The 57,671-nt window shown below is 50.3% G+C and carries 51 protein-coding genes and 1 riboswitch (1 of these 52 only partly in view); of the genes, 24 read left to right on the forward strand and 27 right to left on the reverse strand.

Annotated elements, in window-relative coordinates; genetic code table 11:
- Window positions 1-619, forward strand: partial view of an ABC transporter permease gene (locus H6G21_RS08565; protein ID WP_242041722.1) — the 3' portion only. It extends 155 nt beyond the left edge of the window; the window shows 619 of its 774 coding nt (coding positions 156-774); the start codon falls outside the window, past its left edge; the stop codon is at window positions 617-619.
- Window positions 620-692: 73 nt separating this feature from the next.
- Window positions 693-1,934 carry an ABC transporter ATP-binding protein gene (locus H6G21_RS08570; RefSeq protein WP_190572703.1) on the forward strand — a complete coding sequence of 414 codons (1,242 nt, stop codon included), beginning with the start codon at window positions 693-695 and terminating at the stop codon, window positions 1,932-1,934.
- A 401-nt stretch (window positions 1,935-2,335) separates the two neighbouring features.
- Here the strand turns inward: H6G21_RS08570 and H6G21_RS08575 are convergent, their stop codons facing one another.
- A complete protein-coding gene (locus H6G21_RS08575) occupies window positions 2,336-3,061 on the reverse strand; it encodes a hypothetical protein (RefSeq protein ID WP_190572705.1) in 726 nt (241 codons plus the stop codon).
- Window positions 3,062-3,279: 218 nt separating this feature from the next.
- Here H6G21_RS08575 and H6G21_RS08580 point away from each other — a divergent pair, with 218 nt between their 5' ends.
- Window positions 3,280-3,684 (forward strand): biopolymer transporter ExbD, encoded by a 405-nt coding sequence (locus H6G21_RS08580; RefSeq protein ID WP_190572707.1) that lies wholly within the window; start codon window positions 3,280-3,282, stop codon window positions 3,682-3,684.
- A gap of 131 nt (window positions 3,685-3,815) precedes the next feature.
- Here H6G21_RS08580 and H6G21_RS08585 read toward each other — a convergent pair whose 3' ends face one another.
- The 5 genes from H6G21_RS08585 to H6G21_RS08605 form a co-directional block, all read right to left on the reverse strand.
- Complete coding sequence (locus H6G21_RS08585) at window positions 3,816-5,489, reverse strand: iron uptake porin (RefSeq protein ID WP_190572709.1); 1,674 nt, start codon at window positions 5,487-5,489, stop codon at window positions 3,816-3,818.
- Between the two features lie 262 nt (window positions 5,490-5,751).
- On the reverse strand, window positions 5,752-7,125 hold the full coding sequence (locus tag H6G21_RS08590; RefSeq protein ID WP_190572711.1) for a TldD/PmbA family protein: 1,374 nt from the start codon (window positions 7,123-7,125) through the stop codon (window positions 5,752-5,754).
- Window positions 7,126-7,284: 159 nt separating this feature from the next.
- Entirely contained in the window at window positions 7,285-8,148 is an 864-nt protein-coding gene (locus H6G21_RS08595; protein WP_190572713.1) for a Tab2/Atab2 family RNA-binding protein, read from the reverse strand.
- A gap of 143 nt (window positions 8,149-8,291) precedes the next feature.
- Window positions 8,292-9,185 carry a S1 RNA-binding domain-containing protein gene (locus H6G21_RS08600; RefSeq protein ID WP_190572715.1) on the reverse strand — a complete coding sequence of 298 codons (894 nt, stop codon included), beginning with the start codon at window positions 9,183-9,185 and terminating at the stop codon, window positions 8,292-8,294.
- A 112-nt stretch (window positions 9,186-9,297) separates the two neighbouring features.
- Entirely contained in the window at window positions 9,298-10,047 is a 750-nt protein-coding gene (locus H6G21_RS08605) for a dienelactone hydrolase family protein (RefSeq protein WP_190572717.1), read from the reverse strand.
- Between the two features lie 571 nt (window positions 10,048-10,618).
- On the opposite strand from H6G21_RS08605, the gene H6G21_RS08610 reads away from it, so the two are divergent.
- A complete protein-coding gene (locus H6G21_RS08610) occupies window positions 10,619-11,602 on the forward strand; it encodes a GntR family transcriptional regulator (protein ID WP_190572719.1) in 984 nt (327 codons plus the stop codon).
- Between the two features lie 295 nt (window positions 11,603-11,897).
- On the opposite strand, the gene H6G21_RS08615 is transcribed toward H6G21_RS08610, so the two are convergent.
- Window positions 11,898-12,260 (reverse strand): DUF4278 domain-containing protein, encoded by a 363-nt coding sequence (locus tag H6G21_RS08615; RefSeq protein WP_190572721.1) that lies wholly within the window; start codon window positions 12,258-12,260, stop codon window positions 11,898-11,900.
- A gap of 37 nt (window positions 12,261-12,297) precedes the next feature.
- A riboswitch (Glutamine riboswitch) is annotated at window positions 12,298-12,384 on the reverse strand.
- Window positions 12,385-12,754: 370 nt separating this feature from the next.
- Between H6G21_RS08615 and H6G21_RS08620 the strand changes: the two genes are divergently transcribed.
- The 10 genes from H6G21_RS08620 to H6G21_RS08665 all read left to right on the forward strand — a co-directional run bounded on the left by H6G21_RS08620 (window position 12,755) and on the right by H6G21_RS08665 (window position 24,474).
- Complete coding sequence (locus H6G21_RS08620; RefSeq protein WP_190572722.1) at window positions 12,755-13,399, forward strand: HAD-IA family hydrolase; 645 nt, start codon at window positions 12,755-12,757, stop codon at window positions 13,397-13,399.
- 392 nt (window positions 13,400-13,791) lie between these two features.
- Window positions 13,792-14,877 carry a class 1 fructose-bisphosphatase gene (gene fbp, locus H6G21_RS08625; RefSeq protein ID WP_190572724.1) on the forward strand — a complete coding sequence of 362 codons (1,086 nt, stop codon included), beginning with the start codon at window positions 13,792-13,794 and terminating at the stop codon, window positions 14,875-14,877.
- Window positions 14,878-15,381: 504 nt separating this feature from the next.
- Window positions 15,382-16,533: a transaldolase gene (gene tal, locus H6G21_RS08630; RefSeq protein ID WP_190572726.1), complete on the forward strand. Its 1,152-nt coding sequence runs from the start codon at window positions 15,382-15,384 to the stop codon at window positions 16,531-16,533.
- Between the two features lie 321 nt (window positions 16,534-16,854).
- Window positions 16,855-18,387 carry a glucose-6-phosphate dehydrogenase gene (gene zwf, locus H6G21_RS08635; RefSeq protein WP_190572728.1) on the forward strand — a complete coding sequence of 511 codons (1,533 nt, stop codon included), beginning with the start codon at window positions 16,855-16,857 and terminating at the stop codon, window positions 18,385-18,387.
- Between the two features lie 156 nt (window positions 18,388-18,543).
- Complete coding sequence (opcA, locus tag H6G21_RS08640; protein ID WP_190572730.1) at window positions 18,544-19,914, forward strand: glucose-6-phosphate dehydrogenase assembly protein OpcA; 1,371 nt, start codon at window positions 18,544-18,546, stop codon at window positions 19,912-19,914.
- Window positions 19,915-20,478: 564 nt separating this feature from the next.
- Entirely contained in the window at window positions 20,479-20,691 is a 213-nt protein-coding gene (locus tag H6G21_RS08645; protein WP_190572732.1) for a hypothetical protein, read from the forward strand.
- Window positions 20,692-21,070: 379 nt separating this feature from the next.
- Complete coding sequence (locus H6G21_RS08650) at window positions 21,071-21,613, forward strand: hypothetical protein (RefSeq protein WP_190572734.1); 543 nt, start codon at window positions 21,071-21,073, stop codon at window positions 21,611-21,613.
- Between the two features lie 127 nt (window positions 21,614-21,740).
- Complete coding sequence (locus tag H6G21_RS08655; RefSeq protein ID WP_190572736.1) at window positions 21,741-23,003, forward strand: hypothetical protein; 1,263 nt, start codon at window positions 21,741-21,743, stop codon at window positions 23,001-23,003.
- Window positions 23,004-23,345: 342 nt separating this feature from the next.
- Window positions 23,346-23,873 carry an adenylate kinase gene (locus H6G21_RS08660; protein WP_190572738.1) on the forward strand — a complete coding sequence of 176 codons (528 nt, stop codon included), beginning with the start codon at window positions 23,346-23,348 and terminating at the stop codon, window positions 23,871-23,873.
- 406 nt (window positions 23,874-24,279) lie between these two features.
- Entirely contained in the window at window positions 24,280-24,474 is a 195-nt protein-coding gene (locus H6G21_RS08665) for a hypothetical protein (RefSeq protein ID WP_190572740.1), read from the forward strand.
- 929 nt (window positions 24,475-25,403) lie between these two features.
- Here the strand turns inward: H6G21_RS08665 and H6G21_RS08675 are convergent.
- Window positions 25,404-25,622, reverse strand: coding sequence for a hypothetical protein (locus H6G21_RS08675; RefSeq protein ID WP_190572744.1), 219 nt, complete (start codon window positions 25,620-25,622; stop codon window positions 25,404-25,406).
- Window positions 25,623-25,792: 170 nt separating this feature from the next.
- Here H6G21_RS08675 and H6G21_RS08680 point away from each other — a divergent pair, with 170 nt between their 5' ends.
- Window positions 25,793-26,101 carry a nucleotidyltransferase family protein gene (locus H6G21_RS08680; protein WP_190572746.1) on the forward strand — a complete coding sequence of 103 codons (309 nt, stop codon included), beginning with the start codon at window positions 25,793-25,795 and terminating at the stop codon, window positions 26,099-26,101.
- Window positions 26,088-26,432 (forward strand): DUF86 domain-containing protein, encoded by a 345-nt coding sequence (locus tag H6G21_RS08685; RefSeq protein WP_190572748.1) that lies wholly within the window; start codon window positions 26,088-26,090, stop codon window positions 26,430-26,432. The genes H6G21_RS08680 and H6G21_RS08685 overlap by 14 nt, the downstream gene beginning before the upstream one ends.
- A 142-nt stretch (window positions 26,433-26,574) precedes the next feature.
- Here the strand turns inward: H6G21_RS08685 and H6G21_RS08690 are convergent, their stop codons facing one another.
- Window positions 26,575-26,904 (reverse strand): Uma2 family endonuclease, encoded by a 330-nt coding sequence (locus H6G21_RS08690; protein WP_242041723.1) that lies wholly within the window; start codon window positions 26,902-26,904, stop codon window positions 26,575-26,577.
- 32 nt (window positions 26,905-26,936) lie between these two features.
- Window positions 26,937-28,250 carry a homoserine dehydrogenase gene (locus H6G21_RS08695; protein WP_190572750.1) on the reverse strand — a complete coding sequence of 438 codons (1,314 nt, stop codon included), beginning with the start codon at window positions 28,248-28,250 and terminating at the stop codon, window positions 26,937-26,939.
- 144 nt (window positions 28,251-28,394) lie between these two features.
- Here H6G21_RS08695 and H6G21_RS08700 point away from each other — a divergent pair, with 144 nt between their 5' ends.
- The gene (locus tag H6G21_RS08700) at window positions 28,395-29,438 is read left to right on the forward strand and encodes a ChaN family lipoprotein (RefSeq protein ID WP_242041724.1); all 1,044 of its coding nucleotides are present in this window, start codon (window positions 28,395-28,397) and stop codon (window positions 29,436-29,438) included.
- Between the two features lie 33 nt (window positions 29,439-29,471).
- On the opposite strand, the gene pgsA is transcribed toward H6G21_RS08700, so the two are convergent.
- The 3 genes from pgsA to H6G21_RS08715 all read right to left on the reverse strand — a co-directional run bounded on the left by pgsA (window position 29,472) and on the right by H6G21_RS08715 (window position 32,760).
- A complete protein-coding gene (gene pgsA, locus H6G21_RS08705) occupies window positions 29,472-29,996 on the reverse strand; it encodes a CDP-diacylglycerol--glycerol-3-phosphate 3-phosphatidyltransferase (RefSeq protein WP_190572882.1) in 525 nt (174 codons plus the stop codon).
- A 242-nt stretch (window positions 29,997-30,238) separates the two neighbouring features.
- Window positions 30,239-30,907, reverse strand: coding sequence for a sugar transferase (locus tag H6G21_RS08710; RefSeq protein ID WP_199307108.1), 669 nt, complete (start codon window positions 30,905-30,907; stop codon window positions 30,239-30,241).
- Between the two features lie 548 nt (window positions 30,908-31,455).
- Window positions 31,456-32,760: a hypothetical protein gene (locus H6G21_RS08715; RefSeq protein WP_190572754.1), complete on the reverse strand. Its 1,305-nt coding sequence runs from the start codon at window positions 32,758-32,760 to the stop codon at window positions 31,456-31,458.
- Window positions 32,761-33,835: 1,075 nt separating this feature from the next.
- Here H6G21_RS08715 and H6G21_RS08720 point away from each other — a divergent pair.
- Window positions 33,836-34,534 carry a Crp/Fnr family transcriptional regulator gene (locus tag H6G21_RS08720; protein ID WP_190572756.1) on the forward strand — a complete coding sequence of 233 codons (699 nt, stop codon included), beginning with the start codon at window positions 33,836-33,838 and terminating at the stop codon, window positions 34,532-34,534.
- A gap of 33 nt (window positions 34,535-34,567) precedes the next feature.
- Here the strand turns inward: H6G21_RS08720 and H6G21_RS08725 are convergent, their stop codons facing one another.
- Complete coding sequence (locus H6G21_RS08725; RefSeq protein WP_242041733.1) at window positions 34,568-36,184, reverse strand: Ppx/GppA phosphatase family protein; 1,617 nt, start codon at window positions 36,182-36,184, stop codon at window positions 34,568-34,570.
- A gap of 373 nt (window positions 36,185-36,557) precedes the next feature.
- On the opposite strand from H6G21_RS08725, the gene H6G21_RS08730 reads away from it, so the two are divergent.
- Window positions 36,558-37,487 (forward strand): 4-hydroxybenzoate solanesyltransferase, encoded by a 930-nt coding sequence (locus H6G21_RS08730; protein ID WP_190572760.1) that lies wholly within the window; start codon window positions 36,558-36,560, stop codon window positions 37,485-37,487.
- 16 nt (window positions 37,488-37,503) lie between these two features.
- Here H6G21_RS08730 and H6G21_RS08735 read toward each other — a convergent pair whose 3' ends face one another.
- Complete coding sequence (locus H6G21_RS08735; protein WP_190572762.1) at window positions 37,504-38,805, reverse strand: Glu/Leu/Phe/Val dehydrogenase; 1,302 nt, start codon at window positions 38,803-38,805, stop codon at window positions 37,504-37,506.
- Between the two features lie 546 nt (window positions 38,806-39,351).
- Between H6G21_RS08735 and H6G21_RS08740 the strand changes: the two genes are divergently transcribed.
- On the forward strand, window positions 39,352-39,954 hold the full coding sequence (locus H6G21_RS08740; protein WP_190572765.1) for a DUF4126 domain-containing protein: 603 nt from the start codon (window positions 39,352-39,354) through the stop codon (window positions 39,952-39,954).
- A gap of 46 nt (window positions 39,955-40,000) precedes the next feature.
- Here the strand turns inward: H6G21_RS08740 and hemH are convergent, their stop codons facing one another.
- The gene (gene hemH / locus H6G21_RS08745; RefSeq protein WP_190572767.1) at window positions 40,001-41,164 is read right to left on the reverse strand and encodes a ferrochelatase; all 1,164 of its coding nucleotides are present in this window, start codon (window positions 41,162-41,164) and stop codon (window positions 40,001-40,003) included.
- Between the two features lie 262 nt (window positions 41,165-41,426).
- Here hemH and H6G21_RS08750 point away from each other — a divergent pair, with 262 nt between their 5' ends.
- Window positions 41,427-42,605 carry a site-specific integrase gene (locus H6G21_RS08750; RefSeq protein WP_190572770.1) on the forward strand — a complete coding sequence of 393 codons (1,179 nt, stop codon included), beginning with the start codon at window positions 41,427-41,429 and terminating at the stop codon, window positions 42,603-42,605.
- Between the two features lie 94 nt (window positions 42,606-42,699).
- Window positions 42,700-43,326, forward strand: a complete 627-nt coding sequence (locus H6G21_RS08755) for a class I SAM-dependent methyltransferase (RefSeq protein WP_190572772.1) — start codon at window positions 42,700-42,702, stop codon at window positions 43,324-43,326.
- A 60-nt stretch (window positions 43,327-43,386) separates the two neighbouring features.
- Here the strand turns inward: H6G21_RS08755 and H6G21_RS08760 are convergent, their stop codons facing one another.
- The 3 genes from H6G21_RS08760 to lexA form a co-directional block, all read right to left on the reverse strand.
- Entirely contained in the window at window positions 43,387-43,731 is a 345-nt protein-coding gene (locus tag H6G21_RS08760) for a DUF4870 domain-containing protein (RefSeq protein ID WP_190572774.1), read from the reverse strand.
- Window positions 43,732-44,053: 322 nt separating this feature from the next.
- Window positions 44,054-45,403 (reverse strand): bifunctional ornithine acetyltransferase/N-acetylglutamate synthase, encoded by a 1,350-nt coding sequence (gene argJ, locus H6G21_RS08765; RefSeq protein WP_190572776.1) that lies wholly within the window; start codon window positions 45,401-45,403, stop codon window positions 44,054-44,056.
- Window positions 45,404-45,915: 512 nt separating this feature from the next.
- Window positions 45,916-46,548, reverse strand: coding sequence for a transcriptional repressor LexA (gene lexA, locus H6G21_RS08770; RefSeq protein WP_190572778.1), 633 nt, complete (start codon window positions 46,546-46,548; stop codon window positions 45,916-45,918).
- A 314-nt stretch (window positions 46,549-46,862) separates the two neighbouring features.
- Between lexA and H6G21_RS08775 the strand changes: the two genes are divergently transcribed.
- The gene (locus tag H6G21_RS08775; RefSeq protein ID WP_190572779.1) at window positions 46,863-47,840 is read left to right on the forward strand and encodes a sodium-dependent bicarbonate transport family permease; all 978 of its coding nucleotides are present in this window, start codon (window positions 46,863-46,865) and stop codon (window positions 47,838-47,840) included.
- A 2-nt stretch (window positions 47,841-47,842) separates the two neighbouring features.
- Entirely contained in the window at window positions 47,843-48,175 is a 333-nt protein-coding gene (locus H6G21_RS08780) for a transcriptional regulator (protein ID WP_190572781.1), read from the forward strand.
- A 32-nt stretch (window positions 48,176-48,207) separates the two neighbouring features.
- Here H6G21_RS08780 and hpsU read toward each other — a convergent pair whose 3' ends face one another.
- The 8 genes from hpsU to rimO form a co-directional block, all read right to left on the reverse strand.
- On the reverse strand, window positions 48,208-48,834 hold the full coding sequence (gene hpsU / locus H6G21_RS08785; RefSeq protein WP_190572783.1) for a hormogonium polysaccharide biosynthesis acetyltransferase HpsU: 627 nt from the start codon (window positions 48,832-48,834) through the stop codon (window positions 48,208-48,210).
- 134 nt (window positions 48,835-48,968) lie between these two features.
- Window positions 48,969-49,928: a glycosyltransferase family 2 protein gene (locus H6G21_RS08790; protein WP_190572786.1), complete on the reverse strand. Its 960-nt coding sequence runs from the start codon at window positions 49,926-49,928 to the stop codon at window positions 48,969-48,971.
- Between the two features lie 260 nt (window positions 49,929-50,188).
- Window positions 50,189-51,481 carry a WcaI family glycosyltransferase gene (locus H6G21_RS08795; protein WP_190572788.1) on the reverse strand — a complete coding sequence of 431 codons (1,293 nt, stop codon included), beginning with the start codon at window positions 51,479-51,481 and terminating at the stop codon, window positions 50,189-50,191.
- A 406-nt stretch (window positions 51,482-51,887) separates the two neighbouring features.
- Window positions 51,888-52,766: an NAD(P)-dependent oxidoreductase gene (locus H6G21_RS08800; protein WP_190572790.1), complete on the reverse strand. Its 879-nt coding sequence runs from the start codon at window positions 52,764-52,766 to the stop codon at window positions 51,888-51,890.
- A 94-nt stretch (window positions 52,767-52,860) separates the two neighbouring features.
- A complete protein-coding gene (queC, locus tag H6G21_RS08805; protein ID WP_190572792.1) occupies window positions 52,861-53,565 on the reverse strand; it encodes a 7-cyano-7-deazaguanine synthase QueC in 705 nt (234 codons plus the stop codon).
- 98 nt (window positions 53,566-53,663) lie between these two features.
- The gene (locus tag H6G21_RS08810) at window positions 53,664-54,425 is read right to left on the reverse strand and encodes a 3'-5' exonuclease (protein ID WP_190572794.1); all 762 of its coding nucleotides are present in this window, start codon (window positions 54,423-54,425) and stop codon (window positions 53,664-53,666) included.
- Between the two features lie 102 nt (window positions 54,426-54,527).
- Window positions 54,528-56,030: a DEAD/DEAH box helicase gene (locus H6G21_RS08815; RefSeq protein WP_190572796.1), complete on the reverse strand. Its 1,503-nt coding sequence runs from the start codon at window positions 56,028-56,030 to the stop codon at window positions 54,528-54,530.
- Window positions 56,031-56,145: 115 nt separating this feature from the next.
- On the reverse strand, window positions 56,146-57,501 hold the full coding sequence (rimO, locus tag H6G21_RS08820; RefSeq protein ID WP_190572798.1) for a 30S ribosomal protein S12 methylthiotransferase RimO: 1,356 nt from the start codon (window positions 57,499-57,501) through the stop codon (window positions 56,146-56,148).
- Window positions 57,502-57,671 lie beyond the last annotated feature (170 nt).

Below are 57,671 nucleotides of genomic sequence, written 5' to 3' on the forward strand. Positions count from 1 at the left end.
AATTTTGCGGGGGTTGAACATTGAACATTACATTTCCTACGCCTTCAGTGGAATCCTGATTTGGACATGGACACAGACCGCCCTTTTCCATGCGACAGGATTAATTACTGGGAATCGCCCCTTAATTCGTCAACCCGGTTTTCCTGTAGCAATTTTACCTATTGTAACTGTTACCACTGGATTGATTCATTTTCTATTAGCTTTACCTGCATTATGTATTTTTCTATTCATTGAACAAGTTCAGTTATCTACAAGTTTATTCCTATTTCCGATCGCGGTAATTCTGCAATTTCTGCTGACCCTCAGTCTAGCCTATCCGTTAGCAGCCTTAAACGTCACCTTCCGCGATACTCAACATACATTAGGGGTACTATTGCAACTTCTATTTTACTTACTGCCCATTTTCTATACGATCGACCAAGTTCCCGCCGCATTCCGCACCTATTACCGTTGGAATCCCTTAGTCATTCTCATTGATACCTACCGGGCAGTCTTGATCGATGGACAGTTTCCCCAATGGACTGCCCTATTCGGCTTAATTATCCTCTGCGCTTTACTCTTACCGATCGGGTATCAGATTTTCAAACATCAAAGTGCACGGTTTGTCGAGGAGGTGTAGTCGGACTGAATCTGGGTCATTTAGCTTTAGGTCATTTAGCTTTAGGTCATTTAGCTATTGTGGAAACTGGGTCATGAAACCTGCCGTCGTTGCGCACAACCTGGGAAAACGCTATGCCCGTTACCACACGGAACGGCCCCGCACCATCATGGAAGCCGCGCTGGCGGGGTGGCGACGCATGGGCGCAACGGAAACCTTTTGGGCATTGCGAGCCGTGAGTTTTACGGTCATGCCGGGGCAAATGTTGGGCGTGATTGGCCACAACGGTGCAGGCAAATCGACTTTGCTGCAAGTGCTGAGCGGCATTGTGCGCCCCGATGAAGGTCAGGTACAGGTGTCAGGCCGCATGGGTGCCCTGTTGGATTTGGGCGCAGGTTTCCATCCCGATTTGACAGGCCGGGAGAACGCTCTGATTAGCGCGATCGTCGGGGGCCTCACCCGCCAAGAAGCGCTTAAACGTTTTGACGCGATCGTGGAATTTGCCGAACTCGAAGCCTTTATTGATAATCCGTTACGCACCTTTAGCACGGGGATGCAGATGCGGTTGGGGTTTGCGGTGGCGGTGCATACTCGGCCTGAGGTGTTGCTGGTCGATGAGTTTCTCTCGGTCGGCGATTTAGCCTTTCAAAAAAAGTGCCTCGATCGCATTATGGAACTGAAAAAACATGGTTGCGCGATCGTCCTGATTTCCCATAACACCGACCAAGTCAAGGAACTCTGCGATCAAACCCTATGGCTGGAACAAGGACAGGTCAAAGCCCACGGGGAAGCGGAATTGGTGGCCAGTCGCTATGCCGGAAAAATGGATCTCAAAGCCCACATGCGCCAACTCCACACCTTTTCCCAGGAAGTGGAGATCAAACAGGTTCAACTCACAACGCTTCAGGGGGAACGCATTTCAGAAGTGAATCAGATCGAGATTGCATCCGGTGAGGGTTTACGCATTGCAGTGGAATACGAAGGTCATCAGGAACTAGATAACGTGATTGTCAGTATTAGTATCAGTCACGAAGATGGACAAATCTATTTCAATACCAATACGTCTACGCCTGGTTTGACGCTTTCCGTCACCCAAAATCGCAGCAGAATTTCCCTCCAGGTCGATCGCTTAGATTTGAGTGGCGGCAACTATTTCGTCAATGTGGGACTGTTTAGTTCTGATTGGAACCTGACCTACGATTACCACTGGCATCGCCACCCGTTCACAATCCAATGGACACCCAACGAACAAAGCTGGCTACATCCACCCCGCCACTGGACGATCGAAAAACCGGAAACTCAGCCAATGGCAATTGATCCCAGTCCCCCTGCATAAGTTGAAGGGGCTTAGTGCTATTTGATCACCAGAGCCGATTCAATCAGTCATGCATCACCCCATTTTGCACCCGCACACCCTGATTGACTGACAGAAGTAACACAGCGACTGAAAGGAAGATTGGGCGGGAAGGGGAGCTGCGTTTAAGCTCAGAAGTTACGACACCAACCCGCAAAACGAGGACTCTGATGTTCCCACCTCTACAATGTGTTGAATGATGATCTGCATCAATGTGAGATCTTGTGGCAGGATACCCGTCACCTATTTTGGATTTATGTCAGTCAATTAGGTTCAATGCTCTCAACAAGTTCAATGTTCTCAACGAATCAAGTTCAATTGCTCAATCAGTCACGTTCAAAAGAATAATTTGTCAAAAGCTGCTCAGAAACTTAACTTGAAACTTAACTTTGAGCGTATTGTTCTAAAATTCGGGCTTCGACTTCTTCAGGCGTTTTTAATAAATCACTGTATTCTCCGCGTTGGTGAATACCGCTCGCCAAAGTGACAAAATGAGCGTAGGAAATCTGTTGGGTGTCTCTGTGGATAAGTTTATAAACTTGCAATCTTTCTTGGCTGATTAACGGGTTGGACTCCATTAGATAGCCCTGAGCGGCATAGGCTTGTTGGTATTCCACGATCGAGGTCCCACCCTGGTTTGGCTGCTGGGGAGACTGCTGTTGTAAAGGATTAGGTTGACCTTGCTGTGGACTTTGCTCAGGGGCATTATTAGTTTGAGAATTTGCTGTGGCATTCTCAGCCTTCTGCTCAGTTTTCTGCTCGATCGGTTTTTCTACAGGTTTTACTACGGGCTTTTCTGCGGGATCAGGGGACTTGGCTTCCTGAATCACAGGTTGGACAGAAGTCTGGATCACTTTAGGCTGCACTGGTGGTTGAGGCTTCGCAGCCAGTTGCACAGGGGGCTTGCTTAGCGGCGGTGCGGCCACCTTGAGGGGCACCGGTGGGGCTACGGGAATCCCCGTTAGCGATATTTGCGTCTCAGATTTTTTTTGAGAATTTTTAGTATCAAATGAACTCGCTGGAACTAAGGCGAAACCTACATGGAGCACGATCGCTACCGGTACCATGTGCCAAAGAGTCATTTGTTGCAATGGAAGGAGACGTTTCACGGGGTTTAGCAGAGGAGATGGACAAAGAAGCTATTTGCTTAAAGCTAGCAAAATTGTTGTTCTCAGCATAGATCTTTTTGACATTAAAATGCAACTAGCTCATAGCAGTAGCCAGGATGAAATTTAAGGAGGGGGGCGATCGCTGCCTAGAGTGAATGGGGATCTTCTATACTCTCCCTATACCCAAAAAACGATGTAACTTGTTTGATTTAGGGATTATGCGTCTACCCGAAGAACCTGATACGCCCTTTCAGATCAACATCGTGCCGATGATTGATGTGGTATTTGCGATTCTGACCTTTTTCATCATGTCATCGCTCTACCTAACCCGATCGGAGGGGCTTCCTGTCAATCTCCCCAGTGCGACAACTGCCAAGCTTCAGCAATCTGCCCCAGTCACCATCACGATCGACCCAAACGGCCAAATTGCCCTCAATCGTCAAGCGATCGACCTGGAGCAAATTAGCAATCAAGTCTCCAGCCAATTGGCAAATTCTGACAATAAGCTTGTCATTATTAATGCCGATGAGCAGGTCAGCCATGGTCAAGTCGTGGCCGTCATGGATCGAGTCCGGCAAGTGAATGGAGCTAGGATCGCGATCCAAACCCAGCGATCGCAGTAGCAGATCCACCGAAATTGAAGATACTGAACAAAAAAGAAAAGAGGAACTAGGTTCGCTAGCTCCTCTGAATTTGATTGATTTAACCGATTGAACTGTGGTTTAGCCAAGGCGACTTAACCAGCCGGGAAGATCTAGAACGTGAAGGTCGTCCGGAGCGTTCCCACGTAGATGGTGTCGTTGTTGCGGTTGTGCTCAGGATTGAAGATCACCAAGAACCCAGGGGTGATAGAGATCTTGTCGTTGATCTGATAGCGGTACAGCGCTTCCACGTGCAAGGAGGTGTCGGTATCTTCAGCCGCACCGTTGTCTGCATCGATGTTCTTAGGAGGCATACCTACGATCACTGCACCCAAGTTACCCTTCTTGCCCAAGTCGGGGAAGGACACCGCACCAGCCCAGTTCAGGATGGTGGAGTCTTGATTGTTCAGGCGGTTGTACGCACGGGTCAATCCACCCCAACCGGAGATAACGACACTGGGGTTCAGGCGGAAGCTAGCTTGAATCCCGAAGTTATCGCTAGCAGTTGCAACGTTTGCGCCAAAGGGACGGTTAGCCAGTACGCTACCTGTACCACCTACAGCGTTGATGTTGCCGCCACGATCGTAACCACGAACATAGGTCAAACCAACACCCAAATCCTTGCTGGCTTGGAAGTTCAACTGGGCCAATGCACCAAAGGACCCTGCAAATAAGCCCTTGTCGTTAGCGGGATCGTTAGCTTCATCGGCCAAGAAACCAACATCCAAGCTCAACTTATCCGAGAAATTGATGTTTGCAGTTGCCCCAGAACCACCTTGACCATAGCGGTAGATGGGGTTGAAACGACCGAAGCGGCTGATAGAGCCTTGGGAATCGCTGGCTACACCAGGGTTGTAGTTGTTGACGTTCCCGTAAAACTCACCCCCGATCGCATCAATAGTCAGACGGAGCTTATCGGAGGGTGAAAAGCGGTAATAGACCTTATCCACCGTCACACTGGTATCGGTACCGTCGCCGTAGGACAGACGCGACATGTTGGTGCCGGTCGCGGTTTGGAAGTTGGGAACATTCCGCGCTTGCAGACGGGTGAAGAGTTGATCCTTCCCGGTGAAGCTGGTGGACAGACCAATCCGAACCCGTGTGCTTAAGGTGGTGTTTTCATCCACATCAGCTGTACCAGTCGGACGGGTAACGGTATCGGGTGCACCACCCACACCATCCACTCGACGACCGCTGACAGCCTTCTCATCACCCAGTGCGCCGGAAACGGAGAAGATGACTTCGCCGCGCAGCTTGGTGGTGGTGGAGAATTGTTGCTTCTCCAGGGTTGCAGTCTTGGCTTCCAGGGCATCGACCCGACCGCGCAGGGTTGCCAATTCAGCGGCAAACTCTTCTTGCAGTTTTTGCAGGGTAGCCAGGTCTTCCTTCTTAACCAGGTCAGCCGTGGCTGCTGCGATCAGTTCGTTGACGCGATCCATGCAAGCATTCAGACCAGCGGCAAACTCGTAGCGAGTCATGGCCCGGTTCCCACGGTAAGTCCGATCGGGGTAACCCGCGATGCAACCGTAGCGCTCAACTAAGGATTGCAGGGCTTGGAAGGCCCAGTCGGTGGGTTTGACATCCGACAGTTGGGAAACGGAGGTCACCTGAGACATCGCAGCTACACCATTGCTGCTATCGCTGTAGCTTTGAACTTCGCTCAGGGAGACAGAATTCTTTTGGGTTGCTTGAGCAACTTCTGAAGCATTGGCTGCACCAGCCGTCGAAATAGCCAGAGTTGCACTCAACAGCGCCGTCAGACGCAGGTTCCACATTTGATTCAACATAATTACACTCTCAGTTCACACCATCACAAAAGACACTTTAACCCAGAAAACCAGCTTAAAGTAAAGAAGTGCTATGAATTTTTTAGCTGCTGCAAATGCATGAAACGCACAGGCAAACGCTGGATAGATTCAATCAAATACCCATTCAATTAAATACCAACTGTTAGCAACTCTGCATATTTTGCACTAATCAACTGTTCGATTCCCTACAGCAGATTACTTAATTGTACCGCGAGACATAATTATCCCGACGTTTTCCCGGTTACACATCTGATGTGCGCTCGGTTACAAAAAGCCCTCCGAGAACGATCGAAGGTGTCCGGCAGGATCCATTCCAATCGGCATCATTCCCCAGGGCGAGCACTTGTTTCAGTGCTGTATAAATGTTGCCAGCGACCATCGTATCCTTGACACGGCCTACAATCTGGCCATTTTTGACGCAGTAACCCAAATCGACATTAATGGAAAAATCGCCAGAAAGACCACCGCCACCGCCCAAGATTTGATCCAGAATGAGGCCATCTTCAATGTTGGCGATTAGATCTTTCAATGGTGTACTGCCAGCTTCGACAAGAAAGTTGACCAAGCTGGGGGAGGGATAGCTACCTAGCCCTGGCCGGAAACCATTTCCGGTTGTCGCAAGGTTTAAGGCTCGTCCGGTTTTGCGATCGCAATAGAAGTTTTGCAATACCCCGGATTGAATGAGGGTTAACTCTTGGGTCGGCGTCCCTTCATCATCAAACGGGCAACTGTAGGGGCCTTGATTGGGGGCTTGGGTCAGGGTCAGGTGCTCGGAAAGCACCTGACTGCCTAGGCGATCGCTCCAAGGGGATGCTTTATCGAGCACCTGTTTGCCATTCAGGGCGGCCTGCACGGTGCCCCACAGCATATCAGCCGCTTTTGCAGTCAAGAGCACTGGAACTTTGCCTTGGGGCGCTTCAGTATTGTCCTGCGCCCAATCTAGGCGCTGTAAGACTTGGCTGGCGATCAATGCTGGATCGAGCGCTTGGCGTAGGGCTTGGCCATCGTAAATCGTCAGAAAGTCATCGCCCCGCACCAAGGTCGCTTCCAAATAGCCGCTCAGGGTGGTGTCGGTATAACTGCAATCGAGCCCCAGGGAGTTGATTAAGCGTGTGGTTTCGGTTTCACAGTCCCAACCGCCCCCGCAGAGAACATCGGGATAGGCTTGCCGCACTTGTTCGATCGCCGCATTGCCCCAGGTAATCAACTGTTCCACCGCCACCGGATCGCCCAAATCCTGGGGAGGAATCCCATTCCGCTCCGTTAGCTCAATGTCTTCGGGATCATTCAATTCACTCAGCGCGATCGCCCGATCGACCAAGGCTTGGGGATCCGCTGCACCATAGGCCACGGCCAATCCGGGTCGCCCCTCCTTCCAGATCCGCAACGCGGTTCCATCGGCTTGGGAACTTTCCAACTGCTTGAGCCGATTGGCCTCGAAGGAAACAGGATGGGCAAGGGATTCAGACCGGTAAACCTCGGCAGCTTCTGCACCTGCTTTGCGGGCAAGGTCTAGCAGTTCTTCAGCAAAGGTATCAGGAGCGGGATGGGGCACGGTATCCACGGTGAATGGGGCAATGGTTGATGGGCAAGTTGGGAACGGAAGAGGGAGCATCGTCAACCTCAGATCACAGACCAAGGCAAACAGATAAGGCAAACAGATTTAGACAATTACAGACTTCCGCAATCACAGGCTTAGGCAATCCCAGGATTCAAACGATTACAGCCTGCAAACGATTACAGACCTAGAATTCGTTTACTAGAATCCGTTTGTCTAGGCGATCGCGGCATCTAACAGCAGCCAAAACCCTGCAAAGGCGTCCGCATCGGGGCTGGATTGGATGGCGAGAAAGTGAATGCCTTGGGCCACTTTTTTTGCAGCTTCAAACCGTTGGGCTTCCGCTTGTAGTTCTGGCTTGGGCAAGGGCGTTAAAGTCCAGCGTTCAATTACCCCCGTTTCCAGCACCAATTGCTGACCATCCTGGGTGTCATATTTCACAGTCGCCAGCTCCAGCCCAGACATCCAAGCGGCCATGGGCAAGGCTCGCGACGAATAAATAATCAAGCCAGGAATTTGTGCATCGGAAGCCAGCCCCTTGGCCTGGAGCGGGAAAGCTTCACCAAAGTCGATCGACCATTCCTGCATATCTGCGAACGCTGAGGCTTCCAGGGAGACCAAACTCCATTTCTGACCTCGCAGGGCATCGGGGAGGGGTTGGGGCGGTGTCAGGGGGAAGGCCACGCTGGGGTTAGCTCCAGCTTGATAACCCGCTTCCTGGGGATAGACCGTTTCCATGCGATCGCTCAGCCATTGGTTCAGCGTAAAGGTACGGCGGCTCAACTGCGCCGGAATGCCCACATCCCCACAAGCTTTTGTCACCATGTTATTCATCGCCTGTCGGAAAAAACGTATCCGATCGGGGGGCACAGTAGCCTGGGCGATCGCCTTCTTCAACGCCTCCGCCAGCCAAAGGGAGTTCACCTGATTGTTGGGACAATATTCGGCATAGCGAAAAAGATTGGAAACATCGGCGTCCAGCGTCAGGGGACTTTCGCAGATCAAGACTTCCCAGACCTTTTTATTCTGTTCATCCACGATCGGACGCGAGTAAAAATCCAGTTCCCAAATCGTTGTCATAGAGATTTATCGAGAGGGTTATCAAAGAAATTGAACCGGCAACAAAAAGCACCAAACCCGATTGTACGGCGGTTTGCGATCGCCTGGTCGGATTCGGTGCTGGGAAGAATTGAATTGCTAGCTTGGCGAAACTTAGCCTAAAACTAGCCTAAAACTGCTTTTCTAGCCCGTTCTTGACGATCGTCCGCTTCGGCAATTAGTTGATCCAGTTTTTCGATCGCTTCGCCGGGATAGGTTTCCAGAACTTTGGTGGAGAGCGAAATCCGGCCTTGGCCTTCATCAATATTGACAATCATCGCCTTGAGGGTTTTGCCCACGGTTAGCAAGCTGTCTAAGGATGCCACGGGGCGTTGGCTAATTTGGCTGACGTGCAGCAACCCAGTGCAGTTGTTAAATTCCACAAACGCGCCAAAGGGCTTGATGCTGGCGACAGTTCCTTCAATCAGTTGGCCCATTTCCAGTTGGCTGAGGCTGGCGACGCGAGACGCTAATCGATTGGATAGAACAATTTTGCCCCGTTTGCGATCGAGTTCCAAGACAGAGGCGCTGAGGGTAGACCCAATCAAATTTTCTAAGTTATCCCGCTCATTGACGTGCGATCGGGGAATGAAGCCTCGCAAACCCAGAGCATTCACCGTAATGCCGCCCTTGTTGACATCCAAAACGCGCACTTGGATACTTTGCTTGCTCTCTTGCAAATCTCCCAGTTTTTCCCAAATCCGCCGTTCTTCCAGCCGTCGGATGGAGACTGTAACTTGGCCATCTTCGTTTTGATCGCGGATAATCAGGAATTCCCGTTCTTCTTGGAGCTGGATAACGGTCGTGATATCGCTAATTTTGTAGACACTCGCTTCATCCACAGGCAAAAAGGCAGGGGATTTACCACCAATATCAATCAAGGCTCCGTCATTCTCATAGCTAAAAGCTTTCCCCGTGACGACTTGCCCTTTGGCAAATTCATAACCATGGGTTTCCAGGGCTTTTTCAAAGTCAGCCATGGAGAAAGCGGATTGAGATTGAGTGTTCTTCTGAGCCATAACTATTCAAAGGTTTAGATACTGTCAGTGTAGTACGCGGATGCAGGTAAGTGTGACTGCAACATCCTAGGTCAAGCCCTGGGGGTGTAATCGAGGGAACACTCCGGACGATCTAGACCGATCGCGCCATTTGGGCAAAGAGCTGCTTAATGTGTTCCCAGGCATCCGCAGCGGCGATCGAGTTATAGGATGCCCGTTGATCACAGAAAAAGCCATGGCCTGCATCATAGCGAAAGATTTTGTGATCGGTCCCCTGGGTTACAAGTTCGGCAGCGATCGCGTCTACTTGCTCGTTGGGAATCAGTGGATCCTGGTTACCAAAGAAGGCATAGACAGTCCCTTGAATCTCCGCTGTGCGGGTGAGCGTGGGTGCCCCACCACCGGGAGTCATCACCGCAATTCCACTGCCGTACAGCGTGGCCACAGCACGAATCTCCGGCAGCGTTCCCACGAGGTAGGCCATATGGCCCCCAAAGCAAAACCCGATCGTGCCAATGGGTTGCTGTTGTACATAGGGCTGCAATCGTAGGTAATCCATCACCGCTTGGGCATCGGCCAGAATCGTCTCAGCGGTCGTCTGATCCTTGTGGCTACGACCGAGGGCTAGGTCAGCATCGCCATAGCCTAGGTTCAACCCAGGAGCCGTGCGCTGGAACCAATTGGGCGAGATCGCCACATAGCCTTCCTGGGCAAGGCGATCGGTGACTGCTTGGATGTGGGCATTGACCCCAAATACTTCGTGAATCACAATCACGGCGGGAAATTGTTGAGATTCGGGGCCTTGGGGAATCGCTTGGTAGGCATCGATCGTAATAGCTGGGCCAGGAATTTTGATCCACCTGGATTCAAGCTGATAGGGCATAGGAATAGAAGGTATTTACGTCGATTGGCTGAAGTTGCTGCGGTGAAACCAAGTTAGCGCAAGACTCGTTAGCGCAAGACTCAAGATTCGCGTTAGCGTAAAGGCCAACGTTCACGTTAACGCGAAAGCCAACGTTCACCCCCAACCTAACGCAGAAGCCAGTCATGCTGAGCATCTGGAGGGGGCGATCGCTGGATGAATCTGCTAGATGCCTAGGAATTATCCTGCATCTCTAACAAAGTCCAAGGTAAGCAAAGTTAAGTACAAGAAAGTTAAGCCTGAAAAACCATGATCTGCTCAATTTAGTCTGAAGAGCTTAGAATAACTGGGGGATTTGGATCATTATTTGAAGAAAACTTCAAGTTTAGAGATTTAAGCGAAATGGCTGAAATCCATCCAAAACCTTGACGAATGTCAGTAAAACCGTTTTTGGTTATTTTTCTGACTCCTCTCAAGTGTTTAGCTTCTGTAGGGGAATTTTAGAAAAAAATGTACTTACTGACTTCCTCGCGTAACATCATTAAGTGATGAACAGAGAACCGTTTTCTTTGCGAGACTCAGAGGACTGGGCATGATCAGCTTCCATATCCAGCCAGATAGTGATATTCCGGCATCCACACAACTTTATAACCAGATTTTGTTCGCGATCGCGTCGCGGCAATTTCCGCCGGGGCACCGTCTTCCCAGTACTCGGCAACTCGCGATGCAGACGGGGCTGCACCGGAACACGGTGAGTAAGGTCTATCGCCAACTGGAAGAAGCCGGTGTGGTGGATGCCCAGGCTGGCTCGGGGATCTACGTACGGGATCACGTAGCCGAAGGGGGCGCACAGGTTCAATCCCCCTTGCTCCAGCAGTATCCCCAGGCCCACAAGTTGATCCAAGGAACCGTTGATGAGCTACTAAAACAGGGCTGTTCTCTCAGTTTGACGCGCGAACTGTTTCTGGCGGAGATTGACTGGCGGTTGCGTTGTAGTGCGCAGGTTCTCGTAACGGCTCCAACCCACGATTTGGCCGCAGGGGAAATGATGCTGCGGGAGTTGGAAAAGGCGCTGAACATTCCCATGCAACTTGTGCCGATGGAAGACTTAGCGCAAGTGCTTGATCAAACTCGGTCTAGCACTGTGGTCACTAGCCGCTACTTCATTGCCCAGGCAGAGGCGATCGCTGCTCCCAAGGCCGCTCGGGTGATTCCGATCGATATTTACGACTTTGAAAAGGAACTCAAAATCATCAAGGGTTTACCCAAAGGGCATTGTTTGGGGATTGTTAGCCTCAGTGCCGAAACCGTTGGAGTTGCATCGGTGATTATCCATAGTCTGCGTGGGGATGATCTGCTGTTGATGGGGGCGCAGGTCAACGATCGCTATAAATTAGATGCGATTATCCGCAATGCCCAAACGATTATGTGTGATGAGCCGAGTCAAACTCAGGTGAAAGCCGCCATTTTAGCTGCACGGGAAGATATTATCCGTCCGCCTCAATTGTTGATTTGCGATAGTTTTATCGTGGGCAAGTCGGTTAATTTATTGAAACGAGAATTGGGATTGGAGTAATGCTGGTGTGCTGTCTAAGCAGTCACCGACCCAGCCCTCCGTGAGAATCTGGAGTCCTTAAGCGTAAGACGACTCAAAGAAAAGCGTTTCCAATGCGGTTGAAATTCCCCTTGGAAACGCTTTTTAAGTACTGTTTTGAGTACTGTTTTGATTGAATCCTGTTGCTGAAACTGTCTTTTTACTGAACGAGTTACTGAACGAGTCGAGAATGACTACATCGAAAGATTTTCGGTGCAGCTTGATGCAAGACAACTCAGCAGGCTGAACTCATAGCAGCTGAACTCATAGCACAAGATTAAGCTCGGCAGAGCAGTTCTTCAAATTCGTTTTCTAAGGCTCGGACTAAGGCTTGATTCCCTTGGGATTGGGCAGCCTGTAAACGTCGTTCAATATTGTGGCGGAGATTAGCATAGTGCAACCGCCGGACTTCTGGCAGAATGCTGAACTGTGTCCGATGGGGAGCCGGGATCGCAGGGATTTCAGCCTGAGACGGCGCAGACACCGGATGATTGTGCAGCGATCGCACAGGTGCGCCATTATCAACGACCGTTCTGCATCGCCACTCCACGCCCCGATAGCGGCCACAGATTTCTCCTTCTGTGACTTCTAGGCTAGGAGGAGTGTATTCGTAGTGAACACCACGATAGGAAAGTTTCATATCAAGTCGCCTCTGGGTAGGGTTTGGAGAATGGGGAGGCGCGTTCCTTCAGGAAGGGATTTTCCCTACTTCCGTCCTCCGAAGCACTCCATTACATAAGAGCAGATGCTGGAAGATGAACGTTATACTTTATTCTGTATTTTAAGATACCGAATTAATCTTTGTCGATGATTTAAGAAAGCTTTAACTTTGATCTAAGGCTCAGAAAAGCTTGATATAAGAGCATCTCCGGGAAAACTCGTAAATTATTGATTTTTTATGAATTTCTTGAAGTTCCTGTGAGTTCCCCAAGCTGCCGGACTACGCTTGAGATCCAAGCGGTGTCTTGGAGGGCTGCGGGATACCCCGAACCCAAGATCACTGTGGGTAGAGTAATCTAGATTTAAGGGGAGTCTGCTATCGTGCTCAGTCACTGGGTCAGCTCATACAAGCCGGAAACACCTACCAAAATGTTGATCCCATCCAACCATTCATCGATCCCATCAACCTATCCCATGCGTCCCCAAGCAATTGCTGGCACAGTTATTTTTGACTTTGATGGAACGATCGCAGATAGCTTAGCGGCGGGGATCAAGATTGGTAATCAACTGGCCAAGGAGTTTGGCTTAGAGCCGATCACCATGGAAAAACTGCGCCGTTGGCAGAATTTAAGCTCTCAACAAATTCTGAAGGAAGCCAAGATTCCCTTTTTCCGAATTCCCCGATTATTGAGTCGGTTCCGGGTGGAAATGAATCGAGAAGTACCGCAGCTTTGCCCCATTCCAGGGATTCAAGAAGCGCTGCTGGCCTTGAAGCAAAATGGCTATCGACTCGGTATTGTTTCGTCTAATTCGGAAAATAACGTTTGGGCCTTTCTCCACGCCCGTCAGTTGGATCATCTCTTTGATTTTGTCGTATCGAGTCCGCGAGTTCTGGGCAAGAACAAAGTTTTGAAACGATTAATTAAGGAATATCAGCTTCATTCAGATCATGTTTTTTACATTGGGGATGAAACCCGTGATGTGGAAGCGGCGCACAAAACGGGGGTGAAATCGATCGCAGTTTGTTGGGGTTTTAACTCACCCCACGCCCTGCGCTCCCATAATCCCGATTTTCTGCTGCGCGATCCCCAGGAATTAGTTGCGTTGCTCTGTCCCTAAAGTTACTAAGTCCTTGCTAAGTCCCTAAAGTTGCTAAGTCCTTCGTTAGGATGCAGGTTGGGGATGATGGCTCGTGGGATCCGTCAATCGCATCTGGCCAAGCATTACGACTCTGGGGGGACACCGCATGGGACACCGTATGAAGAGGCTGGGGCGCGATCGCCAACTGAAACAATTACTAACAATTTTGCGTTTCTATAATTTCCCCTACGATTTCCCGACAGTCTAAAACTCCGTTCCTAAGATAGAGGTAGGGAGAAATCTAAGTGATGACTCTCATCTAGATTGCGTTTTTGAAACGTTTCATTCCCAGCGCTTCAAAGGAAGCCTGGTCTAGTGCAATCGTTCAACACTGCAATATTTTCAATCCTTTATTCGAGGAGTGGAGCATAATGTCGAATCCCTCCAACGGTTTTAAGTTTCAAGTCTCAGAGCAAGTGCATTCCCTCGATCGGGAGTGCATGACACTATCTCGCCACGTCCTGCAACAGTTACAGAGTTTTGGGCCAGACGCTCAGGACTTGAGTGCGCTGATGAGCCGGATTGCCTTGGCGGGGAAGTTGATTGCGCGGCGGCTGAGCCATGCGGGACTCATGGACAATGCCCTAGGGTTTACTGGAGCCACCAATGTACAGGGCGAGGCCGTCAAAAAGATGGATGTCTATGCCAATGAGGTATTCATCTCGGTCTTTGAGCAGAGTGGCTTGGTCTGTCGACTGGCCTCCGAGGAAATGGAACAGCCCTACTACATTCCCGAAAACTGCCCGATCGGTCGTTATACCTTGCTCTATGACCCGATCGATGGCTCGTCCAATGTAGACATCAACATTAACGTAGGATCGATCTTCTCCATTCGCAAGCAGGTGGGCGAAGACTTAGATGGGACGGCCAGCGATTTGCTACAACCAGGCCGTAATCAAATTGCAGCAGGCTACATTCTCTACGGCCCCAGCACGATTCTGGTCTACTCCCTCGGGCAGGGGGTGCATTCCTTTATTCTGGATCCGAGTCTGGGTGAATTTATACTGTCCAGTGAAAATATTCGCATTCCCGACAGTGGTGCCATCTACAGTGTGAACGAAGGAAACTTCTGGCAATGGGACGAGCCGATTCGGGACTACATTCGCTATATGCATCGCCATGAAGGATACACCGCTCGTTACAGCGGGGCGATGGTGGGCGATCTCCATCGAATTTTGTTCCAGGGGGGTGTGTTTCTCTATCCAGGAACTCAGAATAAGCCGGAAGGGAAGCTGCGGTTGCTCTACGAGGCGGCTCCTATGGCCTTCCTGATGGAACAGGCGGGTGGCAAAGCGAGTACAGGCCACAGTCCGATTTTGGATGTGCAAGCCAGTCATTTGCATCAACGGGTGCCCCTGATTATTGGCAGCTCCCAGGATGTGGCCTTGGTCGAGTCCTTCATCCACGATCGGGAGCAGGAGATGATCCCCGCTGGCAACCGAACGATCGGGGCTTGATTCAATCGATGAAGCTCACGGATAGAGGCCGTCGTTTCAGAAGTTTCAGGGCGTTAACGTTTAACGATGTTGCGGTTAACGATGTTGCAGTTAACGATGTTACTTGCGATGAATAAGATTGCGGTTAACGAATGTTGCGGTGCAATGACCTGAAAATCCCCTGAAATAGAGTGTCGGGTTAACGGTCTTCTGTGGACAATGGTTGAAACTAACGTTGAAAGTCTTGCGAAGCCAGATTGATGATGAATGAGTCTTGTCAATGGGAGGCAAAACTGTACCGTAAACCCATGGAAAATTCCAGTTAACTTCAGGTTTTATTCAGAATTTTCTCGATCGGCGGATGCATACTGTAGATGAGGTGATATTAGATTCTGATCGACATTCTGACCGACAATCCAGATTCTGACTGATAACTCTGACTAACAATCCAGTGGTATTGACCCTAGGTAAATTTTCATTACCCCTCTACAACAGACTGAAGTATTTAGGAAAGGAGAAGCGCTCATGACGACGGTTGCTAAGCCCATCTATGACATTGAGCAATTGGGTCAAAGCATTTGGATGGATAATTTAGCTCGCGATCTGATTCAATCCGGCGAGCTACAACGCATGATTGAAACCCGTGGATTACTGGGGATCACGTCGAATCCTGCGATCTTTGAAAAGGCGATCGTGGGAAATAAGATCTACGATGCAGCGATCGAAGCGGGGATTCGAGCCAATCAATCTTTGATGGAGATTTATGAATCCCTGATTTTTGAAGATATTCGTAATGCCTGCGATGTCTTTATGCCAGTCTACGAAAAATCTAATGGATTAGACGGCTACATCAGCATTGAAGTGCCCCCCACGATCGCGCGCAACACCGAAGACACCATCTCCGAAGCCAAACGGTACTTTGCAGCGATTGGGCGGCCCAACGTGATGATCAAAATTCCTGGTACGCCAGAGGGACTACCCGCAGTCACAGAAGTGATTGCAGCAGGAATCAATGTCAACGTCACGTTGCTGTTTTCGGTACAAAGCTATGTAGATACCGCATGGGCCTATATTGCAGGGTTGGAAAAACTGAGTGAGGCCGGTAGAGATGTCAGCAAAATTGCATCCGTTGCCAGCTTCTTCCTAAGCCGGATTGACAGTAATGTCGATGGTCAACTCGATAGCTTGCTGAAAAATTCAGACTTGTCGGAGGCAACACGATCGAAGCTGGAAAATCTCAAGGGTAAGATTGCCATCGCCAACGCCAAGATTGCCTACCAGGAATACAAGAAGATTATTGCGAGTGATCGTTGGCAAGCCTTGGCTGCGAAGGGAGCTAAGGTACAGCGGTTACTCTGGGCTAGTACGGGCACCAAGAACCCTAACTACAGCGATGTCATGTACGTGGATGAACTGGTGGGCGCAGATACAGTGAACACGCTACCGCCGCAAACGATCGAAGCCTGCGCAGATCATTGTGATGTCGCGCCTCGGGTGGAATCAAACATTGAAGATGCCTATGCCATGGTTGCGGCTCTGAAGGATCCTGATGTGAACATTAACCTCGATCGGGTAATGGATGAGTTACTGGCTGACGGGATTGAGAAGTTCGTTCAACCCTTTGAAACGTTGATGCAATCGCTTCAGGATAAGGTCAATCAGTTGGCAACCGTTTAGAACAGCCGTTTAGCACAGAGATGCAAACGCTGAAGCGTAAAAGCTGAGGCATCAATAAGGCATAAAAGCTGATTGCCTGATTCCGTGGCAAATACCCAGCTCCTGTGTGATTGCGGCTCGTGCTGATCCCCCTAAATTCCCCTGAATCAGGGGGACTTTGCAAGAAATGACGTGAATTCTCCCATTATTCAGGGTTAGGGAGATCAAACTGATTGCAATGATCCTTCGAGGCGCATCACGCTTATGTCTCACTCTTTCAACTTGACTGGATTCGGTTTGTATTTTTAGCTTCGATCGCTCAGTTCTTCATTCGCAATTCCTATGGTGACTCTTCTTGAAAATCCGCTGCGGGTTGGCCTACAACAACAACGCATTCCTGAACCGAATATCATTGTCTTTTTTGGAGCCTCCGGTGATTTGACGAAACGGAAGTTGGTACCCGCGATTTATAAGCTGAAACGGGAGCGCAAGTTGCCGCCGGAGTTAACGATCGTCGGAGTAGCACGGCGAGAATGGAGCCATGAATATTTCCGGGAACAGATGCGGGAAGGGATTCAGGAGTTTTCCGATGGGATTGGCAGCGAAGAACTGTGGGAAGACTTTGCAAAGGGGCTGTTCTACTGTCCCGGTGACATGGACAATCCGCTGAGTTATCAAAAACTCAAAGCCTTCCTTGGCGAAGTGGATGGGATGCGGGGCACGCGGGGAAATCGGGTGTTTTATCTATCGGTTGCACCGAAGTTTTTCCCGGAGGCAATTCGGCAGTTGGGTGATGCGGGCATGTTGGAAGACTCGCAGAGAACGCGCTTGGTGATTGAAAAACCCTTTGGCCGCGATCTCAGTTCTGCCCAGGCGCTGAACCGAATTGTCAATCAGGTTTGCCGAGAGGAACAGGTTTACCGGATCGATCACTATCTTGGGAAAGAGACGGTACAAAACCTATTAGTGTTCCGGTTTGCCAATGCAATTTTTGAACCGTTGTGGAACCGTCAGTATATCGATCACGTTCAGATTACCGTTGCCGAAACGGTCGGGGTGGAAGATCGGGCGGGCTATTACGAATCGTCCGGTGCGTTACGGGATATGATGCAAAACCACTTGATGCAGGTGTTTTGCCTCACAGCGATGGAAGCACCTAACTCCATGGAGGCGGATGCGATTCGGACAGAGAAGGTGAAAGTATTGCAAGCAACGCGGTTGGCGGATTTGGAGAATCTCGATCGCTGTGCAGTGCGGGGGCAGTATACGGCGGGTTGGATGAAGGGGAAACAGGTACCGGGCTACCGGGAAGAAAAGGATGTGAATCCCCAATCGATGACACCGACCTATGTGGCCTTGAAGTTAATGGTGGATAACTGGCGCTGGCAAGGGGTGCCGTTCTATCTGCGTACGGGCAAACGGTTACCGAAAAAGGTGAGTGAAATCGCGATTCAATTCCGCAATGTGCCGCATTTGATTTTTCAACAGGTGGCCAAGCAGACCAATCCCAACATTTTGACTCTACGGTTGCAGCCCAATGAAGGCATTGCCATGAAGTTTGAAGTGAAGATGCCAGGAGGCGATTTGCGCAGCCGATCGGTGGAGATGGATTTCAGCTACGGCAGTTCCTTTGGCAAGTCTTCGGGGGGGGATGCCTACGATCGCCTCTTGCTGGACTGCATGATGGGGGATCAGACGCTGTTTACCCGATCGGATGAGGTGGAAGCGGCTTGGCGGGTGGTGACACCGATTCTGTCCTCCTGGGAAGTGCCCACCGATCCGAACTCGATTCCGCAGTATGAAGCGGGAACCTGGGAACCGAAGGAGGCGGAGGAATTGATCAACCAAGATGGTCGTCGTTGGCGACGGCTGTGATGAACAGTCGTGATCAATCCATTACGACTAATGACTGTTGGGTGATTGGTGCATTTGCCTATTCATGTGTTGTCTCTCGGTTGTCTCTCGGTTATCTGAAGCTTATCTTGCTTGTTTTTCACCGTTTACCTTACTGTTTATCCTGGTTGATCAACTATGACTCCTACTCCTTCTGCTCCTGTGGTTCCTTTACAAGCCCCGAAGGATGTTTCCCTCGGACAAATCCAGGCGGAACTGGATGCAATCTGGACAACCTATGAAAAACCCAGCGCAGATGGTTCAACGCTGGGGGCTATGAAGGCCACAACGTTTACGTTAGTGGTTTACGAACCGGAAGAAACGCAGCAATTATTAGCGGAGTTAGGCTACTACACAGGGCCGATCGATGGCATTGGGGGGCCTCGGATGGATGCGGCGATCCGAGCGGCCCAACAGCGCTATGGCTTTGACGTGAATGGGAAGGCGTCTTCTGCGTTGTTGGATAAGTTGCGGCGGGAAGTTGCCGTGTGCCGGGGCATTGATGTGCAGGAGGGGGATACGTGCAATCTGTCGCTGTACAGTCGGGATGCCCAGGGTTCGGGGTTAGCAGATGCGATCGCGGCACAAAATCCCTGTCGCATTATTTCGCTGTTTCCGGGGAATGGCTCCGATGAGGGGGTTGCTGCTCAGGTTTCGGCCTATTGCCCCATTCAAAAACGGGCGTCTAATACGCTGGTATGCTGTGAGTACATTACGCTGAAGGGAACGGAACCGGCCTTGGAACGGGTGACGGGGTTGGTCAATTCCTTGATGATTAGTGAGTTACCCAGCTTTTTCTGGTGGAAGGGGAGTCCAAATTTAGATCAGGACTTGTTTCAAAACCTAGCGAAGAGTTGCACGATGCTGATTGTGGATTCCAGCCGGTTTATGACCGATGGGGAGCAGGATTTGGCGCGGTTGCAGCAGTTGCGCAATGACGGGGTCCAAGTAGCGGATCTGAACTGGCGGCGGCTGGCTCCGTGGCAGGAACTGACGGCGGAAGCATTTGATGCGCCGGAGCGGTGGCAGGGGCTATTGGAGATCGATCGGGTGACGATCGACTATGAGCGAGGCAATGCAACACAGGCCTTGATGTTTTTGGGCTGGTTGGCGAGTCGGTTAAATTGGCAGCCGCTGACCTATAACAAGGAAGGGGGCGATTACGATATTCAACGGATTACGTTTACGAATGAGATGGGGAAAGCGATCGAGGCGGAGTTAGCGGCAATTCCGACGGCAGATCCCGGTGTGGTGGTGGGGGATTTGTTGGATTTGCGTTTGACTTCGACGAATCCAGATGCGGATTGTTGTACGGTGCTGTGTTCGGAGACGACGGGCTGTATGCGGATGGAGTCTGGCGGTGGGGCGCAGTCCTGCTGGGTGAATCAGGTAACTTCGTTAGGGGATGAGAAGGCAGAAACTTTGTTGAGTGAGCAGCTTCGCAGTACGATGCGGGATTTGCTGTATGAGGATAGTTTAGCGATCGTGGCTAAGATTGTGAACCTGTAGTGCGGCAAATGGGAGGCTCAAGGGGGGGGCTAGGGATTACTTGACTGCTGTGCCCCCAGAATGACCTAGCCCTCTGGGGATAGCCCCTTGATGCTAGGACGAAGCCGCATCGTTTTTGCCACTGCTTTAGAAGGCAAGTCGTTGTTAACACTTACCGTTAAATGCCTGGAAGAATTGTTCACCTTTGTAAAGTGGGATTGACAGGCATGGGCGTTTATTTGTACTGTGTTCAGTCATAGCGATCGCCATGGACATCCTTCTTTCGTGAGACGGTTTGGCATGAAGCATGGGGTCGCTGGGATCCTAAAAATTTAGGGCACTACCCTTTGTTGGTGAGACAACTCCGGGTAGCTATTCCCCCGCGCTGTTCGTGGCAGCAAGGAGGCTTGATGAGGATTTTAGCATCTGACCGAGCCACTCTTGTTTGTGATGTCAAACGGGGTGGCTCTAAATTTTTGGGCTTTCTTCCGCAGCCCTCATCCCCGACCCTTCTCCCACACGCGGGCGAAGGGAGCAAGATTGCAGCAGGGATGGGATTCACTACAAACAGGAGAAGCTCACATTATGGCGAAAGGTTCTAGCGATCGGAATGATCGCTCGATCGAACAGTTGCATCCATACTATCGGTTACAACTTTTTGGCACTAAGGAAACGGTAGAGTCAATCATTAACCGATTGCATTCGATCGGGTTTGTGGACAGGGTTTACTGGGGAAAACCGATGCCTGTGCCTGGGGTGGAAGGCGAATGGGTTAGCGTGTTGCAACGGCGTTGGTAAAGGCTGAGGCGTAGGTGTCCCGCAGGTTTGCTTATCTTGGAGTCTGTGGGTACCTCGCTCAAATGAGGTATCCGATTCCTAGCGAATCGACCTAAATCGATCTAATTAGAATTTTTGGATATTAGGCGGCAAAGGAAGCTGAGGAGAGTGGAAGAAATGCTGAAATCTCCAGAATTTTGATTTGTCAAGGGTTAATATACGGAGAATCTATTCATCCTAATGTCCCATTTTTCCAATTAGATAGAATTTTTCTATCCATTTGGTGTCTATGGGGGTATTAGGCAGAAAAAATCGATCCAATAATATAGTTAGGCGTCAAAACATTCAGCGTCACGCGAATACGGCCCATTTGGGCGCAATTGTGCTATAGGATGAACTCATGCTTTATCGCTTTGCAATTCTTGCCGTGGTTTGGACTACAGCCGTACCAGGGTTTGCACAGAACGTGCTCAGCACACAAGCTGTAACGGCAAGGGTGATTCAAGCTGCCGCTAACTATCAGGCGGCGATCTCATGCAATGACATACCCCCAGAGGCGAAGAATATTGCGGCGCTTGTTCCGTATAGGATACACGAAGATCGAATGAATGCAATGTATGCAGTTTTCTGGAGCGGAGATATCGGGTGCAATGGCGGATCAGGTACGACGTTTATGAATTTGTCGATCGTAACAGTCGGTGTTGCAGATACGTTTATTGTCGACCCACTACGGTCATCACCTGCGGTGTCTATTGATTTCCCATCGAGAGGGTATGAAAGAATTGTCGGAAACACCAAGGACTCAATAATAATTGATGCCGCTGATTATGGGCCGAATGATTCCAACTGTTGTCCTTCTCTTCGATTCCGATACACGCTGAAGCTCGACGAAAAGGGGAACTGGAATCAAGTCGCGAAGAAGCAGTTGCCGCCAAAGAGGTAATCTCAGGGAGTTGCCGATGTATACAACAAGCAACGTTGACGCCTAACACCTCAGTCAACCGGACCCGCCACGGCAGGCCGGTTACTTCGAGCGTTATGCTTCTAATTGGGTATGAGGAAAAATATTAATGTCCTGTCGAATTCTTCATTGCGGGAAGTCACTTAATAATTACAATCTTTGTATTGAGTATTCAGTTGCTGGTTTCGGTACGCGAGGGCCAGAAAAAGATGACATTATTTTTCTCGCAGTCAACCATGAAAAGCAAACTCTTTGTGGACTTCGGGCAAGGCTAGGCGAACCAACGGATCAACAGCCGTGGCCCGATGCGGATCGTTATGTGTCAGCCTATAAACTTATTGATATTGAGTATGCTAATCCCTTTGATATTCGTTTCCTTGTAGACTACGGCGGAAAGTACTGGCCTCTTAAGTTTCTACAAGGTGCTAAAGCTATAAAAGATGAAAAGGCTGTCCAAGCACTTCATGATGCTTTTGACAAACACCGTGTCGAACAACCTGTGCGGTTACTTAAGGGAAATGACTTAAATACTGAAGAGAAGGAAGAGGAAGAGGATACTCTTCTAGAAGTCGATTCAAGTGAACTGTCAGAAGTGCTTTTAGAAGTTCCGGAAGCCAAAATTAATGTTATGGGGACGTTTCAGACAATTCCATTCAAAAATGAGACAGATGCTCTTCGTGGTCTCGAAAGTCTAGTAAACGAGAATTTTTACAACCTATTTCCTCGCTATAGCTCTAATCAATCCTTGCTGATTCCAGAAAATCGCTTATTTTTATCGTCTGGCGTTGAAGCACGTGGCGAAAGACTAATTAAAGGCATTAGATCTATTCCTGATGCACTTTTGATCGTCTATAGTGAGTATGAAAAGCAGCCCTTTAAAATTGCACTAATTGAATACGAATGCTTTGGCGAGAACAAGACTCGTTCTCAGGAAAAGTCAAATTATCTCAACGGGCAAGTGATTCCTCAACTCATGCGATTTGCATCTGCATTTAGTATAGTCACTGATAAGCAGATCCGAGATCAGACTATTAAGATGTGGGTTGATAAGATTATACAGTACATATACGTGACTCCAGAATATATTAGCAAGTTTTCAGGTTGGATTAAACAAATTCGTCCAGAACTTTCAGACCAACTGGTTGGGCGAGAGATCGATCGAGTTCTCACTGAAGCTTTTCAAAAAGCCCTGCAAATTCTTTTGATTATTGATGATTTGAGTGACGAACAAAAGGACACAATTACTAACGTAATTCGAGCATTTAAGCTTGAGAGTGGTGAGAGTATAGAGTTTATTTCGTACATTGTCCGTCTTGAACAACGTATTCGGGTTTCAGATGCTGATGCGGAATATGCTCTATCAGTTCAATAATAAACAGTGGAGAGTGTAGGAGTTGATTCTGAATGGTTTTGCTCACATGACAGTTCTCGGTTGAAAAGCATAAAAATCCGCTTGCACACTGACCGTATCAAGTTGGTTGGCTGAGTCCGAAAGGTTACTGTCGGTGGGTGAAGCGGAACGTTAGAACTCCACGCGCTGACGCACCATCAGGGTGGAAGGAATTGATTTTCTGATGAGTAGTTATGCTTGTTGAAAATCTAAACTTAGAATCTGTTGTAAATACTGAAAGAGCTGATCAACGTGCCGTAAGTTAGACCGTAAAAGTTCATTACTAACGAGTAGTTTAAAGCAGCATTCATCAAGGAGATGCCTGTGAATAAAGTTGCTGTGTTTGGTAATGCTGGAGGTGGGAAGTCTACTCTCAGTAAACGTTTAGCAGAAATGACAGGTTTGCCTATGGTCGCTTTAGATCTTCTGAAGTATCAACCTGGCGGTGGCGAAGTTCCCTACGAAGAATATAAAGCTGCTCATGATCAACTCCTCCAGAAAGACCAATGGATCATTGATGGATATGGATCATTAGATACGGTATGGGAACGACTGGAGGTTGCAGATACCTTGGTCTATGTGGATATGCCAGTTCTCCAGCACTATTGGTGGGTAACGAAGCGATTCTTGAAAGGCTTTCTAGTGCCACCAGAAAATTGGCCTAAGAATAGTCCGCTCTTGAAGGGTACGCTAAACAGTTATTATACGGTTTGGCTATGCCATAAGAAGCTGACTCCACAGTATCGAGAGTACGTGCAGAAAGCTAAGGCAAGTAAGCGGGTTTATCATCTTCAGTCCCCTCAGCACGTAAAAGAGTTCTACCAAGCTATCAAAATAGAACGTGCAAAATAAAGGTGATTGGTGGTGTTCAAAAACGCTCAAAGAGCTATGTGCCCTTCCAAAACTGCCCACGAGGCGATTTGCCAGATGAGATTGGAGGAACGTAGTGCATCTCCAGCCAACACGTCATGGCAAGAGCAGAGCGCCCAGGAGGTTGGTAGTAGGGCAGTAACAAGAGGCACCTCAGTTTCCATCTGTCTTCACACAGAATTGACATTAGCTATGAAAACACTGAAGAATTAATGTTTTTTTGACAAAGCTCGACGGGAACTCTAGATAATTTCCGGCAGTTGAGTAAAGTATTGAAGAGCTACATTACTTCTTTGAAAAGAAGCTGAAAAGCCTTTTCAAGCTGATGTAGAACAGCATCTACCTTCGTGCTCAAGCTGATTTTATACAAACGAAGGAGATTTAATTCATGGCTCAGTTGCAATGGATGTCCGTTGGGTTAGTCACGGCTGCGGCTCTTGCTCTTGCTCCGGTTAACGCTGCCCATGCGTTGCTGATCACTGGAGTCACCGCCTCAACTGATATGGCTTCATTTTCAGGTTCTAATATTCAAAACACGGTGAATGGAGTAGGATTACCAGGCAACACCCCCAGCCTGACATGAGATCATGCTGTTGCTGATTTGAGCAATGCCTGGATCAGTAGTGTTGGTACTACGACTGGAAATATAAACTTCAACCTGGGTGGAGAGTACAGTCTTCAAGGGTTTAGTTTTTGGAACTTCAATAGCTTCGACCCACCAGGGCCAGGGATCAAAGATGTAAACATCTTTACGTCCCTTGACAACATCACTTATACTCCCTTAAGTGGTGCGCCAACGGTGTTTAATCAGGGAGTAGCTTTCAATTTAGAGCCTCCTCAAACGTTTTCTTTTTCGCCTGTGCTAGCTCGATATGTCCGCTTTCAAGTACTGAGTAACTATGGAGGAAGTACTATTGGGTTTGATGAAGTGCAATTTTTTGATAGCACTTCCACTCCCATTCCGACTCCAGCTTTAGTGCCAGGACTGCTGGGTCTGGGTGGGGCGATATGGCGTAAGCGCAGGGCTGAAGCGGCAGAGGCTAGAGAATAGAATTTTGATCGAGCAATTTTTAGAAGGCAGTCATCTTCCTCCACAGCGAATGTTGGCGCGATTCATATTGCGACAGCGGCCCGATCGCGCAGGGTATGGATGATTTGCTGACGTTGCTGAATTGGGATATGAATCGTCGATCGCGATATCGACAGTCAGGGCACTCAATTGGATTGTTCCTACAATATTTATCCCTTGAATCAGGGTGTTGCTGATTGGTGGTATGAATTCTTAGACAGTATTCCCTTAGCAAAATTCCCTTAACAAGGTTCTTAAGCCCCTTGCCTAATTAACAATTCATACCTAGATTCAGCAACACCTTAATCAGCAAGGCGATCGGTGTGTCTCTCAGCTATGGCAAATTATTAGAGTAGCAATGCAAGCTAACATCCCACTCCACCGGAACGAAGTCAAGTTATCGGTGAGATACAAGGGTTATCTGTGTCTGGTGAGCAGGGTCGTTATGCTGACTGCCCAGAGAGAAACAAGCTCTTCCATTCTCTGTCTTTCCAGCATTTCAGCTTACGTTTCAGAATTGCGGTAATTACGATCGCTCCTGTAATCGCAGCATCAATGTCATTCGAGACTCGGCGCGGACTCATCGATCGAGGCTTTTGCGACATTGATCCGTTTGTTTTCCCAGCATTCGATCGAGATTTCAGCACAAATAACTGGCTCATCGACCCAGAAACCCATCTGCGAAAGCAGCGCTCCGATCGCCCTATTCCACATCGATCGAGCATCTCCGCTAAAATAATAACGAAGTAATTTCTTGTTAATACCGGATTTTGGCTTGTCTTAGCCAACGATCGGGCCAGATGGGGCACTCTCAGCAAAAAATAGACAAACTATGCAGCCTACTCTACCCATTCAAATTTCTCAAACTAAAGTTGCCGAGTTTTGCCAGCACCATCACATCCGCAAGCTCTCTTTGTTTGGCTCCGTCTTGCGCACTGACTTCACCCCCCAGAGTGATATTGATGTATTAGTCGAATTTGAGCCAGGAAAAACGCCTGGATTTGCTATTATCACTCTCCAGCAAGAACTTTCTTATCTCATGGAGAGTCGAACTGTTGATCTACGAACCCCCCATGAACTAAGCCGCTACATCCGCGATCGTGTCCTCGCTGAAGCTCTGGTGCTCTATGTCCAACCTTGACGACGCCACTCGACTACGCCACATGCGCGATGCCGCAGTAGAAGCGATCGGGTTCATCCGAGATCGTAGCCGATCTGATTTGGAGGGCGATCGTATGCTGACATTAGCCCTAGTCAAAGATATCGAAATCATTGGAGAAGCCGCAGGCAGAATTTCAGCCGATCTTAGAACCAGGTACCCACATATTCCCTGGGTACAAATGATCGGAATGCGCAACCGCTTAACCCATGCCTATTTTGAGGTCGACTTAGACATTGTCTGGGAAGTTGTGACTCGTGATCTACCACCTTTAATAGTTGAATTAGAAAAAATCATTTCACTTGAAACCTAAGTTTAAGGAGTTTAAGTCTTAGGAACCTGCCATCCTCAACCAACCGAACACTTGATTAACCGTTAACACCAGCAAGAGCGGCGGCAGCACCGATGGGCAATCCTCCCCCCGCAACAAAATGGGTTGCTGTCCCGCCTTAAAATCAAGAATCGATCGGATCAATCAACCAACCCAACTGACATCCCTGCTCCAGACAATAAAGAATCTTGCCAATCACCCGATTAGAACTCCGGTCAGGAGACAAAATTTCCACCACCCAATCCGGCACCAACCGGAAATCATCCGGGACTTCCCCATCCCCATCAAACGGAATTCTCTCCCACCGGAACACCGCCACATCCGGCACCAGCGATCGATCGCCAAAATGACAGCACAACTTTGGGAAAGCATAGGCAACCTGCCCACCTTCAGCAGCAGTATTAATGCAATGACAAAGCTGAAGCCGCAACCGACTATGCTTTCCTACTGTCATAAGCTTGAGTCATGGACTCTCTAACAATTTCCCTATAACACCCGCAACACACTTGCCACCTTCGCCACCGCTGGCATTTGCTCAATTTCCGCCAACGCCTTACGGAAGTTGCCCTCCTGCACATCGTGGGTCACCACCACAATTTCCGCCAACCCATCGCGAATCCCCGCCTGCACCACCGACTCCAGACTCACCTGATGATCCCCAAAGCAAGTCCCCAACTTGCCAATCACCCCCGGATAATCCTGGGTCAAGAACCGCGCATAGAACCGCGTCACCAAATCATCCATCGGCGCGATCGCGCAATAGTCATGGTGCGAACAAGCCAACAACGGATCAAGCAACGGCGTCCCATCGGCCTGCTTGGCACAATCGCGACCCACCTTCAGCAGCGCCGCAATATTGAGAATATCCGACACCACCGCACTCGCCGTCGGGCCAGCCCCCGCCCCTCGCCCAAAGAACATCACCTGACCCACCGGATCGCCTTCCACCAAAATGGCGTTATAGACATCATTCACACTCGCCAAAGGATGGGCCTTGGGCACCAGGGTCGGATGAACCCGCACTTGCAACGCCTCCGCCGACTCAGGCCGTTTCGCGATCGCCAACAGCTTAATCACAAAGCCCAACTTATCCGCATAGGCAATTTCCGCCGCACTCACCTCACGAATCCCTTCACAGGAAATCGCCTCGCGATCGATGCGACCGCCAAAGGCCAACGAGGCCAAAATCGCAATCTTATCCGCCGCATCCCAACCATCCACATCTGCCGTGGGATCCGCCTCCGCATAGCCCAACCGTTGCGCATCGGCCAGCACCTCACCAAAGTCCGCCCCCTCCTGCACCATGCGGGTCAGGATGTAATTCGTCGTCCCGTTGATAATCCCAGTGACACTGTTAATCCGGTTAGCACAGAGGGACTGCTTCAACGGCTCAATTACCGGAATGCCACCGCCCACCGCCGCTTCCAGCAAGACATAGACCCCATGCTTCGCCGCTGCGGTAAAAATTTCTTCCCCAAAGCGAGAAATCGCTGCCTTATTGGCCGTGACAACATGTTTCCCCTGCTCGATCGCCTTCAGCATCAACGATCGGGCCGGTTCCAATCCCCCCATCACTTCAACGACGATATCCACCTCAGGATCGGTCACGATCGACTCTAAATCGGTCGTAAGTTTGTCAGCGGGAATCTCGACGGTGCGCGGCTTATCCAGCGATCGCACCCCGACTTTATGAATTTCCAATTCCTGCAAGAGGGGATGGCGTTGGCTTGGGGTGCTTAAAATCTCCACAGTGCCAGTGCCAACGGTGCCGAGTCCCAACAAACCAACTTTGAAAGCCACAGCGTTCTTCGCAATCACAACAGCCCTTTCATTGTAGGGGATGTGGTCGGTGCGTTCACCCACTGCGCTACGAACAGGGGCTAGAAATTGCCATCCCCCACCGACTAAACTCCCATGGCACAATTGAAAGCGATGGTGAACCCTATGAGAAAGCCCCCCAGAATGTTTCCGATCGCCCGCTCGATCACGCGTCCAATCGCCCGCCCGATCGCCCAACTGTGCGGCTGCTGGCTCGGTATTGTGATTGGCTGTACGTTGCCCAGTGCAGGCCACTTGTCCCCAGCCCTGGCTGTGGAACCCCAGTCCGATCAGCCCGTGCAATCGGCTCGGGTGATCGTGCCTTCCGGCGGAGTTTCCCCCAGTTCATCCCTGGAACGCCCCGTGGCCGAGGTTTTGCAGCAACTCGCCCAGGCCCAAGTGGTTTACCTTGGCGAAGTCCATGATAGCGAAGCCGATCACCGGGCCCAGCGCTTTATTCTGGAACAACTCCACCACCAGCGTCCCCGCCTGACGATCGCGATGGAAATGTTCCAACGGCCTTTCCAGTCAATCCTCGATCGTTACCTCCAGGACAAAATCAGCGAGCAGACCTTATTAGACCGCACTGAATATCAAAAACGGTGGGGCTTTCCCTGGCGGTTCTATCAGCCGATCGTGCAATTTGCCAAACAGCATCAATTACCCGTGGTTGCCCTCAATGCCCCCAGCGAAGTGGTGCGCCAAGTGGGCCGCAAAGGGCTGGATAGTCTCAAGCTGACCGATCGTCGCTTTATTCCCCCTTTATCGGCCATTCGCCTAGAACCAGATTCCTATCGCCAGCGGTTGCAGCAGCTTTACAACGACATGCACCAAGGCAAAGGCAATAGCCAACAGTTCGATCGCTTTTTCCAAGCCCAAGTGCTGTGGGATGAAACCATGGCAGAACGCATCAGTCAGCTTGTGCAAGCCCATCCCGATCGGTTAGTCGTCGTCCTCGTGGGGCAAGGCCATGTGACCTACGGTGAAGGCATTCCCCAGCGGGTCGCCCGTCGGCTGCGCGATCGCTTTCCCAAGCTGGCCCAGTTCACCCTACTGCTCAATCCCAGCCCTGATCTGCAAGCCCCACCGACCGCAGGCCCACCGATCGCCGACTTTTTCTGGATGCAGCCTTTGCCTCCATCCGCCACCCCGCCACCTGCTTCACCTTAAGGCTTTCCGCAAATTCACCCAGTTTGAAATGATCTAAGCCTCAACCTTTTTGGGCAGGAGGTAAATCAATCCCGAAACCCACGTCAGCACCACAGAGCCCCAAAAAGTCACAAGGCCCAGAGGTTCATAGGCCGATGGTAAGGGGGCAATCAACAGCGCGATTGCAATCATCTGCACTACGGTTTTTACCTTACCCCACAGATTCGCCGCTGGCACCGACCCCGTTTGCAGAGAAGGATTGACCCGCCAACCCGCGATCGTCAACTCCCGCGCCAAAATCAGAAACACCCCCCAAGCTGGAATCTGACCCAATTCCACCAGTGACATCAACGGTGCAAGCACCAGCAACTTATCTACTAGGGGATCCAAAAATTTCCCTAAATCCGTAACCTGATTCAACCGTCGCGCTAAATACCCATCTAACCAGTCCGTCCCCGACACCAGCACAAAAATCCCAACCATCCACCAGCGCAAAGAATCGGACGGAGTTTGCAACCCATAGAGCAAAATAGGGACGCCCAACAATCGCGAAATGGTGATCCAAGTGGGTAAGTTTATTTTGGGTAAATTCATCCAAATTCCTTCATCCTGTCTTCTATTCTTACCCTACACCCGAGGGCTAACACCAAGACCAAGGGATGGCCAAAGGACATTTTGATCACCTTGATTCACCCCTCGCTGAGTCAACCCCTCAAATCCTGACTAGAAAAGACTACCTATGAAAAAAGGAGCCCGATTTGGACTCCTTAAACCATGAACTCAGGGATAACTTTAAAAACCTAGATAAGGTATGACAAGAATTAGCAAGCACCACTTTTGGTAAATACAATAAGAACTGTTTTCAGGATTAGGCGTAAATCATATTGAACCGACCACTTACGCTGGTATTCGAGATCGAGGTGGACAATATCTTCAAAATCTTTGATCGATGACCGTCCGTTCGCTTGCCATTCACCGGTAATTCCTGGCTTCACAAGTAGGCGCTTCCAGTGGTGAGCTTCATACTTAGAAACTTCATCGGTGCTGGGAGGCCGAGTTCCAACCAAGCTCATGTCACCTAGCAGAACATTCAGAAACTGAGGAAACTCATCCAAGCTGGTTTTGCGAAGAAACTTGCCAACGCGGGTCACTCGCGGATCATTTTCCATTTTGAAAACATGACCTGATGCCTCATTGCGATCTTGCAACTTTTGCTTTAGGACATCAGCGTTAGTGACCATGGAGCGAAACTTCCAAATCCGGAAAACTCGGCCATTCAATCCACAGCGCCACTGGCTGTAAAGAATCGGGCCGGGATTATCAATCTGAATCGCGATCGCGATGGGAAGGAAGAGAATCGCTGTAATCAGCAGACCAATGACTGCACCCGCAATATCAATTAGTCGTTTTGCTTTGCTGTGAATTGATGGGTGGGGCCGATCAATCACAGCCGATCGTGTAGATGGAGCTAGAGGAAAAGGAGCACTCATACCTACTTCTCTGGAACGAAGAGGAATTGGGCTTTTAGTCATCAACTTAGGGGCGGAAGCTAGTTTAGAGGGAGTAGTGGTAATCACGGGTAGCAGTCAGGGATTAAATAAACGACTCATGTCTCTCTTGCACACATCTTAAGAGGGACAATTAGCTGGAAGCCAGCATTCATAGTCGCTTTTGCTTAATCTTTGAACTGCTAAGGGGTTTTATGAAGTTCAGGTATAATCCCTCAGAAATTTTCCTGAGCCTCAATTTCTTCATCCCTACTAAGGCTGACATGTCTGCTCTCCTTCCTAATCAAGCAAGATAGTCAAGCAGCCTAGGAAGGACTCTTGGTGAAGTGGCGGGAACATTTACGCTGGATTGCGGAATTTAGCGGTCATGAGACCGACTTCACACCCCATGCGTTCCAACGGCTCAGTTGACGGTGAATCTGGGTACGGTGAATCTGGGTGCTCTCTTCATCAGCATTACTGACTGCTTGAGCACTTCTCGGGTACGGCTTCAGGCCGTGGGGGAAAACGCTGATGTCAGTAGACCTGCATTAACTGGCACGATCGGACTTTGCCCTGCTAGGAGATGCATCTACGGAAGGGATATCTGCAAAGATTGCATGAATTTCATCCAGGGTCAGGTCATCAGACTGTCCTTCATTCAGTGATCGATCGGATACTGGCGGTATCACATTGGGGGCAGATGATGGCTGAGTCATTGGCTGAGTCATTGGCTGAGTCATTGAAACTGGAGCCTCTGTTGGTGAAGCGGCGAGCCAATCAGAACTTTCAAATAGCGTATCCATGGTGACTTGGCTAGCGTCATCATTCACAATCGAGGGTTCATGGATGAACAAATCATCCATGTCGCTCAAGGTCAGATCTTCCATAGAAATCTGATCAGGCTCGGTTTGCACAACTTCAGATGGTGTGACCTCCGCAGCGCCAGGGGATGGTAAATCGTCGTCTTTGCTCCCCCAGATGTTAAACAAGTCGGAAAGGTTGTGAATCGTATCGGATTCAGCTGCTGCTGCGACCCCCTCCGCCTTAGGGCCGGGTTGCGCCTCGATCGGAGAGGCAAAAGCATCGTCATCCTTGACGAACACTTGATTCGGTGGAGACTGGGAAGGCACATCCCTTGGGGGTGCAGTCGAAACTAAGGTGGCAGTCGGTGGTACCGTCTTGAGCACTGTCGGATCCATCGATTCCAATTGAGGAGGATGAATATAACTTGAGGCTTCACGACCGAGCTGCTGAGCCAGATGATTGATGAGGGAACTAAACAGAACTTCCCCTTGATGCCCTAGTCCATGCATACGATCAATCCCTTGCGCTAGGGACTCCTGGTAGGTATCGAGATTTCTTTGCAAGGAAGTTAAGGCTAGATCCAGACTGGTATCCATGCTAGTGAGGAGAGAGTCTGTCCGATCGCGCAGCGCTTGCAACCGTTCTATTTCTCCACGATCGAGGATTGGCTGGGAAGGCGCTTCAAGCTGGGCTTTGCGAATTTCTAGGGTGCGAACTTCTTGTAACAGGCTATCTCGCTGTTGAGAGAGCCGAGTAATTTCGGTTTGGAGAGGCTGGACAAGATGGAGCCGCAATTGTTCCAATTCAGTATTGAGGCTGGCAAGGGAAGCAACCGCAGGAGGTGGTGTTTTTGCCGCTGCCCCAACTAGCGGTGGAGCCGGAACTGGGGGCCGTTGTTGCATGACCAGAAAATTACGAACTCGTTCTAGCGTGCGATTCTGAAGCCGAAACCGCGTCAAATAGGCCCAAAATCGGAAGCCTTTGGGTTGACGCAGGGCACGATCGATCTCAGAGATTAGGGCTTGAACTTGCTCAGTTTGGTAGGTCACACAGCCATCCTCAAATAACTTTCAACTTCACCCGTCGATTTCATCCGTCGATCGCTCTAACCCAGCGATCGCACTAGCAAGGAGCCCATCGACGACATCCCAACAATCTGGGAGGGGAGCACTAGGAGAGAATCATCATTTGCCGTCATTCCTTGCAGTCATTACCTTGGATTCCTTGCAGTCATTACCTTGGATTCCTTGCAGTCATTACCTTGGATTCCTTGCAGTCATTACCTTGGATTCCTTGCAGTCATTACCTTGATTCCTTGCAGTCATTACCTATAGTCATTGTGGCCACCCACCTTTCCATTTTCGGCTGATGAATAGAATTTGTGAAATTAAAATTGCAGGCGCTCCGTAAATTTAGTGAAATTCAGCTTGTCAGCCATGCCTAACATTCATGCCTAACATTCATGCCTAACATTCATGCCTTAGCCTGACTGGCATCAGATTGCCAGATTTTACTTAACATGCCCGAATACAGTCGGCTTGTCACAGCAAACCTAACACCCAGAATTTGCGCCATCGCCCCTTCCCAGAAATAGGCCAACGCCCCTACCCGTGACAGGCACCCCCCCCGCGATCGTAAAGATTGCGCGATTGTGAAGATTGGGGGAAGAAAAGTGATAAAAATGGTTAGCCTAGATGGAAGGGAGACCAAGCTAGCAGGGTATGCTGGGCCTAGGGGCAGTGACTTTTCTGGAGATCCGTCAGGGGAATCGCTGATTACCGTGTAAATTAGGTGGTCTTCTCTGCAATGATTGAGGGAGGAGTAAGCTAGCGATTTAACATCGCTGGGGATCTAGCAACGTCAAACTTAGACGTAAAACTTAAAGATGCAAAGTAGGATTCACAGCCTAGAATGAATCCGTTGTGCGAGGGGCCAGTGATCCTGTCTACATGGAAGTCATCCTGCCATAGGTCATCCTGCCTCCAGTAGAAAGGTTAGCACTAGTCTCTAGAGCCCCAATTTCTTTCACACTCGTGGAGGTGAGGGGCAACGTTCTGTTCCTGAAGCAATTGCCAACCGCATGGGTCAATAGAGTTCGCATATTGGATGTCTGGTTAGGGGGTTATGGAAGATTGGTCATCACGGGAATCTAATGGCGACATGCTGATTCGATCGGCTCCCTTTTTTCAGGGGTTGCCTGAGGAGGCTGTGGAGCGCGCTGTTTGCCACATGGTGACGCGCAGTCATCCCCCGAATCAAGTCATTCTGCTGGAAAATGATTGGGGAACTTCTGTCTATTTCATCCTGAGTGGATGGGTGAAAATTCGTACCTATAACCTCGATGGGAAAGAAGTCACCTTAAATATTTTGGGCAAAGGTGAACTGTTTGGCGAAATGGCTCCGCTGGATGAAGTGCCCCGATCGACGGATGTGATCACCTTAGCTCCCACGTTGATTGGCAACATGCCTGCCCAGGATTTTGTCAATTTATTAAATAGCGAGCCCCAAGCGGGAATTCGTCTAGCTCAGCTAATGGCACGGCGGCTGCGGCAGGTTAATCGGCGGTTGCGGTTGCGCGAATCTGATAGCACCTCTCGGGTGGCGGATGTCCTGCTCTTTTTAGCGGAGGGGCAAGGGGTCAAAGTTGCAGGCGGGATTGAGGTTCCCAACTTGCCCCACCGCGAACTCAGTAGCCTCAGTGGCTTGGCGCGGGAAACGGTGACGCGGGTACTGAGCAAATTGGAAAAGAAAGAGCTCATCCTACGAGATCGGGATGTCATGCGGATCCCTGACACCCATGCCCTTGAACGGCTAATGCTGTAGTCCCATCAAACTGTCATCATCAAACTGTCCCCATCAAACTCGGGCAGGTTCAACCTCCAAGATGGGAACCAATTTGAGGTGATATTCTGCCTCAAAGCTGGGCTTTTTATAGGTCAAGCTCCAGAGCTCTAGGGCACAGTCATCACTGGGCTGGACGGGGCTGATGAACAGGCGCATTTCCTGACGCTCAGGCAACATTTGACAGCGCACAGATTTGATCGAGCCAATTTGCCGCCGATCGAGGGCAACAGCAAGGCGCAATAAGGGATGTAATTGCTCCACCACGCGACGGTGTTTTTTGCTGGTCAGGTTGCGATAGGTATCGTGTTTCTTTTTGGGCGAGTTTTTGCGGTGATAGCGGGCGAGATTGGCGATCGTTTCCAGTTCCATCTCGTTGTACCCCAGCAAATCTGCATGGCGGATCAGGTAATAGGAATGCTTGTGATGAGCATCATGACTGACGTGATGCCCACAGTTATGCAAAATTGCTGCGGCCCAGAGCAAGTCCCGTTCTTCGGATCCCCACTGGTGTAATTTCCCTTGGGTTTGATCAAAGAGAGCGATGGCAAACTGAGCCACCCGTTCGCTATAGGTCAAATTCACCTGATATTTTTGGGCCGTTTTGTAGACACTTCGTTGACGCACAGACCCTTGGTAGCGGAGGCGATCTTCAATCAACCCGTGGGTAATCATCCAATCGACTACCACCCCTTCCCGTAGCGATCGTTCACAGATCGTGATGCTGTCTACGCCCAGTAAGGTCATGGCTTCTTGAAGAACTAAGCCCCCCGCCAAAATAATTTCTGCCCGCCGTTCGGACATCCCCGGAATTGCTACCCGTTCTGCAAACTTCATCCGGCGCAGACGGTGCAACCAATCCCGCAACTCCGCCAAACTGATGGAGTAGCCATTCAGCGGATTTGGGACAGTCCCAAATTTTTCTCGGGCGTGGAGGTTGGCAAGGGCTTCGATCGTGCCAGACGTGCCGACCATTTTGATCCTTTCACCCGGTTTAATCTGGGCTTGAATCTCTTCGATCGGGCGTTCCAGCATCCCACGGATGTAGGCTTGGAGGGCCAGGAATTCCATTGAACTAATGGGATCCGTAGAGATAAAATCTGCGGTCAAGCGTACCGCCCCGACCTTCGTGCTGCTGAGGCTGCGGGGTTCGTGGCCATCGCCCAAAATCAGTTCTGTGGATCCTCCACCAATGTCAATAATGACGTGGGGTTGGGCATTGAGCGTCATGCCAGAAAGGACACCGAGGTATATTCGGCGAGCTTCTTCTGGGCCAGAAATTAAGTTAATCCACAGCCCTAAGGCTTTTTCAACGGTCTGTAGGAATTCCTGGCCATTGGGGGCCTCCCGCACCGCGCTTGTGGCAACGGCAATAATCTCATCCGCGTGCAGACTAGTCGCAATTTCCTGGCATCGCTTGAGGGCTGTAATCGCCCGCTCCATGGCGGCAGGGGTGAGATTACCCGTCAGTTTGTCCCGATCGCCGAGCCGCACCGTTGATTTATCGCGAGCCACGATCGTAAAGGCCGGAATCGATGGCTGCACCTTGACCACCACCATGTGAATCGAGTTGGTGCCCACATCAATGGAGGCCAGAATGTAGTCACGATCGCTAGACAAATCAGAATGCATAACGGTGGGGGGCAGAGGCTGGCTGGAGTTCACCATAGCTACTTAAACGGTGAAAAAAGGAACAGGGACAACCGAGGAACTGGACTCAATGGGTTGACCCATGGGTTAATCCATTGAGATCGATAGATCGCAACCATTGGCTGCTCACAGGTATCTTACTGGCTTCTTCGATTTTTTTGATCAGGGAAAGGATAGCTTTTGAGTTCCCCCCCTCTTGTGTCACTTCCGATCGCCTCCTACGATAATTCCAGTTCGGTGCGTCCCATTCCTGAAATACCAGGTCAGTTGCCTAGGTGACTTCGTTCCCATTGCGTTTTGGACTTGTTGCGTCTTGGACTTGTTGCATCTTGGACTTGTTGTGTCTTGGACTTGTATGGCTATATTTCGCGATCGTCAGTCTCAATCCATGTCTCCCGAATCTCTTTGGTGGACGATTGTTCGTTTGCTGCGCTGGGATAAACCAGAAGGGCGATTAATTTTAATGGTGCCAGCCCTGTGGGCGGTGTTTTTGGCGGCTAGGGGCTATCCTTCCGCCTTACTGGTGGGGATTATTATCCTGGGATCCTTGGCAACGAGTGCAGCGGGCTGTGTGGTCAACGACCTCTGGGATCGCAACATTGATCCCCAGGTAGAACGCACGAAGAATCGCCCCCTCGCCTCCCGTGCCCTCTCGGTTCAGGTGGGAATCGGCGTCATGCTAGTTGGCTTTCTGTGCGCCTATGGCCTCGCCCTGTTTCTCAACCCCCTCACCTTTTGGCTCTGTGTGGCAGCGGTTCCTGTCATTGTGATTTACCCCGCCATGAAGCGGGTGTTTCCGGTACCGCAATTGGTGCTGTCGATCGCCTGGGGATTTGCGGTATTGATTAGCTGGAGTGCGGTCAGTTGTGGCCTCACCCCCAGTGCCACGGCTTGCTTAGGGCAGGAAACCTGGTTGTTGTGGGGGGCCACGCTGTGTTGGACGATGGGGTTTGATACGGTTTACGCCCTTTCCGATCGGGAGGACGATCGCAAGTTAGGCGTCAATTCCAGCGCGCTGTTCTTTGGCACCTATGCCCCCCAAGCGATCGCGGTCTTTTATATAGCCACGACGATCATCCTCGGCAAATTGGGGCAAGTGATGCAACTGGACTGGCCGTTTTGGGTCAGTTTAGCGATCGCGGCGATCGCTTGGGCTTGGCAAGCGCTGAAATTAACCCAACCGCGCATTCCCCATCCGTTCTATGCCGCCGCCTTTAAACAAAACGTTGGAATTGGGTTCGTCTTGCTAGCAGGCATGATTGCGGGTGTTTGGTGGAATGGGTGAAATTCAAGGGGTGGAATTAATTGACGTAATAATCGCGAGTCCCTTTTGCATCGATCGCTTCTCCTAGCCGCTGGAGCGCATGGACATAGGCCGCTGCCCGCATGGAAATTTTCTGGCGTTGAGCAATCTCCCAAATGCGCTCCGTTTCCTCAATGATTCTGCGCTGGAGACTTTGGTTCACCTCACCCAAAGACCAGTACATGCCATTGCGGTTTTGCACCCACTCAAAATAGCTCACGGTCACCCCGCCTGCATTGACCAGAATATCTGGAAATACCTGAATGCCTTTAGCTTCTAGAATGGCATCGGCCTGGGAGGTAATGGGGCCATTGGCCACTTCAAAAATGAATTTAGCCCGGATTTTATCAGCATTGTTAACCGTGATCTGTTTCTCCAATGCAGCTGGAATCAAAACATCCACATCTAAGGTGAGCAGATCTTCATTACTGATCACATCATGGGCAGTGAAGTTGCACACACTACCATCACAATAGACAGCTTGCAACTTGCGCGTTGATTCTTTCAATTGTCGTAATGTTGGAATATCCAATCCAGATTTGGCATAGAGACCACCTTGGGAATCGCTGATCGCAACGACTTGATATCCCGCTTGGTAGAGAAACTCCGCCAAAGCTGCGCCTGCATTCCCAAACCCTTGGATAGCAACTGTTGTATGTTGAGGCACCCGATCGAGCTTGGGCAACAGGGTTTGCATGACAAAAAATGCGCCCAGTGCCGTTGCATCCTCCCGCCCCAAACTGCCCCCGAGGGTGATTGGTTTTCCGGTGACGACCCCAGGGCTGTAGTGGCGTTTAATCGTGCTGTATTCGTCCATCATCCAACCCATAACCATGGCATTGGTGTAGACATCCGGGGCCAAAATGTCCGTGTCCACCCCAATAAAATCCGCGATCGCGCTAATGTAGCCTCGGCTCAACCGTTCCAATTCCATCTTGGACAACAGTTTGGGGTTAACCGTGATGCCGCCCTTCGCCCCTCCAAACGGGAGATTTAATGCGGCACATTTAAACGTCATCCAAAAGGCCAAGGTTTGGACTTCATCTAGGGTGACATTGGGGTGATAGCGCACACCGCCCTTGCCGGGGCCACGGGTATCGTCATAGCGCACCCGATAGCCTTGAAACACTTGTAGCGAACCATCATCCATCCGAACCGGGATAGAAACACTCAGGCTGGCCTTGGGAGATTGCAGCGATCGAATGGCATCCTCGGAAATCGTTGCATATTTGAGAGCTAGGTTCAGCCGTTGGCTCGCATCGGTTAGCAGAGAGGGGGATGGAGTGACTATTTGGTTCATACCAGGATCCTTTGAAGCGAACAGATATCACAGTAATGGAGTGAATGGAGTGAGATTATCGAACGAGATTATGGCGCGCAGTGATGAAGTGAGGTCATGGCGTGAGTGAGATCATTCGAGGGATTGGAGATTGAGCCTCACAACGGTTTATTCACGAAAGTTTATTGAAGGAGTCTAGATCAATCATAGAAAGGCTGAAATCGACTTGTCACACTGAAATAACAAATCTTGAGTCTACAAAATAATTTTCACCTTTCTAGAAAAAATGCCACACTTAACAGTGAATCATTGGAACAGTGAGTCATTAGACGGTCGGCCTTGGCTCAATCGTGGAATAAACAGTAGATTTGAGTAAACCTATGGTTTTCCAGATGCTGAGTTATCTCTAATCACCCATTCTCTCTAATCGCCCATTCTCCATAGGCGTTGTCAGGATAGCCGATCTACCAGCCGATCTACCATCGGTCGTAACCCCATCGGTTGCGAAAATCAGCTAACGAGAGATTTTTATTATTCAACTACCTTGTATTTTTTGTCCTATTTTCCATGATTGAGGTTATCCTAGCCGTTCTTTCCGTGTCCGCAGCGGCAGGTCTTCGGATCGCACTCCCACTGTTGATGATTGGGCTATTATCCGGCCCCCAACTGTGGCAACAAGTTCCTCTACTATCCATGCTCTCCCCCGCCTTAGTTTTAGGCGTTTTGGTAAGCTGGTCGTTCTTCGAGCTCATTGCCTCCAAGGATCGGGTTGGCATTCGACTCGTCCAAATCCTTCAATTATTTTGTAGCCCGATCGTCGGTGGCATTATGGGTGTCGCGATCGCCCGCGCCATGGATGCCCCAGCCGATTTAGTCGCGCTGTTGGGAGTGGTAAGTGGATTACTCGCCTTCGTCTTACAACTGGTACAAGTGGGCTGGTTCTATCGCTTGCGGAATGGCATTCCGGTTTGGGTTTTGTTGATTCAGGATGCTCTCTGTATTGCGCTGGTTTTGTTCGCCTTAGATTCACCGAAGCAGGGAGGATTGATTGCTATGTTGCTGTTGTGGTTTGCGATTCGGAGTTCCAAAGCTTGGCGAGACTGGTATCGTGCCCAAGCCCATCCCCGCGATCGACTACATCCTCGCTACGGGAAGCAAGAGCCTGACTAGGATCTCTTAGCCTAGTTAAGAGATCCTAATTCAACAACCGTTTTTCCTACAGCAGGCCAACGGCGTGTAAAGGCCCACGACCGATCAGCAATTCCGCAAGTAAAGCCAAGATGCCCAGCATGGCCAACCGCCCGTTCCACACTTCGGCAGACGTGGTCAAGCCCCATTCCCAACGCTCCTGGGGATAGAGCTTGGTATCTTCCGACGGCTGAACCGTTTCGGCAAACAAGATGGGTCGATCGTGCAATGCTTTTTGCACTAAATCCGCCAGGGCTTGGATAAACGTGGGATCCGTATCGAGCGCTGGGACACGGGAGAAGATTTCAATGCCTGCTTCTTCAGCCACTTCACGGTATTCCTGGTCAATTTCTTCCAGGGTTTCAATGTGTTCCGAAACAAAGCTGATGGGTACCACCACCAACTCTTTGACCCCTTTTTCAGCCAGTTCTTGGATGGCCTCATCGGTGTAGGGCTTGAGCCACTCCACGGGCCCCACTCGACTTTGGTAGGCCAGGGTGTAGTCATTCGATCGGCCCAGGGTTTTCATGATTAACCCCGCGCAGGCTTCAATTTCCTTCTGGTAAGGATCACCCGCTTCTTCCACATAGCTGACGGGAACTCCATGGGCACTGAAGAACACATGGCCTTGAGCAGGATCCGGCAAACTATCAATTCGTTGACCAATCAGCTTGGCCATGGATTGCAAGTATCCGGGGTGGTTGTACCAGGAAGGGATGACGGTGTAGGGAATTTTTTGCAGATCTGGATCAACATTCCACATCCGTTCCAAAACACGGAAGCTGGAGCCGCTGGTACTAATAGAAAACTGAGGATAGAGGGGCAGAATCACCAGCCGCTCGGGCTTATCTCGCTTAATTCGAGCGATCGCCTCTTCAGTAAAGGGGTGCCAATAGCGCATCCCAATGTAGACGGTAGCCTCCTGCCCCGATTGGTTCAGCAGGGATTCCAAGTCTTTGGCCTGGGCCTCAGTAATGCGCCGCAGGGGAGATCCCCCACCAATTTTTTTATAATTTTCTTGAGATTTCTTTGCACGCAAGGTAGAGATCAGCCATGCCAAGGGGCTTTGGAGCCAGGGAACGGGCAGGCGAATAATCTCTGGATCAGAAAATAGATTATAGAGAAAAGGCCGCACATCTTCTAGGCGATCTGGCCCTCCCAAATTCAGCAATAAAACGCCGATTCGCCCCATAGCAATGTCTCGCCCCTTAGTTTAAGTCTCAGGTTTGTAAATGATTTTAACATTCTCCATTCGTCGAGGCTTGGGTTTTACAGGTGCTCTGATAAAAAGCAGATCCGAATCAAACCTTGCGCCGTTGAACGATCGAGGTTGAACGATTGATAATGACCGTGTGACATTAACTTTGCTTATCATGCCATCGATACAAATATCAAACTTAGTTGACATTTCTTTGCATTAGCGACTAATTTGCGATCGTAATTTTTAGGAAATAATGGCCGAATTTGACGCTCTAGATAGCAAAATCACCCAATTGAATCTACGCCTCAAGATGGCCCGATTAGGGGTGCAAATCGAACGGCGGGGCACCAAGTTAAATCTACGGGGAACCTTGCCGCCCCGCCCCGGCTGTGGGCGACTCCGTCCCTACCAACAGCGGTTGAGCTTGGGGCTCCCTGCGACACCGGCGGGTCTGAAGCAAATTGAGCAGGAAGCCAAAATTATTGCGGCTCAGTTAATCCAGAAGAGTTTCGATTGGCGGGATTATTTGACGATCGAGGCGGGTAAACGGCTCAGTCAACTGGATCTGGTCGAGCAGATCCAAGCCTTTGAACGCCAGTTTTTCGCAGCCAGCGATCGGGTCAGCAAGCCCGCCGCCACCAAAACGACCTGGAATGCGGCCTATGCGCCCTATCTCCGCAAGTTGGCAGGCATGGCCCAAGATCACCCAAAGCTGACTTTGCCGGAGTTAATTTACAAAACCGTGCACAGTACGGCGATCCAGTCCCGCAGTCGGCAGGTCTGCTGCACAGCCTTGTCGGCCTTTGCGGAATTTCTGAATCTGGAATTGCCCACGGAGTTGAAAACCCTCGCAGGGAGCTATAACAACAGCCGCACCCAAGCCCGGAATTTACCCAGCGATGAGGCGATCGTGCAAGCCTGGGCCCAGATTCCTAATCCGGCGTGGCAGTTTGTCTACGGCATCATGGCAACCTTTGGACTGCGGAACCATGAGGTCTTTTTCTGCGACTATACCCAACTTCAGCAGGGGGAAACGAGCATTCAGGTACTGGACACGACCAAAACCGGCAGCCATGAGGTTTGGGCCTTTTATCCGGAATGGATTGAGGAATTTCACCTGCGATCGATTCAGTTACCGGAAATTAATACCGATTTATCCCAAACCACCTTGCAACGGGTAGGACAACGGGTGACGGCACAGTTTCGGCGTTATGGCGTGCCTTTTTCGCCCTACGATTTGCGCCACGCCTGGGCTGTGCGGACGATTCACTTTGGCTTGCCGGATACCGTCGCCGCTAAGATGATGGGGCATTCCGTTGCAGTCCATACCCGCACCTATCACCAATGGATCACCCGCCGTGATCAACAGGCCGCCGTTGAAGCCGCGATCGCGAAAAATTCCCGTTCTGCCCCCACCCTTTCCACTTCCTAGGGTTCCTGCCAAGGGTTCTAGCCCACGGCCTTCTCTGGCCCACTATAAGCAATTACATCAACTAGCAATTACATCAACTAGCAGGTCAACAATTATGGCAACGATTTTACGGGATTGGAGTTATCGCTATCAGTGGCTCTACGATGGCATTTCCCGCATCGCATCGCTGGCCGTTGGGGGGGAAGCCCGCTTTCGACAGTTGGCATTAGAGGGCATTGACATTACACCGGAATCGACGGTGCTGGATCTGTGCTGCGGTTGTGGACAAACGACGCAGTTTTTAGTGCAACGATCGCGGCAAGTGACGGGGTTGGATGCCTCACCGTTTTCGATTCAACGGGCCCAGCGTAATGTGCCCGAAGCAACCTATGTGGAAGCCTTTGCGGAGGCAATGCCCTTTGCGGATGCCACCTTTGACATTGTCCACACCAGTGCGGCCATGCATGAAATGACCCCGAAAAACCTGCAACGGATCTTTCAGGAAGCCTATCGCGTGCTGAAGCCAGGGGGCTATTTTCTGATTGCAGATTTTCACCGTCCCCAACCTTGGATGATGCCAGGTATTGCGCTATTTTTTGGTCTATTTGAAACGGAAACCGCTTGGCAATTGTTAGATCTGGATTTGGTGAAAATGCTTCAGGAAGCGGGTTTTACGCACTGCGATCGCCAACTCTACGCTGGCGACAGTTTACAAGTCCTGCAAGCCCAAAAGAAATGCTGATGACATCACTAGTCATTTTCAGATTTGACACGCTGGAGAATGTTACGAAAATTCGAACCGCTACAGCAAATGCAAGACAAAGGGATACCGGAAGGGCCGATCGGGATTAGCCGCACAACCCACGATCGCGAGAATGGGCAAAATCACGTTTAAGATAATCAACGGAATCAGTGCTAAAAAACCGATTAATACAAGACACAGAATTCCAACAATAATGCCGTAGATAAAAAAGGTCAGTTGAAAATTGACCGCTTCCTTAGCATTTTCCTGCACAATATAATCTTCAGACAAAAGTAAAATGACGATCGGAATGGAAATCGACACGATCGAAAAAGTCAGCAACCCTGCGCCATGGCTGACAATGCAAAGTAACTTTTGTTTGGTGCGGTCTTGGTGACTATGCATAGTGGTGGGTAAAGTGAGGGGATCGGGTGTCCTTGCTCTGATTGGCACTCTCTGGGCGAGTTCCCTTGGACGGATACCAACTAGTCTAAGAGATGCCATCATCTACAGTCAGACTACAGTCAGAGATAAGCCAGACTACCTACAGTCAGAGATAAGTCAGACTACAGTCAGAGATGGCATCATTCCCGATCGCTAGGTGCAGAAAACCTTATTGATTTCTGATCTGAGATCGCCCCCAAGTGAAAAACGATCGCTTCCCTAAGAAAAACGATCGCCCCTCAAATCAACTTTAAATCAACCTCAAATCAACCTCAAATCAACCTCAAGTGGTGTATTCTGCGTTGATCTTGACATAGTCATAGCTAAGGTCACAGCCCCATGCTTTGCCCTGGCCTGACCCCTCACCAACCCTGACCCGAATGATCACAGGATGGTTGACGAATTGAATACTTGCTGCCTCCCGATCGAACACGGTGGGATAATTGCCTTCTAGCACCAATAGCTCGTTGCTATTTTCAGTGCTGACAACCGATTTGCCCGCCAGTGGACTGATGCTAGCGTTGGCCTGTTGTACAAGATAGGCATTGGCTCCGGCCCGATCGAAGGCTAAGGGTTGTCCATTTTCCATCAGGCAAAACTCCCCTAACCAAATGCTAAGCTCCTCTTGGTTAAAGGGCACTCCGGCGCGTCCTGCCGCCCCCGCAATGCGTCCCCAGTTCGGATCCCGGCCAAAAATCGCAGACTTGGTTAGGGAAGATCCGGCGATCGTGCGGGCAATTTGTCGCGCCGCCGAATCACTGCTGGCCCCGGTCACTTGAACTTCGATCAAGCAGGTTGCCCCTTCCCCATCCCGCGCGATCGACTGCGCTAAATAGGTACAAACCTCCGTCAGCATGGCTTCCAATTTCTCTGCTTCCGGTCCCATTTCAGTGATGACCGGCGTGCGAGATTGGCCATTGGCTAGGGCGATCAGGGAATCATTGGTACTGGTATCCCCATCCACCGTGATTTGGTTGAAGCTCTTATCCGCCGCGCGATGGAGCATTTCCTGCCACAGGTGGGGAGCCACAGCCGCATCGCAGGTAATGAAAGCCAGCATCGTTGCCATATTGGGATGGATCATGCCGGAACCCTTGGCAATTCCCCCAATTCGCACGGGGCGATCGGCAATCCGAGTTTCCAGGGCGATCGACTTCGTAACTAAATCCGTGGTCGTAATCGCCTTGGCTGCACTATCGGATCCAGTTTCGCTCAGTGCTGCAACGACGTTGGGAATTCCCGATCGCAAGCCTTCCATCTTAATCCGCTGGCCAATCACGCCCGTCGAGGCCAACAGAACCGCGTTCGGTGAAATCTCTAGGGCTTGGGCCAGCAATTGCGCACTTTCGATCGCGTCTTCCAGACCCTGTTGCCCCGTGCCCGCATTAGCCTGTCCCGCATTACACAGAATGGCACGGGCGTAATGTTTCGCTTTGAGGCGTTGACGGCAGTAGTCCACACAGGCAGCCCTCACACAACTGGTGGTAAACACTCCCGCCGCGATCGCATCCACATCCGACACAATCAGTGCCAAATCAGGTAACCCTGAGGGTTTCAATCCGGCAGTAATCCCCGCAGCGCGAAAGCCTTTAGGAGCCGTTACTCCCCCTGTGATCATTTGCCAATCCGCCATTCCTACTTCTCCGCCTAAATCGCCTGAATCGCGATTATATCAGGGGCAAAGAAGACATGGGCCAAGGCAGTCAACTTTCCCAAACAATCAATTGCTTAAGCGCATCATCTCAGACTGTCGCGCAGCGTCTTGAGATGGAACTTTTTAGGGCATAATTATCGAATTCAAAGAAAAAAGGGAGGGTTGCTAGGGCAACTCCCCCTATCATCAGGGTGCATCTACTAGGCATAGTATGCCACATTCGGGGTGGGGGGTAACACCCCTCATCTTGAAAAATTCGAGAAGAATTTACTGAACTTTTGGTAAAGTTATTCCCAAAATCCGTAGTTTTTCGTATAGACGATCGCGCAGTTAGTTCCCCTATCTGATTTACACCGTTGAATGACGAGCCTAGCGAGGCCCTACGTTAAAAATTATTCCCCAAAAAAATAAGGAACTCACCCAACTTGGAGTTAGCGAACCCTAAGCTAGCTGAATGAGTTCCCTTTTATGGAATAGGCATTGGATCCAACTTATTTGCAGTTGCGCCACACAGCAACCAAAACCCCTTCGATTTCCACGTCGGATGCATTGACCTCGGTGATAGGGTAGGTTTCACGATCGGGGTTTCCAGGCATTAAAGTGACTTTCTTGCCTTTTTTCTGGTAGTACTTCAATGTGATTTTGCTTTCCACACGGGCTGCCACGATCGTGTCGTTTTTGATGGCTTTCGGATCGGTGACGGGTTGCATGATCACAATATCACCATCATCAATTAGCGCATCAATCATGCTGTGACCACGAACCTTTAAGGCAAAGTGTCCCGGCTTCATCATGATGTTGGAGAAGTCGAGATGCTCCACTTCCGTGTCATTAAAGGTTTCTACCAAGCTCGTTGCCGCGATCGCGCCAACCACTGGAATCCCCTTAGGTCGTGCGTGAAGCAGGCGAATGGTTCTTGCTTGACCCTCTTCCCAGGCAATGTAGCCCTTCTTTTTAAGATGATCCAGACGACTTTGTACCGGCGCTGGAGACCTGAGATCCATAGCCCGCATCATTTGTCGGATCGAAGGGGAGTGCTGATGCTCGTTGATGTACTCAGTCAGCCAGTCATAGAGTTCTTGCTGGGCTTCCGTCAAAGGCTCTAATCGTTCTAAAGGTTCCATAGCGGTTTGGGGTGAAATGCGTTTAGGGATAATAACCCACCATAGAACACTTGTATCCTAAAACATTTGCACTTGTCTAGGACTTTGTTAGAAAACTTTGCTAGTCCTTGAATATCCGTCCGCCCGCCGACAGGACTGGGGCAGAATAAGCCAGCATAAGTCCGATCTACAGGTCATGCCCCAGCATCCTTCCCCTGAAGGATCGTTGCTTTACATTGCTGAAACTGAATTTCCCCCTGAACTTACGGTAGAATCCATCAACTTAAATCAATCTTTATGATTGCGAAAAGTTGATTCTCCTAGGAGGAGTGTTTGTGGACACAAGTTTGTTGCTGTTCAACATTCTTAACCCGCCTGTCTTGTTCTTTTTCTCGGGGGTGCTGGCCAAGCTGGTGAAGTCGGATCTCGAAATCCCTGCACCCTTGCCGAAGCTATTTTCACTCTATCTACTCATGGCGATCGGCTTCAAAGGCGGCTACGAAATTGCGGAAAGTGGCTTTACTAACGAAATTGCCCTAACCTTGGCAACCTCCGTGGCCATGGCCTGCCTGATCCCAATCTACTCGTTTTTCATTCTGCGGCTCAGGTTAGATGTTTACAATGCAGCGGCGATCGCGGCAGCCTACGGATCCATTAGTGCGGTTACGTTTGTCACTGCAGGCTCCTTTTTGAACAAATTGGGCATCGACTTTGGCGGCCATATGGTTGCAGCCCTTGCCTTAATGGAATCTCCCGCAATTATTGTTGGGCTGCTGCTCGTTCGGATGCATGCGACTAAACCACAGGGATCGGAGTCGATGTCTTGGAAGGAACTCCTGCGGGAAGCTTTTCTAAATGGGTCCGTTTTCCTGCTGATGTGTAGCTTAGTGGTCGGCTTGCTGACTGGGGAAGCGGGCTGGAGCAAGATGAAACCTTTTGTGGAAGATTTATTTTACGGGGCTTTGGCCTTTTTTCTACTGGATATGGGGCTCGTTTCCGCAAAGCGCCTGAGTGATCTGCGCAAAGCCGGGTCCTTCGTGATTGCCTTCTCTGTTTTTATGCCAGTCTTCAATGCAGTCCTAGGAATTTTGATTGCCCGTTTCTTGGGAATGACCTTAGGGAATGCACTGTTATTTTCAGTACTTTGTGCCAGTGCATCCTATATTGCCGTTCCCGCCGCTATGCGGATGTCGGTACCGGAGGCCAATCCCAGCATTTACATTTCCATGGCTTTGGCCTTAACCTTCCCCTTTAACATTGTGGTAGGAATTCCCGTTTATCTAGAGATCATTAAACAGATTTGGGGAGTATAAACATGACAACGCCGGAAATCAAACAGGGAACTAAACCGGTCAAGCGAATTGAAATTGTTGTGCCAGCCGTTGAGCTACGCAAGATTTTAAAAGTGCTCGATCGTATTGGGGTCGGTTACAGCATTTTTCGCAATGTTATGGGCCGGGGGGATTGTGGTCAGTCGGTGGATGATTTTGACCTAGGCACCGATTTAGCCAATGATTACATCCTGACCCTTTGCGATCGCGATCAGGAAGAGAAGATTGTGGAGGGAATTCGACCACTCCTAGAACGCTATGGTGGGGTCTGCTGGACTTCCGATGCCAACTGGGTCATCCATACGCTGTCTTGCTAGTTAAAGCTTGAAATTAGCTAACCAACTTATTTTTAGTTACGTTTTTCAGTTGCGTTTGGGTCATTCATCACCCGTCGATAACGAGGGCGGCAGGGGCTGCCCCAACACACTTGCTGACTCGGCAGGGAAGTGAAAACGTTGCTGCGAGCTCCAACCACAGTATTTGCCCCGATCGTCACCCCCGGAGCAATAAAGCAATCCGCTGCAATCCAACTCCCGTTCCCGATCGTAATTTCTGCGGTTTGTAAACCAAAACTACGATCGGTCATATCATGGCTCCCTGTACAAAGGTAACTTTTTTGGGAAATGACACAGTGATTGCCAACGCGAATGGTATCTAAGCTGTACAAAACAACATCATCGCCAATCCAACTATAGTCACCAATTTCCACCTTCCAGGGATAGGTCAATCGGGCTGTGGGCCGAATTAACACCCCTTTCCCAATTTTGGCCCCAAAGCAACGCAGAACCCAGCAACGAAATCCACTGGCAGAATGTAAACTGAGGGGAAACGCGATCGCCTGCACCAGCCACCACAGCAAAATAAACCAGCTTGGTCGCCCGCGATCGAACCAAGATTGATCATAGGTGCGCAGATCAACCCAAGCAGGCATTTCGAGTGGAACAAGCTCGACGGGCTGGGCTGTCTCTTCTGCCATGGAATGAGTGGGTTGAGAGGGAGGGTTTGGGAGCATGGGAGGTTAAATGAGAGCGACAGGGCATGACTACCGTAGCCATGCCCTCATACATCACTTTTCACGGATCTTGTTCAATCGAGAACCTATGCTGGAGCCTAAGCTTCGGGTTGGGGCACAGGCGATAATGTCATCCGATCTGTGAGCGTATCGGTTTGATTCAAAACGCCTCCCAATTGCTCCAATTCAAATAGCTTAACGCCAATCTGATATTCATACTGGCTGAGCAAGCGGGCATAGGTATAGCCTGCTTGCCCGTCTAGAAATCCTAACCGTAGGATATAGAACAAAATGAACCGCAGCAAAGGTCTGAAGGGTAAGCGCACCCAGATCTTTTTAAGAAAACGCTTGCGCTGAACGGCTCCCCCAAACAAATTGGCCCCGATCGTGCCTGCGTGATCCTTGCCATTGCGCAAATTGTAATACACTTGAGCTTCCCAATTGGAGTAGCGGTTGTGGCGCTCTAACCAATGGTAAATATCCCGGAAGTCAATGTGGAGCATGTCATTTTTCAGATAGCCCACTTCCCCCTGCAACACAACGTGCTCGTGGACTTCGTTGTCCCCCGTATTGCGCATTCCTTCAGTCCCTAGGTTTTCGTAGCGACCTTGGGCATGTTGGAACAGGCGAAGATTCCAGTCAGGATATTTCCCGCCATAGCGAATCCACTTACCCAGGAAAAAGACTTTACGGTTGAGGTAATAGCCTTGAAACGCTGGATTCTGGATGGCTTCAGCAATTTCTTCCCACAATTCCGGGGTGATCCGCTCATCACAATCCACAATCAACACCCAGGGATTGCGAAAAGGTAGATTTTCCAAGGACCAATTTTTCTTTTTGGGATAGCGCCCATTGAACTGGAATTGCACCACCTGAGCGCCATAGCTTTCCGCAATTTCAACGCTCCGATCGCTGCTTTGCGAATCCACAACAAAGACTTCATCCGCCCGCGCCACACTTTGCAAACAAGCCGGTAAGTTGGCTTCTTCGTTCCGGGCCGGGATCAGGACAGAAACAGGAATTTTGGATGAATTAGACGGAGTTTTGGCGTGGGTCATAACCGTTAAAACTGAAGGACTGGCCTAAAGTGGAAAATTCGGCATGGGAAATCGTTGCCTTAGTGTGCCCCAGGGACCGTTGATTCGCTCGATCAGCCTGTAATTTTTGGCTGGTGCAACCTGTAATTTTTGGCTGGTAGGGCCGTCCCAGCCACGACCAGCCCCAAAAACGCTAATACTATAAAACGATCGAGACGGCCCTAGGGGAATCTCGATCGTGTAAACCCAGTGATCTTGTCGAACCTTTAACGGACTTGGAGCTAGCTGCCTGACTTCTCAGGGCTGAGGGTGTAGGTTTCCACTAAGTCGGCTTCCTTAATGGTCGATCGCGCCGTTGCTTGCTTAAAGAGTGCTTCGTATTGATTGAGCGCTTGTTCAAAGGAATAGCGTTCAAGGGCAAATTGTCGGCCCTGGTGTCCTAGTGTTTCGACCAATTGTGGATTCTGATAGAGCTGGAACAAAGTATTGGCAAGGGCTTCTGCATTTTCCGGCTCAACGACCACGCCACCGTGACTTTTTTCGATCGCCTTTGCTGCGCTACCTGTGCTGGGAACCGACGCCACAACCGCTCGACCACTGGCCAGTAAAACTTGGGTCTTGGATGGCATATTAAACGAAACGACATTGCGCTTTTGCACAATTAAACCCACATCTGCCGCAGATAACATTTCGGGTAATTTCTCCCGAGGTTGGAAGGGGAGTAGTTTAACGTTATCCGTCCCGTAATGATTGCACAATTCCTGTAATTTTGCGATCGCCTTCGATTCGCCCACAATCACAAACACAATCTCGCTCTGATGTTTGAGTTGGGCGGCTGCTTGAATAACCGTTTCCAGCCCTTGGGTGAGGGCTATATTGCCGGAATACATGACCACAAACTTGTCTTCGAGGCCATGGGCTTTGCGAAACGCATTATTAGTTTTGGGAAGGGGACGAATAAACTGCGTATCGACCCAATTGGGAATGCAGGTAATTTTGCTGGCTGATACGCCTTTGCCGACCAGATTATCAATAAAGCCATCCGCAATGACGCTGATCGTATGGGCCGATCGATAGGCGAATTTTTCAAGTTTTTCTAACACCTTAATCAGCGGTTGATTGCGCAGTAATCCCAAGTGAACCGCCGCTTCCGGTAAAATATCTTGCACGTTCAGCACGACTGGCGCATTATAAATCCATCCCAGTACCGTCGCAGGCACACACACGGGTAAGGGGGGAACGGTTAAAAGAATGACATCCGGTCGCCACCCTCGCAACGCTTGCACAAAACTTGTGAGCACAAAACTGCCATCAAGAAGAATGCGATCGAGGAGACTTGGACGAGGCTTGACCCAAATATAGCTGCGTTGAATGGTGACCCCGTTGCGTTCTTCAGTCAGGTAAAGCTTGTTGCGGTATCCCTCGTAAATTTGGCGTTGGGGATAGTTGGGCATACCAGTCACTACTCGAACTTCATGCCCCTTGCTCACAAGCCCTTCCGCCAACTCTGTCATCAATGGGGCAATCCCGATCGGCTCCGGGTAATAGTTGTAGGCGTAGATCAAAATTCGCATATTTGAGTGTCGCGCTGGCACAGAGAAGATTCATTCAGAAGGTTCCAGCTTCCTCAAAACTGAGGGAGCATCTGCCAGAAAACCGAGTCCCACTAAATCCAAGGAGATCATTGGTAGATTGAGAATCTAATGCCACAGTAGCGACAGACAAACTTTCCGGAAAAGACCCGAGGGGCTGAGTTCAGGGAATCTTTGTCTGATTCTAGACTGGCCTAAAGATTCTTTAAAGATTCCTCGTGATTTCTACGGGGCTACAGCAGCTTTCTAGGTAGCATTAATCACTTAATCCATAGATCAATGCGCTGGCCCGTACAGGCCCAGAAATATCATTCCATGGAGGTACGTGAGGTACTGTAGCCCAGTTTAACGAGGGGGTTTTAGGGCTTCCTCTGTGCAAACACTAAACTTACACCCGGCTAGATGACGGGGAATGATGAATCGCTGCGAATATTGCGGAATAGTCTTTGTCAGCCCAGCCTTGCTCGATCGCCGTTTGTAAAATTTGCTGCACCCCTGCCATCGCCTCTACTGAGAGCTGCTGCGATCGCGCCGTCTCAATGACTAGATTCATATCCTTGAGGAGGTGCTTGGTGGGGAAGTTTGGATTGTCATAATTCCCGTCCAGCATTCGTTGGAGCTTTTTATCAAACGTAGGCGCATAGAGGGCGCTCTGCCGCAGGATATCCATAAAGGCTGACACATCTCCCCCCGTCTGTTGAACCAAGGCTAAACTCAGCGCAAAGGCGGAGGTTAATGAGCCAATCAACTGATTCAATGCCAGTTTGAGGGTGGAAGCGCTGCCGACGGGGCCAATTAGCCGAGGGGATGCCCCCAGGGCTTGCAGGATGGGTAGGCAGCGATCAAAGGATTGGGGTTCCGCCCCCACCATGACCAGCAGCGTACCCTTTTGGGCTTCCGGAATGCTGCCTAATACGGGGGCTTCTAGGTAATCTCCCCCGATGGACAAAATTTGATCCCGAATTTCTAAGCTATCCGCTGGGGCGATCGTGCCCATTTGAATCACGGTTTTGCCCGCCAAACCGGGACGATTTTCGGGGGTCAGTAATGTGGCATGGATGGCCGCTGCATCCGTCAGCATTAAAATTAGGTAATCCGCATCGGCGATCGCTGCTTGGGGAGACGGGGCAATTTGGGCACCCGCTTGCTGCAACGGCACGACCTTTTCCGCAGTGCGATTGTAGGCAATTACCGAATGTCCAACTTCTAGCAAACGCTGGGCCATCGGTAATCCCATCAAGCCTGTCCCAAAAATTCCCAGTTGCATTTCGATTCCGCTCCCTTGTCGTGACCGTAATTAGCCTACTACGGGAATTTGCGTTCTCGAAATCTGAAAAATTAGCCTAACCGGGCAAGCTGACCTACCGCGACTCCTGATGGTTCAGTTGACGACCCAATGCCGTAGCCAGGTCTGGATATCCTGCATCAATCAAGGCTTTGTCACGAATGCGGCAGGAGTCACACAGTCCGCAAGGTTCGCTTCCCCCTTGGTAGCAAGACCAGGTTTGAGCGATCGGAACCCCCAATTTCACGGCGCGATGCACAATATCAACTTTGCTGTCTAGAACTAATGGAGCTACCAACCGAGGGGCATGGCCTTCTAATCCTGCTTTAGACGACAGTTGGGCTAATCTTTCAAACGCCGCTAGATAGTCGGGCCGACAGTCGGGATAGCCAGAATAATCCACGGCATTAATGCCTAGGTAAATCGCCTCTGCTTGTTTGGCTTCTGCCAGAGCAAGGGCGATCGCGATGAAGACCGTATTGCGACCGGGGACATAGGTGGAGGGAATCACATCCGATTGGACGCCTTCGGTGGGAATCTCAATTTGCCGATCGGTCAATGCTGATCCGCCCCACTGGGACAGATTCACATCTAAAATAAAGTGTTCACTCAGGTTCAATGCTGCAACAAGGTCTCGGGCGGCTTGGAGTTCGCGATCGTGGCGTTGACCGTAGTAGAGCGACAGGGCAATCACTTCGTAGCCATCGGCGATCGCTTGGGCCGCAGAAGTTGCAGAATCTAAGCCACCGGATAAGAGAACCACCGCTTTTTTCACAGGCACTTGCCTCCCGTTCACAACACAAAAGTCACAGAACAAACAAAAGAATTTATCATAAAAGCTACATTCACAGCGTTAGTCTAATCACACGAAAATAATTGCTAGATGGAGGAATGCTCCATGAGCGCCTCGACCGCCGATCGTGGGTAGAGTAACGTCCGACGATGACTCGATTCTCGAGGTTCAATGCCGGCTTGTTGCAAGCGCAGGGTGGCCGCTTGGGGTTTGCATTGTAATATCCGCGCAACTTCCGCGAGGGGTAACCACTGTTGCCCAAATCGTTCGAGCAAAACCCTATCCTCGGTATCCAAGATCTCCGTCAGCAGTCGCTGGGCCAATAGCCAGCAAGCTAGGGCATCCGCTGCCGCCCGATGCGATTGACCGACCGTAAAACCAAAATGTTTGACTAAATCCGGTAAGCTGCGCGAGGGCAAGTCCGGCAGCATTAATCGCGCCAGTTGCAGGGTACAAAAACGCTCTTGCTTAAATTTAGAGAAATCAATTTGACAATGGCGCAGCTCTGCTTTGAGAAATGCATAGTCAAACTCTAAATTATGGCAGGTGAGAATTCCAGGTTGGAGCCACGGCCAATACTGCGGCCATAGCTCGCTCGCGAGCGGGGCATTATCCACCATCGTTTGGCGAATGCCGGTCAATTGGACAATGAACTCAGGAATCTGGGTTTGGCTATTCATTAAACTGGTTTGCTGGAAGGTGATGCCTGTTTTGAGATTGGCATGAATTACCGCAATTTCTGTCACCCTTGCTTGGGGCGGCTTATAACCCGTGGTTTCCAGGTCAACGATCGTCAAATCTTGCTGGGCAATGTGGCGATAAAAGGTAAGCAGATCGGTGGATAGCATGGTTGGAGTCTAAACAAATAAAAGACGTGCCAATGACACGCCTTTTGATTCCGAATTAATCTAGGTTAACCGATGCAGAGCGCACCGATTGCCGATTGCTGATTATTTTTTCAACACAGGACGGGGTACGTTCCCGCGATCTGCATTGTTTCTAGGCCGACGATCGCCTCCGCGATCGCTACGTCCCCGGACACCACTCCCACGTCGATCGTCGGAGCGGAAACGGCGGCTTCCACCCCCCCCATTGCGCATTGGGCGATCAGCAGCCAATTCTTCCGGGGTCGGATCTGCCGACGCATTCATCCAGTTAGGACGGGTCTTGTCGTAGTAGAGTTGTAAGGCTGCAGCTGCGATCGCATGGGTTTCGTAACCCTCTTCCGACAACTGGGAGACGATCGGCAGGAAGGAAGCCATCCGCTCACCCGCCACGGCTTCCGCCAGTTGGGTTTTCAGTTTTTCAAGATGCTTCGCCTCAATTTCCGCACGGGTGGGGACATTGCGAATATCTAGCTTCTGGCGAATATGGTTCTCAATGTCGCGCAGTTTCCGCTTATCGAGGGGATGGACGAGGGAGAGAGCTGTCCCTTCTTTACCCGCCCGACCCGTCCGACCAATCCGGTGCACGTAGTTATCTACACTGTCCGGCAGATCGTAGTTGATAACATGGGTCAGGTCATCGACGTGAATCCCACGGGCTGCGATATCCGTTGCGACAATCCAACGAACTTGGCGTTGCTTAAACCGCAGTAAGAGGCGTTCCCGCTGGCTTTGGGTCAGGTCACCATGGTACTCATCCACGCTGTGCCCTGCGGCTTGCAGTTGGCTGGTCAGTTCTGCTGCCGCCTTCCGAGTCCGGACAAAGATGATTGCGGATTCTGGATCTTCCAATTCCAACACCGGCTGCAACGATCGCGACTTCGTCCAACCCCGTGGCACCATATAGACCACTTGATTAATCCGGGAGGGCGCAGCCTTGGGCTGTTCGATCGTCACGTTGACCGGAGAGCGCAGGAACTTCGCAACTAGCTTGCGGATAGAAGGATCCATCGTCGCAGAGAAGAAGGCGGTTTGCCGTTCGCTGGGGGCTTGGCTGAGGATTTTCTCCACATCCTGAATAAAGCCCATGTTCAGCATTTCGTCTGCTTCGTCCAGAACGAACCAGCTAATTTGATCGAGCTTTAGGTCGCCCCGGTTCATCAGGTCAATGACCCGACCCGGCGTACCTACCACAATTTGCACGCCCCGTTGCAGTCGAGAGATTTGTAAATCGATCGACTGACCACCGTAGATGGGAAGAATCCGGACCCGACGATCGTCTGCAAAGCCACGGACTGCGGCACAGACTTGCACCGCAAGTTCACGGGTAGGGGTCAAAATCAAGGCTTGGACAGCATGGTTACGGGGATCAATCCGTTCCAGGATCGGCAGGGAAAACGCCGCTGTCTTACCCGTTCCCGTTTGCGCTAATCCCATCACATCGCGACCGGCTAGCAGTTGAGGAATCGCCTGAGCCTGAATGGGCGTCGGGTTTGAAAATCCCTGCTGCTCCAGAAATTGAACGCGAGCTTCAGAGAGTCCAAGGCTTTGAAACGAAAGAGTCGTCATCAGATTTCCTAAAAACAAAGAAGGTTAGGCAAACGGGTGCGCGATGACCGCTAGGCGCGACCTGATTTACGCACCAATCCCAAATTTTTTAATGGGAAAGGAAAAAATTGAGAAACTACCGAGCCAGCACGGCTTGGTGCGAAACCAAATCGGCGGCAGTGGCAATATGTCCATAGAGATCGTAGACATCTGCATCATCAATGCGTACAGGCACTAGAGATCCTAGGGATGCCTCGCCCTGCACGTACACTAAACCATCCACTTCCGGAGCAAAGCGAGCCGATCGACCCACTAATTCTCCGGTTTCAGGATTTTCTTGCTCAATCAACACATCTACAACTCGGCCAATTTCCGATCGGTTGCGCCGTAGGGAAATCGGTTGTTGCAGTTGCATTAGCTCATCTCGCCTTGCATCCATCACTGCTTGGGGCACTGGATTCGGCAAGTCGTAGGCAGGCGTCCCTTCTTCCGCAGAAAAAGTAAACACACCCACGTGATCAAACTCGTGGCGTTGGACAAACTGCTTCAGATGCTCGAAGTGTTCATCCGTTTCCCCAGGGAAGCCGACGATAAAGGTCGTCCGCATGACAGCGTTGGGAATGGCTTCCTTGATACGCTCGATAATGCCATCGTTCACTCGACCTTGCCAGGGACGATTCATCGATCGCAGAACCTCCGGGTGGGAATGTTGCAGCGGCAAATCGAGATAGGGCAGCACATTGGGGGTTTCCCGAATGGCCTCAATCACCTTGGGGGTCAACCCGGTGGGGTAGGCATAGTGCATCCGAATCCAAGGGATGTCTACCTTCCCTAGGGCTCGCAGCAGTTCCGCTAATTTCGGTTCACCATAGATATCCAGACCATAGTTGGTTGTGATCTGAGAAATGAGAATGGCTTCCTGCACCCCTTGGGCTGCTAAAGCTTCCACCTCTGCAACGATCGACTCAATGGTTCGGGAACGTTGTTTGCCGCGCAGGTGGGGAATGATGCAAAAGGCGCATCCGTAGTCACAACCTTCCGCAACCCGTACGTAGGCAACTCCCTCTGTGGTGGTGCGATAACGGGGTGTGGTTTCATCGGCAATGTAGGTTGGCTCTAGGGAAACCTCTTTGACGCGCTCCCCTGCTTCAGCCCGATGAATCACATCCACAATCTTGTGATAATCCCCAGTACCCACTAGGGCGACAGCCTCGGGCAATTCTTCCAACAACTGATCCTGGAAGTGTTGAGCCATGCAGCCCGTAATCACAATTTTTTTATTAGCTTCTGCAAGTTCAACCAAGGTGCGAACCGACTCTTCCCGAGCCGCTTGGATGAAACTACAGGTGTTAACAATAACGTAATCCGCTAAGGCTTCGTTAGCATCCACATGATAACCCGCTTGAACCAGCAGACCCAACATGTGTTCGGTATCAACTCGATTTTTTTCACATCCCAAGTGGGAAACGGCGATCGTTGGCTTATTGCCCATGTATTCAGCTTATGCTCGATGAGTAAACGAAAGGAATAGAAGGTGGTGTATGCCACTGCGATCGCGCCCCAAAACGGTCTAACCTTCCGTATCATCACCCTCCGGAAACTCTTCGGGTGCATAGCCGCAATCGCTGTATAAATCGGCCCAGAACACTCTAACGCATCAAC

It is taken from the genome of Alkalinema sp. FACHB-956, assembly GCF_014697025.1.
GTDB lineage: Bacteria > Cyanobacteriota > Cyanobacteriia > Leptolyngbyales > Leptolyngbyaceae > Alkalinema.

Bases quoted from the DNA above. Each gene is read 5' to 3' on its own strand.
- H6G21_RS08570 (WP_190572703.1), top strand. From the start codon at position 693: ATGAAACCTGCCGTCGTTGCGCACAACCTGGGAAAACGCTATGCCCGT.
- H6G21_RS08580 (WP_190572707.1), top strand. From the start codon at position 3,280: ATGCGTCTACCCGAAGAACCTGATACGCCCTTTCAGATCAACATCGTG.
- H6G21_RS08585 (WP_190572709.1), bottom strand. From the start codon at position 5,489: ATGTTGAATCAAATGTGGAACCTGCGTCTGACGGCGCTGTTGAGTGCA.
- H6G21_RS08590 (WP_190572711.1), bottom strand. From the start codon at position 7,125: ATGCTCCCTCTTCCGTTCCCAACTTGCCCATCAACCATTGCCCCATTC.
- H6G21_RS08595 (WP_190572713.1), bottom strand. From the start codon at position 8,148: ATGACAACGATTTGGGAACTGGATTTTTACTCGCGTCCGATCGTGGAT.
- H6G21_RS08600 (WP_190572715.1), bottom strand. From the start codon at position 9,185: ATGGCTCAGAAGAACACTCAATCTCAATCCGCTTTCTCCATGGCTGAC.
- H6G21_RS08605 (WP_190572717.1), bottom strand. From the start codon at position 10,047: ATGCCCTATCAGCTTGAATCCAGGTGGATCAAAATTCCTGGCCCAGCT.
- H6G21_RS08610 (WP_190572719.1), top strand. From the start codon at position 10,619: ATGATCAGCTTCCATATCCAGCCAGATAGTGATATTCCGGCATCCACA.
- H6G21_RS08615 (WP_190572721.1), bottom strand. From the start codon at position 12,260: ATGAAACTTTCCTATCGTGGTGTTCACTACGAATACACTCCTCCTAGC.
- H6G21_RS08620 (WP_190572722.1), top strand. From the start codon at position 12,755: ATGCGTCCCCAAGCAATTGCTGGCACAGTTATTTTTGACTTTGATGGA.
- fbp (WP_190572724.1), top strand. From the start codon at position 13,792: ATGTCGAATCCCTCCAACGGTTTTAAGTTTCAAGTCTCAGAGCAAGTG.
- tal (WP_190572726.1), top strand. From the start codon at position 15,382: ATGACGACGGTTGCTAAGCCCATCTATGACATTGAGCAATTGGGTCAA.
- zwf (WP_190572728.1), top strand. From the start codon at position 16,855: ATGGTGACTCTTCTTGAAAATCCGCTGCGGGTTGGCCTACAACAACAA.
- opcA (WP_190572730.1), top strand. From the start codon at position 18,544: ATGACTCCTACTCCTTCTGCTCCTGTGGTTCCTTTACAAGCCCCGAAG.
- H6G21_RS08645 (WP_190572732.1), top strand. From the start codon at position 20,479: ATGGCGAAAGGTTCTAGCGATCGGAATGATCGCTCGATCGAACAGTTG.
- H6G21_RS08650 (WP_190572734.1), top strand. From the start codon at position 21,071: ATGCTTTATCGCTTTGCAATTCTTGCCGTGGTTTGGACTACAGCCGTA.
- H6G21_RS08655 (WP_190572736.1), top strand. From the start codon at position 21,741: ATGTCCTGTCGAATTCTTCATTGCGGGAAGTCACTTAATAATTACAAT.
- H6G21_RS08665 (WP_190572740.1), top strand. From the start codon at position 24,280: ATGGCTCAGTTGCAATGGATGTCCGTTGGGTTAGTCACGGCTGCGGCT.
- H6G21_RS08675 (WP_190572744.1), bottom strand. From the start codon at position 25,622: ATGAGCCAGTTATTTGTGCTGAAATCTCGATCGAATGCTGGGAAAACA.
- H6G21_RS08680 (WP_190572746.1), top strand. From the start codon at position 25,793: ATGCAGCCTACTCTACCCATTCAAATTTCTCAAACTAAAGTTGCCGAG.
- H6G21_RS08685 (WP_190572748.1), top strand. From the start codon at position 26,088: ATGTCCAACCTTGACGACGCCACTCGACTACGCCACATGCGCGATGCC.
- H6G21_RS08690 (WP_242041723.1), bottom strand. From the start codon at position 26,904: ATGACAGTAGGAAAGCATAGTCGGTTGCGGCTTCAGCTTTGTCATTGC.
- H6G21_RS08700 (WP_242041724.1), top strand. From the start codon at position 28,395: ATGAGAAAGCCCCCCAGAATGTTTCCGATCGCCCGCTCGATCACGCGT.
- H6G21_RS08710 (WP_199307108.1), bottom strand. From the start codon at position 30,907: ATGAGTGCTCCTTTTCCTCTAGCTCCATCTACACGATCGGCTGTGATT.
- H6G21_RS08720 (WP_190572756.1), top strand. From the start codon at position 33,836: ATGGAAGATTGGTCATCACGGGAATCTAATGGCGACATGCTGATTCGA.
- H6G21_RS08725 (WP_242041733.1), bottom strand. From the start codon at position 36,184: ATGCATTCTGATTTGTCTAGCGATCGTGACTACATTCTGGCCTCCATT.
- H6G21_RS08730 (WP_190572760.1), top strand. From the start codon at position 36,558: ATGGCTATATTTCGCGATCGTCAGTCTCAATCCATGTCTCCCGAATCT.
- H6G21_RS08735 (WP_190572762.1), bottom strand. From the start codon at position 38,805: ATGAACCAAATAGTCACTCCATCCCCCTCTCTGCTAACCGATGCGAGC.
- H6G21_RS08740 (WP_190572765.1), top strand. From the start codon at position 39,352: ATGATTGAGGTTATCCTAGCCGTTCTTTCCGTGTCCGCAGCGGCAGGT.
- hemH (WP_190572767.1), bottom strand. From the start codon at position 41,164: ATGGGGCGAATCGGCGTTTTATTGCTGAATTTGGGAGGGCCAGATCGC.
- H6G21_RS08750 (WP_190572770.1), top strand. From the start codon at position 41,427: ATGGCCGAATTTGACGCTCTAGATAGCAAAATCACCCAATTGAATCTA.
- H6G21_RS08755 (WP_190572772.1), top strand. From the start codon at position 42,700: ATGGCAACGATTTTACGGGATTGGAGTTATCGCTATCAGTGGCTCTAC.
- H6G21_RS08760 (WP_190572774.1), bottom strand. From the start codon at position 43,731: ATGCATAGTCACCAAGACCGCACCAAACAAAAGTTACTTTGCATTGTC.
- argJ (WP_190572776.1), bottom strand. From the start codon at position 45,403: ATGGCGGATTGGCAAATGATCACAGGGGGAGTAACGGCTCCTAAAGGC.
- lexA (WP_190572778.1), bottom strand. From the start codon at position 46,548: ATGGAACCTTTAGAACGATTAGAGCCTTTGACGGAAGCCCAGCAAGAA.
- H6G21_RS08780 (WP_190572781.1), top strand. From the start codon at position 47,843: ATGACAACGCCGGAAATCAAACAGGGAACTAAACCGGTCAAGCGAATT.
- hpsU (WP_190572783.1), bottom strand. From the start codon at position 48,834: ATGGCAGAAGAGACAGCCCAGCCCGTCGAGCTTGTTCCACTCGAAATG.
- H6G21_RS08790 (WP_190572786.1), bottom strand. From the start codon at position 49,928: ATGACCCACGCCAAAACTCCGTCTAATTCATCCAAAATTCCTGTTTCT.
- H6G21_RS08795 (WP_190572788.1), bottom strand. From the start codon at position 51,481: ATGCGAATTTTGATCTACGCCTACAACTATTACCCGGAGCCGATCGGG.
- H6G21_RS08800 (WP_190572790.1), bottom strand. From the start codon at position 52,766: ATGCAACTGGGAATTTTTGGGACAGGCTTGATGGGATTACCGATGGCC.
- H6G21_RS08810 (WP_190572794.1), bottom strand. From the start codon at position 54,425: ATGCTATCCACCGATCTGCTTACCTTTTATCGCCACATTGCCCAGCAA.
- H6G21_RS08815 (WP_190572796.1), bottom strand. From the start codon at position 56,030: ATGACGACTCTTTCGTTTCAAAGCCTTGGACTCTCTGAAGCTCGCGTT.
- rimO (WP_190572798.1), bottom strand. From the start codon at position 57,501: ATGGGCAATAAGCCAACGATCGCCGTTTCCCACTTGGGATGTGAAAAA.